Raw genomic sequence first — 51,129 nt, 5'->3', positions numbered from 1 at the left:
GCCCTCGGGAACGTCGCCCAGGGCCTGGTAGTAGGTGAGCACGGTGGGCCCGGCCAGTGCGGCGCGGGTGTCCAACCCCTGGTGCCCGGCGTTGACGTATCCCAGGCCGCCAACGGTGGGGTCAGCGTAGAGCACGTTGTCCCATGCAGGCGCGGCGCCGGGGCGGTCGGTGAGCGGGCTGTCGATGTGGATGTTGGCCACCAGCCAGGGGGCGGACTGCAAACGCCGCGTGGCGCCAGTCAGGAAGGCAGGCGGGCTTTGCACCACCCGCGCCGCCACGAACACCGGCAGCGCCACGATGCAGCGCGGCGCCTTCCAACGCTCCACGCTGCCCGTGGCGTGGTTGAAGGCGTCCACTTCCACGCCATGGCGGCCTTCGGTGATGCGCAGCACGCTGGTGGCGGTGCGCAGCTGGCCTCCGGCACGCAGGGGCTCGGCCAGGCGCTGCGTGATCCAGCCATTGCCTTCAGGCCAGGTGAGCACGCTTTCGCGCGCTTCGTCGGCTGCCTCGCCGGGCGCATGAAAGCCGTGGCGGCTGGCAAAGTAGTGGATGCCCGCCCAGGCCGACACGCGCCCCACGCCCGCGCCGTAGTCGTCGCGGCAGCAGTAGTCTAGGTACCACAGCAGGTGCTCGTCATCGAAGCCCTCTTGCGCCAGCCACGCACTGAAAGTGATAGCGTCCAGCGCTTGATGTGCGGGCGCTATGGGCTGTTTGGTGCTCCAGAGCTTAAGCGCCGGCATGGCAAACCGCGCGGCCTTCGCCTCTCGCTCCACTGCCTGTGCAAAGCGGCGGTACTGGGCCAGCGTGGCTTCGCTAACACCGTGCACGGGTAGCAGGCCTTCTTGCCACTCGCCGTCAAAAAACAGGCGCTCCTGCGGGCTGTGGCACAGGTGGCGTTCGTCGTACTGCCAGCGGCCAGCCACGCGGCGGCGCAGGCCCAGCTCTTCCAGCAGATCCTGCACCTCGCGCGCATCGTCGCCGGGCACGGGCAGGTAGTGCGCGCCCAGCGGGCAGGCAATGCCGCTCACGGCCCCGCCCCGGCTGTTGCCGCCTGCACCGTCTTCCAGCTCCAGCAGCGCAAAGTCCTCCACCCCCGCCAGCCGCAACGACCGCGCCGCAGCGAGCCCCGCCACGCCACCGCCCGCGATGATGACCTGGGCACGGCGGACTACGCTGGGGGCGGGCAAGGTGCCGGTCTTGAGCAGGTCGCGCAGCTGGTGGCCCCGCGCCATGTCGATGCCGGTGAAGCCGCCTTCCAAGACGCGAGGGGCCTTGTCGCAACCCGGCAGCAGCACCGCGGCGGCAGTCGAAGCGGCGGCGGTGGCTAGGAAATGGCGGCGTTGCATGGCGTCAGTGTCTCCGGGCGTACGCAACGCCTGCGCCGCTTGCAACCGGCGCGGCCCAGACCAGCGGCCGCCGCGCAAGGGCCGCCCCGCCGCGCTGGGGGCGTCCCCCTGCCCGCTGCGCGCAGCGCTGCGAGAGCGGGGGGAAGACGCGAAGCGGCTCAGGGGGGTCTCCCATCTAGTGCTTTCCCCACTCGCGTTCGTACGTGTGCACCAGCGCCTGGTTCGACAGACGGTTCACCTCGGCGGGCACGCGCGCCATATCGAGCGGAAAGTCAAACAACAGCGGCAACGTGTCGGCACTCAAGAACCGCAATCCGGCCGGCAGTGCCTCGGGCAGGCGCCAGGGTCTGCGGCTGGCGATGATGAAGCCCCACTCGCCAAAACTGGGCACGTGCGCGTGGTACGGCGCGGTTTGCAGGCCGATGGATTCGATGGTCTGCGCCACCGTCCAGTAGCTTTTGCGGGCCACCAGAGGGGAGGTGGTCTGCACCACCGCGTAGCCGCTGGCGGCCAGGCGCTTGTCCAGCAGCGCGTAAAAGCTGTTGGTGTAGAGCTTGCCGATGGAGAAATTGGTGGGATCGGGAAAGTCCACCACGATCACATCAAACGTGTCCGCCCCTTCCTGCAACCACCCAAAGGCATCGGTGTTGACGATCTTCACCTTCGGGTTTTGCAGTGCCAGGCCGTTGAGCTGCGCAAGGCGCGGGTTCTCGCTGAAGATCTTCGTCATCGCGGGGTCCAGCTCCACCAGCGTCACGGACTCGACCGAGGGGTATTTGAGGATTTCGCGCACCGCCATGCCATCGCCGCCGCCCAGCACCGCCACCTTCTTGGGCGCGCCATGGGCTGCCATGGCCGGGTGCACCAGGGCCTCGTGGTAGCGGTACTCATCGGCCTGCGCGAACTGCAGGTTGCCGTTGAGATACAGCCGGTGCCCTGCGCGCCCCTGTGTGACCACGATGCGCTGGTAGGGCGACGCGGTGCTGAAGACGATGCGGTCCTGGTAGAACTTGTCTTCGGCCACGCTGGTGATCTGCTCGGCCCCCGCCAGCGCGGCCAGCAACAGTCCCAGCACCATCACGCAGGCCGCCAGGTGCGCCTTTAGGCGCCGCAGCTCGTGCCGGAAAAGCCACACCGCCCACAATGCCACGGCCGCGTTCATCACCCCAAACAGCAGCCCGGTGCGGATGAGCCCCAGGTGCGGCACCAGCAGCAGCGGAAACGCCATGGACACCGCCAGTGCGCCCAGGTAGTCGAACGTGAGTACCTGCGACACCAAGTCCTTGAGCACCACATTGCGCTTGAGGATGCGCATCACCAGCGGAATCTCCAGACCCACCAGCGTTCCCACCGCCAGCACCATGCCGTACAGCAGAAACCGGAACGCCCCAGGCGTGTAGGCATTGGCCAGGAACAGCGTGGCCGGCAGCGCCCCGCCAATGAGCGCCACCAGCAACTCGATGCGCAGGAAGTGCGCTGGCAACTGCCGTTCAAAGTACCGCGACAGCCACGAGCCCACGCCCATCGCGAACAGGTAGGTGCCGATGATGGTGGAAAACTGCAGCACCGAATCGCCCAGCACGTACGAGGCCAGCGCGCCCGCGGCCAGCTCGTACAGCAGGCCGCAGGCGGCAACGACGAAGACGCTGATGAGCAGGGCGATGTCGATGGGGCGAGGGCCGGTCGGTGCGGCCAGCGCCTCGGGCGGGGAGGCGGAAGGGGTCAAATCAAAATTCCAAGGCGGTCACCAGCGCATGCCAGAAGCAAGCGCTGCGTCAGGCTGCGGGCAGGGGTCAGTGGATCGCCGCCGCCACGATGATGCTGATCCCCAGGCACATCGCCGCGACCACCAGGCCCAGGGCCTGGTTCTGCTTTTCGACGATCTCGCGCCACAGGTCATAGGGCGTGATCTTGTCCACGATGACAAAGCACAGCCAGAAAATGACCACGCCGATCAGCGCATACAGCATGGACCCGAGGAAGGCTGCGGGCCGGAGCCATTCGATTCCCATCATGGTGTGATCTCCTTGAAAAACCAGGTGTTGTGTGGGTGGTGAAAGGTGAGGGTCAGCGGGCAGGCGCCGTGGCGGCGCCCGCCTACTTGTGGCTGCCGCCCGACGAGTAGCCGCCGAACGAGCCGCCCGAGCTACGGTAGCCGCTGCCCGATGAGCCGGAGCAATTGCTCAGGATGATGAGCAGGATGATGATGATGATCGCGATCAGGATGATGGTGCCGCAGCCCAATCCCGACTGGGCCACGAAGGGGCCAGGGTCGTCGCGCTTGAGTACATCTGCCTTGTCGTCGAGCTTGAAGGCCTTGGCCACGGTGTCGCTGGCGAGCTTGTCGCCCGCGGACCAGGTGACTTCGTTCGGCGTCTGCTCCAGCGACAGCAGGCCCTTGGCGCTGGCGAAGTCGCGGTTGCTGGTCTTTTGCCCGCGCGTGACCTGCCAGTAGAACTCGCCCAGCACGTAGGTCGTTTCGGCCTCGTAGGTGTACTTGAGCTCGTACTTGGTGCCCATGTACGTGGCGGTACGGCCATTGGAGGAGAGTTGCGGCGCGCCGGTGGTGGGGCGCACCATGCTCCAGCCTTCTTCCGAATCGACCAGGAAGGCGAAGCCGCGCTTCTGGTTGTAGAGCAGGTACTCGCTCCAGCCAAAGTGCTCGTCGTCGCCGGGCTCTACGCCCATGCGGTGCTGAAAACCCACCACCTGCCAGTGCACACCCTGCAGCTGGCCCTTGCTGCCCAGCGGAATGAGGGGCTGCACGGGCTCGTCCTGCTCGGCCGAGCGCAGTTCGCCGCCCACGCCGCTATCGAGGCTGATGATGCTGGCGCAGGAACCGCAGGTGATGCTTTTGGTGCCCGCCAGCTTCACCTGGACGGGCGCGCCACAGTGCGGGCAGTTGAACTGGCGGCCTTTTTCGTCCTTGGCAGACTCGTCCTTCAAGCCCTTCAGCTGCAGGTCCTCCAGCAGCACGGCGCGGCCGCGCTCCACGCTGGGCGGGGTGTGGCCGTAGTCGATGCTGACCACCTCGCCATCGGCGCTGCGCAGCTCGACCATGCCGAACGGCTGGCCCAGCGGTGGCAGCTTGGGCAGTTCGCCCTGGGCGGAGATCAGCGATGCCTGGCCGGTATAGGCCACGCTGTAGGGCTTGCCGTTGATGGCGGTGGTGGTGCCGATGCGAAAGCGCTCGGCCGGCGGCATCTCGCGGCCGGGGTCGATGCGGCGGGTGAAGACGTAGGCGCCGTTGTCTTCGCCGAGGGTGGCGGTGCTGCCGTCTTCGAGGAAGGCGACCCATTCGGTCCACACGCCCGCGTCGCCCTTGTACTGCAGGCGGCCGATGAGGGTGAAGGGCGTGTCCTTGCCGTCGAGTGCGATGCGCCCGCTGGCCATGAGCTGCAGCGGGCTGTGGTCGTCGAACAGCTCGGCCATCTTGCCCAGGCGCGTGAGCACTTCGCCGCTGCGCACGACGGTGCTCTGGCAGTAGCCGCAGACGGCGTGGGTGGACTGCGCGCTCTTGAATTCCACCGGTGCGCCGCAGCCAGGGCAGGGCGCGCGGTAGTAGCGCTGGGTGGGGTCGGTGGCCATCGGCAGGGTGATGGATGCTGCTTGCGCCGCTCAGCGCGGAGTCAAGGCCTTTTTGGCCTATGGCGCTTATCCCTCAAGCGCAAGCAGCTATCTTTATGATAGCGGTAGGTGCCCGTCGATCAGACGAGCTTCTTGAGCAGCTCGGCCTTCTTGGCGTCGAACTCTTCCTGCGTCAGGATGCCCTTGGACTTGAGGTCGCCCAGCTTCTCCAGCGTGGCCATCACTTCCTCGGGCTTCACACCCACCGGCGCTGCGGCGGCCTGTGCGGCGGCGGCAGCAGCGGGCGCCACGGGCGTCTGCAGGCCCTGTTGCAGGTTTTGCGCCAGCACCTGGCCCAGCGCCACGCCAGCGCCCAGGCCCATGGCGTCGCCCGCAATGCCACCGCCGCCATTGCCCGCGCCCTCGGCGAACTTGGGGATCGCCTGCGCCGTCTGGTACTGCATGAACTTGCCCATGTCGTTGCCGACCATGCCCATGCCGATCTTCTGGTCGAGGATCTTTTGCAACTCTTCTGGCAGCGAGACGTTCTGCACCGTCATGGCCTCAAGCTGCAGGCCGATCTTGGCGAACGCGGGCGCCAGTTCCTTGGCCAGCGCATCGGCAAACATCACCTGATTGGCAGCCAAATCAAGGAACGGCAGGCCGCTGCCGGCGATGGCGTTGCTGATGTTCTGCAGCACCAGGCCGCGCAGCTGGCCTTCCAGGTCGGCTACCGGGTACGACTCGCGCGTGCCCGAGATCTCGGTGTGGAAGAGCTTGGGGTCGGCGATGCGGAATGCGTAGTTGCCGAACGCGCGCAGGCGCACCGCGCCGAAGTCCTTGTCGCGGATCGTGATGGGCTGGGGCGTGCCCCACTTCTGGTCGATCTGCTGGCGCGTGCTGAAGAAGTACACGTCGCTCTTGAAGGGCGACTGGAACAGCTTGTCCCAATTCTTCAGGTAGGTCAGCACCGGCAGCGTCTGCGTGGTGAGCTTGTAGGTGCCCGGGCCGAACACGTCGGCTACCTGGCCTTCGTTGACGAACACCGCCATCTGCGACTCGCGCACCACCAGCGTGCCGCCGTTCTGGATTTCCATGCCCGCCATCGGGAAGCGCCACGCCAGCGTGCCATCCCCCTCTTCGGTCCATTGGATGATGTCAATGAACTGTTTCTTGATGAAATCCATGAGGGCCATGTGTGCTCCCAAAGCAAAAGAAGGGGTTGAAAAGAGCGGCCATCATAGCAATGGGGGCATTGCACGCGGCGGCTTTTTTGGGGCTGCTTCCGTGAACCGTTTCACGCGCAGTACACCGCGCATGTGGATGAGCGCGGCCCGCGCTTGTTGATAGCAGCTATCTGCGGCTTAGCGACGATCAATTGGTCTTTGCTATTGAGAATGACTACTATTTCCCCATCCCTGCAATTCACCGCATCCCAGGGCTGTCGAGAGAAAAAAAGGAGTCCGCCATGTCCCACATCCGCCGGGTCGCACACCAGAACAAAACCATGCTGATGAAGACCGCCAGTTACTACTTCATCCACATTGGCGTTGCAGCCATGGTGGCTTACGCCGTCACGGGCAACCTCTGGGCCTCGCTCACCCTGAGCCTGCTGGAGCCCACAGTGCAGGCGGTGGCCTTCTTCTTCCATGAAAAGGCGTGGGACCGGGCTGCGCGGCGCGCGCCCAGCCCCGCGGCCGCCTGAATGTTTCACCGCCTCCAGCCCGTCCCTTGAGGAGATCGCCATGTACTCCATTCCCTTGCGCAGCCGCACCATGACCGGCTTGGCCTTCCAACGCTGGCTGGTGCAGCGCCTGGCAGCGCTGGCCTCTGCGGGTTGAGCCCGGCCCGCACCCAGAAACAATGCCCCGTCAAGCGGGGCATTGTGGCGCGGAGGATGGGCGAGGTATTTCGGCGATCAGGCTTTCACATCCAGCAGCGACCCCATCATTTCGTCTTGTGCCTTGATGGTCTGCAGGTTCGCCTTGAATGCGTAGGTGGCCGACATCTGCTCGACCGCTTCCTTTTCCAGCGCTACGCCCTCGGCTTCCTGCTCGCGCTGCACCGTGGCGCGCACCCCGGCGCTGTCTGCGGCTTCCTCCTGCGCCACCAACTGGCGCCGGTAGCCGGGGGTGTTCATGTTGGCCACGTTGTTGGCCGACGCATCCAGCCGCAACTGGGCGGTCTGCAGGCCGGAACTGCCGATCGAAGAAATGCTGGCCATGAACGGGCTCCGCTTTCAGTGCTGGAAGGAGTTCGCATTGTCTGCCTGCGCACGGACCGGCGCAAGCCGTCAACCATGCGCCTGCAGCAGGCATTGCGCAAACGCCTGCGCCGCGCGGGGCGGCTGGGGCGACTTGCGCAGCACGCTCACAAACTGGCAGCGGTAGTGGAACTGCGCGGGCAGCACGGCTTGCATGAGCCCCTGGCGTTCGAAGCCCTCGGCATAGTGATCGGGCAAAAAGCCCAGATAGCGGCCCGAGAGGATGAGTGTGGCGATGGACTCCTGGTCGAACCCCGTGGCCTTGCGCGGCAGGCGGGCACTGTGGCTGAGCTCCATGTTGGGCGAGTGGTAGCCCAGGCCCGCGAACTGGTAGGCGCGCAGGGCGTCCCAGGTAAGCCCCGCGTGCTCGGTGCCGAACAAGGGGTGGCGGGCACCGCAATACAGCTGCATGGTTTCGGCGAACAGGTCGGCGTAAACCAGGCTTTGCGATGTGCGGTGCGCCGGAATGATGCCCACGTGAAAGCTTCCGTCGATGAGCCCGCGCTCGATGGCGGGGATCGACGCCACGTGCATCTGCAGGCTTACCTCGGGCGCCTGCTGGGCGAAAAGGGCGATGGCGTCGCCAATGTGCGCGGCCGGGTTGCTGGCGGTTTTGTCGAACACCGCCACCTCCAGCCGCCCGCCCATGCGGCGGTGGATGTCGTCGATGCTGCTGCGAAACGCCTCTACGGCACTCAGCAGGTGCAAGGTTTCGTCGTACACGCGCTGGCCCTCGGCCGTGAGGGCGAAGCCCGCACGGCCTCGGCGGCACAGCGTGAGGCCCAGGCGGGTTTCCAGGTCCTTCATGTGGCGGCTCACGGTGCTGGTGCCGATGTTCAGCTCCAGTTCGGCGGCCGACATGCCGCCGCACTCCACCACCGCCTTGAACACCTGCAAGAGGCGCAAGTCCATGTCGCTCAACTGGCCCAGCACAGCCCGGTGCTTGGGCGAGGTGGAAGGGGGGGTTGCGGTAGGTGTCTTTACTTGCATAAATCCTCAAGTAAACATGGATATTGCTTCATTTGAGAGATTAACACCGGCCCCAACAATGGCGCTTTCCGGTTGCAGTGTCCAACCACCCTATTTATTGCCAGGAGAACGCCATGAGCTTCGCCGTCATCGACCCCAACCCCGCCGCTGCGGTGCGCACCGACGCCGCGTGGCTCGACGCCCACTGGATGCCCTTCACCGGCAATCGCAACTTCAAGGCCAAGCCGCGCATGATCGTGAGCGGCCAGGGCGCCTACTACACCGACGCCGAAGGGCGCAAGATTTTTGACGGCCTCTCGGGCCTGTGGTGCTCGGGCCTGGGCCATGGCCGCAAGGAAGTGGCCGAAGCCATCGGCCGTGCCGCCGCCACGCTGGACTACGCACCGGCGTTCCAGTTTGGCCATCCCGCCTCGTTTGCGCTGGCCAACAAGCTCAAGGAGCTGACGCCTGCGGGCCTCGATTACGTGTTCTTCACCGGCTCGGGCTCCGAGTCGGCTGATACTTCCCTCAAGATGGCACGCGCCTACTGGCGCACCAAGGGCCAGGCGAGCAAGACGCGCCTGATCGGCCGCGAAAAGGGCTACCACGGCGTGAACTACGGCGGCATCTCGGTGGGCGGCATCGTGGGCAACCGCAAGACCTTCGGCCAGGGCATCGAGGCCGACCACATCCCCCACACCCAGCCGCCCGCAGGCTCCTTCTACAAGGGCATGCCCGACACCGACGGCCGCGCGCTGGCCGACAAGCTGCTGGACGTGATTGCGCTGCACGACGCCTCCAACATCGCTGCCGTGATCGTGGAGCCTTTCTCGGGCTCGGCCGGCGTGGTGATCCCGCCCGTCGGTTACCTCGCGCGCATCCGCGAGATCTGCACGCAGAACAACATTCTGCTGATCTTTGACGAGGTCATCACCGGCTTTGGCCGCTGCGGCGCCTGGACGGGCTCTGAAGCCTTTGGCGTGACCCCCGACATCCTGAACTTTGCCAAGCAGGTCACCAACGGCGCGCAGCCGCTGGGCGGCGTGATCGCCACCAAGGAGATCTACGACACCTTCATGGCCGCGGGCGGCCCCGAGTACATGTTGGAGTTCACCCACGGCTACACCTACTCGGCCCACCCCGTGGCGTGCGCGGCGGGTAATGCGGTGCTCGACATCCTGCAAAAGGAAGCGATGCCCGAGCGCGTGAAGGCGCTGGCGCCCTACTTCGAGAACGCCGTGCACGGCCTCAAGGGTGCCAAGCACGTGGCCGACATCCGCAACTACGGCCTGGCTGCCGGCATCACCATTGCCGCCGTGCCCGGCGAGCCCGCCAAGCGCCCGTATGAGATCGCCATGAAGTGCTGGGATAAGGGCTTCTACGTGCGCTACGGTGGCGACACCATCCAGCTCGCGCCGCCCTTCATCAGCACCGAGGCCGAGATCGACCGCCTGGTCAGCGCCCTGGGCGACGCCCTGCAAGAAACGGCATAAGCCAACCGTCCTGCCGCACCATGCGCATTGCCATCCTCACCTTCGACGCCTTCAACGACCTGGATTCGCTGGTCGCGTTTGGCATGCTCAGCCGCATCACCTTGCTGGGCGACACGGACTGGAAGGTGTGCATTGCCAGCCCCACGCCACGCGTCACGTCCATGAACGGGCTCACCATCGATGCGCACGAAGACCTGAGTCAGCTGGCAGGGGCCGACGCGGTGCTGATCGGCAGCGGCATGAAAACGCGCGAGGTGGCCAACACCCCGGCGCTGATGGAGCCGCTGCGCGTGCTCAACCCCGCGCGCCAGCTGTTGGCGGCGCAGTGCTCGGGCACCTTCCTGCTCAGCCGCTTGGGGCTGCTCAGCGGCACGCCCGCCTGCACCGACTTGACCAGCAAGCCGTGGGTGGTGGAGTCGGGCGTGGACGTGGTGCCACGCGCGTTTGCGGCCCGCGGCAATGTGGCCACCGCGGGCGGTTGCCTGGCGTCGCAGTACCTGGTGGCGTGGCTGATTGCGCGCCTCAAAGGGCTGGACGCCGCGCGCGAGGTGCTGCACTACTTTGCGCCGGTGGGCGAGAAGCAGGAATTCATCGACCGTGCGTTGGCCCATGTACTGCCGACGCTGGAGGCCCAGGCCGCCTAGCAGGAAACTCCTATTTTCATAGCTGCTTGCGCTTTCTGGATAAGCGCTGGCGGCACTTTTTGCTTGAAACCACCATGAACCACGACAAGAACGTCACCACCACCGTCGGCCACCTGATCGACGGCAAGATCGTTGCCGACACGGAGCGCACGCAACCCGTGTTCAACCCCGCCACCGGCCAATCGACCACCAGCGTGGCCCTGGCCAGCAAGGCCACCGTGGAAGCCGCCATCGCCTCGGCCGAGGCCGCCTTCCCCGCCTGGCGCAACACCCCGCCGCTCAAGCGCGCGCGGGTGATGAGCAAGCTGAAAGTGCTGCTCGAAGAGAACGCCGACAAGATCGCCGCCATGATCACCGCCGAACACGGCAAGGTGCTGGCCGATGCGCACGGCGAGCTGCAGCGCGGCATCGAGAACGTGGAGTTCGCGAGCTACGCGCCCGAGCTGCTCAAGGGCGAGCACAGCCGCAACGTGGGCCCGGGCATCGACTCGTGGAGCGAGTTCCAGGCGCTGGGCGTCACGGCCGGCATCACGCCCTTCAACTTCCCGGCCATGGTGCCGCTGTGGATGTGGCCGATGGCCGTGGCCTGCGGCAACACGTTTGTGCTCAAGCCGTCCGAGCGCGACCCGACCAGCGCCCTGTTCATCGCCCAGCTGGCGCTGGAAGCGGGCCTGCCGCCCGGCGTGCTGAACGTGGTCAACGGCGACAAGTTGGCGGTGGACACGCTGCTGCAAGACCCGCGCGTCAAGGCCGTGAGCTTTGTGGGCTCCACCCCCATTGCCGAATACATCTATGCCGAAGGCTGCAAGCACGGCAAACGCGTGCAGGCCCTGGGCGGCGCCAAGAACCACGCCGTGCTCATGCCCGACGCCGACGTGGACAACGCCGTGAGCGCCTTGATGGGCGCGGCCTACGGATCGTGCGGCGAGCGCTGCATGGCCATCCCGCTGCTGGTGGCCGTGGGCGACGAAGTGGGCGACGCCGTGATTGCCGGCCTGAAGGCCGAGATCGCCAAGATGAAGGTCGGCCCCGGCACCGACAACAGCAACGACATGGGCCCGCTGGTGACCAAGCCGCACTTTGAGAAGGTGAAGGCCTATGTGGACAGCGGCGTGGCCGAAGGTGCCACGCTGGTGGTCGATGGCCGCGGCGTGAAGGTTGCGGGCCATGAGGAAGGCTACTTTTTGGGCGCGTGCCTGTTCGACAACGTCAAGCCCGGCATGAAGATCTACCAGGAAGAAATCTTCGGCCCCGTGCTCGGCGTGGTGCGCGTAAAAACGCTGCAAGAAGCCATGCAGCTCATCAACGACCACGAATACGGCAACGGCACCTGCATCTTCACCCGCGACGGCGAGGCCGCCCGCTACTTCACCGACCATATCCAGGTTGGCATGGTGGGCGTGAACGTGCCCCTGCCCGTGCCCGTGGCCTACCACTCGTTCGGCGGCTGGAAGCGCAGCCTGTTCGGCGACCTGCACGCCTACGGCCCGGATGCCGTGCGCTTCTACACCAAGCGCAAGACCATCACCCAGCGCTGGCCGAGCGCGGGCGTGCGCGAAGGCGCAGTGTTCAGCTTCCCCAGCAGCCGCTGACGGCGCGATGCAGGGGGCGGCCTGTAGCGGCCAGCGCGCCCCTGCGCCTACGGAAGCCATCGTCGAGCCACCCGCCACGCCAACCCGTCGGGGGCTGCCCGGCGTGCCGAGCCCCCGGCGCGCCTGAGCCCATTCCCGGCGCTGTATGGCCGGCGCTACTGTTCGTGACATTTGACGCTGTCAGGCCGGGTTTCGCACTGGTGAAACGGCTGCATTCCGATACACTCTGCCGACAAGGCCCTGGGCTTACCACGCCCCGGCGCAGCGCTCCATCTGATCGCGTCACCCCATCTCTGCAAGGGTTTCATCATGGCAATCATCAACGGCACCAATCTCAACAACTCCCTCAGCGGCACATCGCTCAGCGACGTCATCAGCGGATTTGATGGCAACGACACGCTTTCCGGACTGGCGGGCGACGACCAGTTGTTCGGTGGCAACGGCAATGACGTACTGAACGGGGGCACCGGCGCTGATGTGATGGACGGTGGTGATGGCAACGACACCTTCCATGTGGACAACGTGGGCGACGTGGTGAGCGGCGGCACGGGCATTGATCTGGTGCAGGTCACGCTGGCGGCCGGCATGTACACCTTGGGTGGCGACGTCGAAAACGCCACGGCCATGGGCGCCACCTTGATCAACATCACGGGTAACGGACTGGACAACAAGATCACAGGCAACAGCGCGGGCAACCAGCTGTTTGGCGACGCTGGCCACGACACGCTGGATGGCGGCGCGGGCAATGACTACCTGGAAGGCGGCACGGGCGACGATACCTATGTGGTGGACAGCCTCTCCGATCTCGTCAGTGAAGCAGGCGGCGGTGGGACCGACCTGGTGCAGGTCAAGTTCGCGTCGGGCGTCTACACCCTGGGCACCGACATCGAGAACGGCCAGGTCCTGGCATCGAGCGCGGCGGGCATCACCGGCAACGACCTCGCCAACTATCTGACCGGCAGCGGTGGCGCCAACACCCTGACGGGCGGCATCGGCAACGACACGCTGGACGGCGGGCTGGGCAGCGACAAGCTGGTCGGCGGCTTGGACAACGACACCTACATCGTCAACGTGGCGGGCGACGTGATTGTCGAAGCAGCCAACGAAGGCGATGACCATGTGCAAGTGGCTTTCACTGCGGCCGGCACCTATGTGCTGTCGGACAACATCGAGACGGCCACGGTCACCTCGGCCAGCCTGGCCGTCAACATCACGGGCAACATGCAGGACAACGTGCTCACCGGCAACGCGGGCGCCAACCTGCTGGCGGGCGGCGGCGGCAACGACACACTGATCGGCCTAGCCGGTAAAGACACGCTGGACGGCGGCGCGGGCTTCGACACGGTGATGATCAATGGCAACTTCGGCGACTACACCATCACCGCTGCGCCCACGGGCTTGGCCGGGGACATCCAGATCGTGGGCAATGGCCAGACCATCATCGTGCGCGGCGTGGAGGAGCTTGATTTCAATGGCGATGTGCGCCTGATGTCGGACCTGAGCATCCCCACCAACGGGGATGACACGCTCAATGTCACCCCCGGCATGGCCATGAATGCATTGGCCGGAAACGACACCGTCCAAGGCACTGCGGGCAACGATACCATCGACGGCGGCAAGGGCAACGACCTGATGGTGGGCGGCCTGGGCGACGACACCTACTACGTAGATTCCCTTTTCGACACCCCTCTCGAAAACCCTGGCGAAGGGACGGACCTGGTCAACGTGTCCATCGCCTCCGGCACGTACCTGCTGCCCACCGATGTGGAGCGTGTCCAGGTCACGTCCACGGGCGCCGTGAACGTGACCGCCGTGGGCGCGAACAGCTACGAAATGGTGGGTGGCAGCGGCGCCAACATCCTTACCAGCGCCGACGGCAACGACACGCTGGACGGTGGCCTGGGCATCGACAAGCTCGTCGGCGGCAAGGGCGATGATCACTATGTCGTCAACGTCGCGGGCGATGTCATCACCGAGAACGCGGACGAGGGCACGGACGATGTGCTGGTGAAGTTCTCCGCCGCTGGCACCTACCTGATGTCGGCCAACGTGGAAAACGCCGTGGCCGACACGGGGATCATCAACACCAACATCACCGGCAACGGGCTGAACAACTCCATCACCGGCAACGATGGCAACAACCTGCTGAGCGGCGGCGACGGCAAGGACACGCTGGTGGGTAGCCTGGGCAACGATACGCTCGACGGCGGCGCAGGCACCATGGACGTGGTCGACCTGAGCGCCTTCGGAACGTCGGCCAACTGGACCGCCGCGCGCCTGAGCGCGACGGAAGTCAAGCTGACCTACACCGGCGCACCCAACACGTCGGTCACGCTGCGCAATGTGGAGTTTGTGCATTTCAGCGACGTGGACACCACGCCGGGCGACCTGATTGCCAACGCCAGCACACCCTTCGCGGACAACTTGCACCTCCTGGCGCCAGGGGCCCTGGACGGCGGGGCCGGCAACGACACCCTGCATGGCTCCTCGGGCAACGACACGCTGATCGGCGGCACGGGCAACGACATCATGTTTGGCATGGGTGGCGAAGACACGTACTACGTGGACTCGGCCAGCGACGTGGCCGTGGAGAACGCTGATGAATTCCCTGGCGACGTGGACACGGTGATCGTGACGATGGCTTCGGGCACCTACGCCCTGGGCCTGGGCAACGATGTCGAGAACGGCATCATCCAGTCCACGGGCGCGGTGAACCTCACCGGTAACGAACTGGACAACACCCTGACCGGCGGCAACGGCGCCAACACCCTCATCGGCGGTGCGGGCAACGACACGATCAATGGTGGCCTGGGAGCCGACGTGCTTACCGGCGGCGCGGGCAACGACAACTTCGTGTTCAACACCCTGTTCAGCGGCACCAACGCGGACAAGGTCACGGACTTTGTGCTGGGCGAGGATCACATCACGATCGATCTCACCGGATTTGCCCATCCCGCCATGGGCGGTGCCGATCTGCAGATCAGCACGAGCACCTACTTCCGCTACAACTCCGCCACGGGTGCGCTGATGTACGACGAAGATGGCTTCGGCACGGGCAAGGCGAGCGTGAACATCGCCGTCCTGGGCACCACGACACACCCGGCGACCTTGCTGGATGCCGACGTCACCATCATTGCCTGATGCGTAGGTAACGCACCCTTGGTAGTGCCCTGCGGGCGTTGCCAGCCAAAACAAAGGCCGCCCTGGGGCGGCCTTTGTGCTTTTGCGGTGCGCCCACAGAGTCCCGTGGCCGCGCGGTGCAATGCCCTCAGCGAAGCAGCCCATTCACTGCAGCAATGCCTGAAGCTTCATCGCTTCCTGTCAGCGCCAGCAGGCGCACGTAGGCGACGAGCATTTCATAGCGCGCACGGGCCAGGTCGCGCTGGGTCTGCGCCTTCTTCTGGTCGGCGTTGAATACGTCAACAAGGGTGCGCACGCCGCCGCGCATCGATTTGCGGCTGGACTGGGCGAGTTGTTCCGCCGAGCGCTCGGCCTGCTCCAGGGCGTGGACCCGCAGGCGGCCTTCGGTCACATTGCGGAACTCGGTTGTCACGCGCAGGGCCAGATCGCGGCGCGCGGCCTCGAGCAGTTCCTCTGCCTGGGTCTGGCGCGCCAGGGCCTCGCGCGTGGCGGCGTTGACATAGCCGCCAGCGTACAGCGGCATGTTGAGCTGCACACCAATCGTGCGGTTGACATAGCGCGTGTTGGGCGAGGTGACGCTTTCACTTTCGCTTCGGCTCCACTGGGCCACGGCGTCCAGCGTGGGCAAGTGGCCCGCGCGGGCCTTTTCCACATCGAGCCGTGCGGACTCAAGCCGGGCCTGGAGCTGGCGCAGTTCAGGGCTGCGCGCCTCGGCCTGCGCCAGCCACTCCTCCAGGTTGTGGACAGGGGGACTCCAGGCGGCAAGGCGATCCACCGCGAGCGGGCGCAGCGCTTCCAGGTTCACCGGCGCGTTGATGAGCAGGGACAGCTGCCGCTGCGCAAAGCCCTGCTGCTGGCGCGCTTCCAGCTCCTGGGCCAGCGCCATGTCGAGCCGGGCCTGAGCTTCGTCGATGTCCGTGCGGGTGCCGGTGCCGCCGGCAAACTGCTTGCGGGCAGCGTCCAGCTGGGTGGTGGTGGCGGCTTTTTGTGCAGCGATGAAGTCCAACTGGTCGCGCGCGAACAGGATCTCGGTGTAAGCGTCCGCCACGCGCACGGCCAGCCTCTGCGTTTCCTTTTGCAGGCCGGCTTGCGCATCGTCCCGCTGCGCCCGTGTTTGTTCAATGCCCAGAGTGATTGCCTTGCGGTACAGCGGCTGGCGCACCGTCAGCGTGGCGTTTTTGCTGGGATAGCGATCGTTGACCGTGGCGTCTTCGCCCAGGATGTTGGGCTGGGTGCGATCGAGGTTGTTGCGCTGGTAGCCAGCGCTCAGGCTCACGTTGGGATAGCGCTGTGCCTCGGCTTGGCGGATGCGCTCGTCCCCGGCCGCCACTGCCGCGCGCGCCGCGCGGGTGGTGGCGTCCTGCAGCAAGGCGGCCTGGTAGGCTTCCTGCAGGTCCATGGCGCGGCCCGATCCTCCCAGCAGGGCCAGGCAGGCAAGTACGGCAGAGGTCGGGGCTCGCGCCATCATCTTCATCATTCTTCCTTCATCGAGCCTGCCATCCGCTTGAACAGCGGCGCCGCCAGATAGGTGAGCAGGCTGCGTCCTCCGGTCTTGATGACGACCTCGGCCGGCATGCCCGGCTGTAGCTGGCGGCTGCCAAGCTCCTTCATGCCCTCGGGCGTGAGCTTGATGCGTGCAAGGTAGTAGCTCACGTTGGTCTGGGTGTCCGTCAGCAAGTCGCCCGACACCGAGGCCACTTCCCCCTGCACCACCAGTTGCGGCGAATGGGCGAAGGAGGCAAAACGCACATCGGCGGCCAAGCCCGCATGCACCCGGTCGATGAGGTGCGGCGCCACCCTCGCCTCCAGCACCAGCGGCTCACCAGGTGGCACGATCGACATGATCTGTTGACCCGGCTGCACCACGGCTCCCACGGTCTGCACGGCCAGTCCCACCACCTGGCCTGCAACGGGCGCCACGATTTCCGTGCGGGCCAGCTCCCCGCCCAGCGCCGCGTAGCGCTTGCCTTCGGGCTCCGCATCGCGCATGGCTTCGGCCAGCGTCGTCTCGACTTCCTTGCGGTATTCCTGTTGGCGCGAGAGGATCTTCTGGCGCAGTTCGGCAATGGTCCGCTGGCCGCGCGAGGTGTTGCCCAGCAGTTCGGTCAGGGCGAGATCGGTGTCGGCGATCTGGCGTTCCAGCTCCAGCTGGCGGTTGCGCGGCACGTATCCCTCTTTCACCAGTTCGCGCGTGTGGTTGAGCTCGTCCTGCAGCAGTGCGCGCTGGGCGCGTCGTCCCTCCGCCAGGCTGGCATAGGAACGGAGCAAAGCGTGCTGGCCCTGGATGTTTTCTTCCATGCCCTGCACATCGGCCTGCAGCGAAGCGCGCCGGGATCGCAGCAACTGCGTTTGCGTGTCCACCAACTGGCGGATCTGCGGATCGGACTCTGCGGCGGCCAGCAGGTCCGGCGCAAAACGCGGGGTGTCGGCGGCGGTCCGCTCGGCTTCAAGCCGGCCTTGCATGGCACGCAAGGTGAAGTAGCGCAGTCGCGATGTTTCATAGTGGGCGCGCGTGGTGGCGTCGTCCAGCGCAATGAGGGGCTGGCCGTCCTTCACCGCCTGGCCTTCGTGCACGAACACCTGGCGCACGATGCCCCCGGTGAGGTGCTGCACCACCTTGCGCTTGGTATCCAGGGCCACGATGCCCTGGCTGGGAACGCCCTCATCCAGCGGCGCGAAAGCGGCCCAGAGCAGGAAGCCGCCCAACCCGAGGCCCAGCGTCCACAGGCCGATGCGCGCGGCGCGGCCCGTGTCGGTCGGAGGCTCCAGCGGAGAGGGGGGTGTCGTGGGTGTCGGCATGGGTTCCATCGTAAAAGTAGCTCAGGCAGGCAGCGCCTGGGATGTCGCCGGTGACGGCCGCAGTTGCGCAAGCACCGCATCGCGCGGCCCCTGGGCGCGCAGGCGTCCCTCGTGCAGCACCAGCACTTGGTCGGCCAGCGCCAGTGCCCCTGGGCGGTGTGTGATGAGGAAAACAGTGGCGCCGCGGGCGGCCAGCGCGCGCAGCGATTGCAGCAACGCCGCCTCCCCTGCATCGTCCAGGTGGGCATTCGGCTCGTCGAGCACCACGAGGTCGGGCTCGCCGTACAGCGCACGCGCCAGGGCTATGCGCTGGCGCTGGCCGCCCGACAGGGCGCGGCCGCCTTCGCCCACCGGCGTGTCATAGCCTTGGGGCAGGCGCAATACCATGTCATGCAGGCCGGCGGCCTTGGCCGCTGCCACGACTTTCGCGGCGTCGACCACGCCATCCTGGGTGTGAAACCGTGCAATGTTTTCTGCCACGGTGCCGTTGAACAGGGCGGTTTCCTGCGGCAAGTAACCCACGCGCCGGCCGCCGGTGTTCAGCTCGCCTGCCGACGCTGGCCAAGCATGGGCCAACGCGCGCGCCAACGTGGACTTCCCCGACCCCGATGCCCCCAGGACGACCGTGATCGTGCCAGGCTGGGCCACGAAGTCCAGCGCGTGGAGGATGGTCTGCGCCCGGCCTGGCGCGGCGACGCACAGGCCGCGGGCGACGACCGGGCTTGCGGGTGCTGCGGGCGGTGCGAAGCTCGTGGAAAGGCCGTCCTGCGTGGGGTAAGCCGCGAGCAGTTGCGCCAGGCGGTCATAGGCTGCGCGTGCACCCAGCAAGCCCCGCCACACCCCCACCAACTGGTCAATGGGTGCCAGCGCGCGCGCCATGAGAACGTTGGCGGCAATCATGGCGCCGGGTGTGAGTTCGCCCCGAATGACCAGAATGGCCCCCGCAGCCAGCGAGGCGGTCTGCTGCGCATAGCGCACGTATTTGCTCCAGGCCACGACGCGGTGGGTGAGCCCTTGCAGCGCCGCGTGGCGCTGGGCGGCTCGCTGGTGCAGGCCTAGCCATCGTTGGCGTAGCGGGACCGCCATGCCCAGCGCCTCCACGGCTTCGGCGTTGCGCAACTTGCCCTGCAGGTAGGCGTGGGATTCGGCCTGGGCCTGCGCCAACGACTCGGCAGGTGCCATCGTGCGGTGGTGGCCCAGCCACGCCAGCGCCGCCTGTACCAGTGCGAAACAGATGGCCACCACGCCCAGCAAAGGGTGCAGCAGGAACAGTGCGGCCACGTACACCAGCGTCCACGGCAAGTCACAGAAGGCGAGGATGCCCGGGCCCGTGAGAAACTGGCGCAGCTCCGTCCAGTCGGTAAATGGCTGTGTTCGCTGGGCATCGGGTTCGTGTGCGCTGCGCGCGAAGGCGGCGGCCCCGATGCGTCCACTCAGCGTGGCATCGAGCCGGGCTCCCAGGCGCACCAGAAGGCGCGCCCGGATCGCATCGGCAAAGCCCATGGCCACGAAGAGGAACAGCGTGATCAACGAGACCACCAGCAAGGTGACTTCGCTGTGGCTGACCATGACGCGGTCGTACACCTGAAGCATGTAAAGGGTGGGCGTGAGCAGCAGCACGCTCGCCACCATGCTGAAGAGGCCCACGGCGGCCCAGGCGCGGCGCTGGCTCCACAAGGCCTGCGCGATCTCGCCGCGCGGCGGGTTGTTGAAAAGGCTCATGTCACGCGGGGCGCGGGGGTGTTTCCGTTGCCGTAGTTGTTCTGGTTGGCCTTCTGCAGCGCGGCCATCACCTCGTCGCGCGGGCCGAAGGCCCGCTGCGTACCGCCATGCAGTACCAGGGCCTTGTCGGCCACGGCCAGCACGCCGGGCAGATGGGTCATGACCACGACCGTCGCGCCGCGCGCCTTGGTGGCGGCGATGGCTTGCACCAGCGCCTGGTTTCCGGCCTCGTCCAGGCTCGCATTGGGCTCATCCAGGACCACGAAGGCTGGCTTGCCATACAGCGCGCGCGCCAGGGCCACGCGCTGGCGCTGGCCGCCTGAAAGCATGACGCCCTCATCTCCGACCGGCGAGTCATAGCCCTGTGGCAGGGCCGTGATCCAGTCGTGCAGTCCCACGGCTCGCGCGGCTTCGTGCAGCGCTGCAGTGTCGGCGTCGCCAAAGCGCGCGATGTTTTCGGCGAGCGTGCCCGCCAGCAACTCCACGTTTTGGGGCACGTAACCCAGATGGCGCCCGAGTTCAGCCTTGTTCCAGGCGCTGATGTCGGCACCGTCGAGCCGCACCGTGCCCGCCAGCGGCGGCCACAATCCCACGAGCATGCGTGCGAGCGTGGTCTTGCCCGAGGCAGAAGGGCCGATCACGGCCAACACCTCGCCCGGCTTCAGCGCAAACGCAATGTGGCGCAGCATGGGGGGGCCGCCAGCGGCGGCCGCGGCCGTCAACCCTTCCACCGCCACATGGCCCTGGGGCGCGGGCAGGGCCATGGCCGGCGCAGCGGCCGGAAGGCGCTCGAGCAGGTTGGATAGGCGCTGCCACGCGAGCCGGGCCTGCACCACATTGCGCCATTGCGATACCAGCTGCACCAGCGGCGAAAGCACGCGCGCTCCCAGCACCGAGCTAACGATGAGCATGCCGCCCCCGCCGGTCAGTTCGTCATGCAACAAGAGCCATGCCCCCAGGCCCAGCAGCGCGGACGCGAGCGTGGTCTGCAGGCCCCGCCCCAGCGCCTGGTACAGCCCCGCGTTGTCCGAGGCGCGCGCCTGCAGTGCCAGCGTCTCGCGGTGCAGGCGCAGCCAGCGTGCCTGCATGTCAGGCGCCATCCCCAGGGCTGCCACCACGTCGGCGTGCCGCAACGTCCCCTCGACATACATGCGCGCCTGGATGTCGGCCTGGTTCGCCAGCGCCAGGGGCTGTGCCGTTCCGCGCTCGTTGAACCAGGAGAGCAGGCCCTGCACCAGCGCCAGCGCGAGCGCCACCCACCCGAGCAGGGGCTGGATCATGAACAGGACCACCAGCGCGACCACAGCGACCGGGGATTCGAGCGCTGCAGCCAGTGCCGTGCTGTGAAAGGCATCGCGCAGCGTTCGCAAGTCCGCCAGCGGTTGCGTGCCCAGGGCTTGGCCCTTCTTGAGGTGGGCCGCATGGGTGGCCTCGAACACCCGCGGGGCCAGCTGCGTGTCGAATGCGCTGCCGGCTTCGCGCAGGGTTTCGCTGCGCGCCCACTCCAGCACTTCCATCACCGCCAGCGCCACCAGCACCATCAGGGTGAGCATGCCCAGGGTAAGGAGGTCCCGGCTGTCCACCACGCGCCCGTACACCTCGAACATGTACACGGTGGGCACCAGCACCAGCAAACCTGCCAGCACTGAAAACATGAAAGCCCGCCGCAGGGCGGGCACCTGCCGTGCGAGGGCCTTTGCCGTTTCCGTCGGAGCGGTCATTGGGGGGGCCTGAAGGTTGGCCCGCGTCGGGCATCTGGCCCGCCGCAGCCAGCCGTCCGGTCCGCCGCGTGCAGGATGGACCAGGTCGCAGCTGCACTCCGGGAGGAGGGGCGAGCGTGGAATTCTTGTGGTTGGTGCATGAAAGGCTCCGAACGCGAGAGTTTGAAGCATTTTTTAACGGGCACGCCGCTGGAGCCCCGATCGGCAGCGGTCCGGGAGCAAGTTTTCGATGGATGTTGTTTTCGCGTCAGCGTGGTTTGTCCACGCATGGGGCTGGATGAAGTACCCCACCCATAAGCAGATTCGCTTACTAGGGTTTTCACGGCCATCCCCCTACAATCGCACACCCTTACAAAGCTGACAGCCGCGCAAGAGCGCCTGCAGCGCAGGTTTTAGTCACTGGAGACACTGAATGCCCGAGAACGACACGGCCCAGAACAATCAACTCGACAAGCGCGCTCAACTGCGCCGTGCCGCTCTGGAGTACCACGAGTTTCCCAAGCCGGGCAAAGTCGCCATCGCTGCCACCAAGCAGATGGTCAACCAGCACGACCTGGCGTTGGCCTATTCGCCCGGCGTGGCAGCCCCTTGCGAAGAGATCGTCAAAGACCCGGCCAACGCCTTCCGCTACACCTCGCGCGGCAACCTGGTGGCGGTGATCAGTAACGGCACTGCGGTGCTGGGTCTGGGTGACATCGGCGCGCTGGCCTCCAAGCCCGTGATGGAAGGCAAGGGCGTGCTGTTCAAGAAGTTCGCCGGCGTGGATGTGTTCGACATCGAGATCGACGAGAAGGATCCTGCCAAGCTGGTGGAGGTCATCGCCGCGCTGGAGCCCACCTTCGGGGCTGTCAACCTGGAGGACATCAAGGCGCCTGACTGCTTCTACGTGGAGCGCGAGCTGCGCAAGCGCATGAAGATCCCGGTCTTCCATGACGACCAGCACGGCACGGCCATCACGGTGGCGGCTGCCATGGTCAATGCCCTCAAGGTGGCGGGCAAGAAGATCGAAGACGTGAAGCTCGTGACCAGCGGTGCGGGCGCGGCAGCGCTGGCCTGTCTGAACCTGCTGCTCAAGGTGGGCGTGCAGCGCAAGAACGTTTTCGTGACCGATTTGGCCGGCGTGGTGTACGAAGGCCGCGAAGAGCTCATGGACGATGACAAGCGCCAGTTCATGCAGAAGACGGACGCGCGAAAGCTGGCCGAGGTGATCGTTGGTGCAGACGTGTTCCTGGGCCTGTCGGCCGGCAACGTGCTCAAGCCCGAGATGGTGGCCAGCATGGCCGAGCGTCCGGTGATTTTTGCCCTGGCCAACCCCAACCCCGAAATCACGCCCGAGCTGGCGCACAGCGTGCGCAGCGACATCATCATGGCCACGGGGCGCTCCGACTATCCGAACCAGGTCAACAACGTCCTGTGCTTTCCATACATCTTCCGCGGTGCGCTGGACTGCGGCGCCACCACCATCACCGATGAGATGGAAATCGCGGCGGTGCACGCCATCGCCGAGCTGGCCCAGGCCGAGCAGAGCGAAGTGGTGGCCGCAGCCTATGTGGGCGAGAAGCTGTCGTTCGGCCCCGAGTACCTGATCCCCAAGCCGTTCGACCCGCGCCTGATGATGAAGATCGCCCCCGCCGTGGCCCAGGCGGCGGCCGACAGCGGCGTGGCGCAGCGCCCCATCGCCGACATGGACGCGTACCGCGACCGGCTGCAGACCTTTGTCTACGCCTCCGGCACGACGATGAAACCCATCTTCGACGCAGCACGCACCGCCGCCAAGAAGCGCGTGGCCTACGCTGAGGGCGAGGAAGAACGCGTGCTGCGCGCCGCGCAGATCGTGGTGGACGAGAAGGTGGCCCGCCCGACGCTGATCGGCCGCCCCGCCATCATTGCCCAGCGCATCGAAAAGTTTGGCCTGCGCCTGAAGGAAGGCGTGGACTATGACGTGGTCAACACCGACTTCGACCACCGCTACCGCGACTTCTGGCAGACCTACCACCGCATGACCGAGCGCAAGGGCATCACCCAGCAGGTCGCAAAAATCGAAATGCGCCGCCGCCTCACGCTGATTGGCGCGATGATGCTGCACAAGGGCGAGGTGGACGGCCTGATCTGCGGCACCTGGGGCACCACGGCCAACCACCTGATGTACATCGACCAGGTGATCGGCAAGCACGCGGGCGGCGCCGACAGCACCGCGCAGGATGTGCCGGTGTACGCCTGCATGAACGGCCTGATGCTGCCCGGCCGCCAGGTGTTCCTGGTGGACACCCACGTGAACTACGACCCCACGCCGCAGGAGCTGGCCGAGATCACCGCGCTGGCCGCCGAGGAAATGATGCGCTTTGGCCTCAAGCCCAAGGCCGCGCTGCTGTCGCATTCCAACTTCGGCACCAGCAACCACCCCAGCGCCGTGAAGATGCGCCAGACGCTGGAGCTGCTGCGCCAGCAGGCCCCCTGGCTTGAAGTGGATGGCGAAATGCACGGCGACGTGGCGCTGGACGGCAAGGCCCGTGCCGCCCTCATGCCCAGCAGTGAACTCACCGGCGATGCGAATCTGCTGGTGTTCCCCAACATTGATGCCGCCAACATTGCCTACAACCTCCTCAAGACGGCAGCAGGCGGCGGCATCGCCATTGGCCCTGTGCTGCTGGGCGCGGCCAAACCCGTCCACATCCTGACGCCCAGTGCCACCGTGCGCCGGATTGTCAACATGACAGCCTTGACCGTGGCGGATGCCAACGTCGCAAGATAAGCCATAAAGCCGTAGCAAGCGCTAACTTTGGTTGCTTGTCCTACCCTTCAGCGTCTGCTCAATCTTTGTGCAGGCGCTTGCTTTTTGGGGGCCGTTGAGCGACACTAGCGGCTCGAAATTTCGGGTAAACCCGTAGTTTCTGAAAGGTTTCGTTGATGCTGAAGGCTGTAGCCACCCGGGCGCGCAAAGCAGGGTTCTTGTGTGCGTTGGGTGTTGCGTTCGTGTTGTCCCCGGTGGCGGGGCATGCCCGGAACTCGCCGCCCACCGGCGGCTCCCTATCTCCCATTGCATTGGCCGAGTTGCCTCCTCAGGGGCGTGAGACTTATGCGCTGATCCGTGAGGGAGGGCCTTTTCCGTATGACAAGGACGGAACAGTTTTCGGTAATCGCGAGCGGCTGCTGCCCCCCCAACACCGGGGCTACTACCGTGAATACACCGTCAGAACGCCAGGATCGCGAAACCGGGGAGCCCGGCGCATTGTGTGTGGCGGCAAGCCCCGGGTTCCGGATGCGTGCTACTACACCAGCGATCACTACGCCAGTTTTCGCGAAATCGTCGAGTGACCCCCGTTGCGCTGCACGCAGGCCAGAGCTACGCTGGCGGCGGTCAGTGCGCCCCTTTTGAATCCCCACCCGCAGGCAGCGCCCGCAGCCTTGCGAAACGCCAGAGTTTGTGGACTTTAAAAAGAAAGAGTAGCGGAGATGCAAACGCCACTTCGTAAAGACCTGGAGACGCCACTGCGTGGCGTGCGCACCAATATCGTCCAGTCCATTCGCGCCTTCCGCGTGCAGGACCTGCAGGACGCCGCCACCTCCATGGGTCACCATTTCTTGTACGCCAACCTGGCCCACGCGCAGTCCAAGCAGGATGTGCTGGACCTGATTGCCGCCCAATTCACCTTCCCGTCGCATTTCGGCAAGAATTTTGATGCGCTGTACGACTGCATGACGGATCCCTTGCACAAATCGGGCCCGCAGCCTGGCTTCATCGTGGTGCTGGAGCAGATCCCCGCCACGGGCAAGTTCGACAAGGAGGCGCGGGAACAGCTGCTCGATATCTTCCGCGACGCTGCCGACTACTGGGGCGATCGCAAGATACCGTTCCGGTGTTTCTATTCTTTTCTGTAGCCCGTTCTGCATCCACCAGCCAAGCAGAACGGGCGAACGAGGCTACCAGCACCCAGGACGTCCAAGGCATTGAGATCGGCGCGGATTCCGCCGAGAAAATGCCGACCGACAAGCTTGTCGACGTGTCGCCGATGGCGCTGCGCATGAGCAGCCCTTTCAACGCGGGCTATTGGCTCAGCGCGGCCTGAACTTCGGTGCATCCCCCTGAGCGGCTTTGCCGCTTCCTCCTTCTCTCGAATTGTTGTGCGATTCGGGGAAGGGGGACACCGCCAGCGCGGCGGCCCTAGCGCAGCGGTCGCTGGTCTGTGCCGCGCCGGTTGCCACGCTAGTGGCGAAGTCAAGCGCATCAAGGTGGCGGCCGCGATGTCGCGGGGGCAGGTCGGGGTTAGCGAAGCGTAACCCGACACACTCTGCACTTCACAAGCCAAAAAAGGCTCCAGCGCTTGCCTAGTCAGCGCTGGAAGCTATCAATTTTAGAGCATTCCTGCGCCAGTGCTACGTACTCTTCCACGGGCACTTCCTCGGCGCGGCGCTGGGTGTCGAAATGGCCGGCGAACTGGCGGGCTTCGAGCCAGCGGCCCAGCGTGTGGCGCAGCAGTTTGCGGCGCTGGCTGAAGGCGACCTGGACCAGTTCCTCCAGCAGCGGGACCGACAAAGGCGCGGGCTCTGCATGCGGCACCATGCGCACCACGGCGCTGTCCACACGCGGGGGAGGATCGAAGCTCTCGGGCGGCACGAACAGCACGTTTTCCATCGCATACCGCCACTGCAGCATGACCGACAGGCGACCGTAGTCGCCGGTGGCAGGCTGCGCCACCATGCGGTCGATCACTTCCTTTTGCAGCATGAAGTGCTGGTCTTCAATGACCTGCACGTGCTCCAGCAGGTGGAACAGGATGGGCGTGGAGATGTTGTAGGGCAGGTTGCCCACCACGCGCAGCCGCAAGTCGGGCTGTCCGGCTTTCTCGCGCATGGCGTGTGCGAGGGCAGTGAAGTCCACCTTGAGCACGTCGGACTCGATCACTTCGAGCTGGCCGTGCAGCCGCAATCGAAGGGCAAGATCGCGGTCGAGTTCGATGACCGTGAGGCGCCCCAGGCGCTCTACCAGGGGTTGTGTCAGCGCTGCCAGCCCCGGCCCGATCTCGACCATGGGTTGACCCGGCTGCGGCGCAATGGCTTGCACGATGCCATCGATGATCCCGTGGTCGGACAGAAAGTGCTGCCCGAAGCGTTTGCGGGGAATATGCTTCATTGCGGCGGATCGCGGTACTCGACGTAGGCCCGGCCGCGCAACTCCTGGGCCCAAGTGGCGTAGGCCTCGTCCAGCTTTTTCTCGCGCACGGTATCGCGCGCCATGTCGCGCTGCTCGCGCTGGGTGAGCTTGGCCTGGCGGCGTTCCAGCAACTGGATCAGGTGCACGCCGAAACGCGAGACCACAGGTTCGCTGATGTCGCCGGGCGCGAGGGCGTTCAGGGCTTGCTCGAACTCGGGCACGTAGCGGCCCGGCGTGGCCCAGCCCAGGTCGCCGCCATCCTTGGCACTGCCGTCCTGCGAGTGCTCGCGCGCCAAGGCGCCAAAGTCGGCCAGGCCCGCCTGCACGCGGCGGCGGTACTCGGCCAGGCGTGCGGCTGCGGCGCTTTCGGACAGCTGCGGCCCCGTGCGAAGCAGGATGTGGCGGGCGTGGTTCTGCATCACCGTGGTGGGCAAGCCGGCCGTGACGCGCTCGATCACCTTGAGCACGTGGAACCCTGCGGGCGAGCGCACCGGCCCCACGATGCTGCCCACTGGCAGGCCCAGCGTGGAGTTGACGAAAAGCTCAGGGTAGCGGTCGGCCGGGCGCAGGCCCAGCTGGCCGGCATTGCGCTGACCTTCGGGCGCATCGGAAAATTCGCGTGCCACTGCGGCGAAATCCTCACCGGCGCGCACCTTGTCGGCCGCCCTCTGGGCCCGGGCTTGGCGTGCCGCCACTTCGGCAGGGCTGGCGTTTTCGGGCACCAGCACCAGCACGTGCCCCAGGTTGATCTCCATGGCGGTGGCATCGGTGCCCGCCTGCTGCTCGCGCAGGTACTGGTCGATGTCCAGGTCGGAAACCTTCACGCGCGCTTCCACTTCGCGCTCGCGCAGGCGCTGCAGCAGCAACTGGTTGCGCAGTTCTTCGCGAAAGCGCTCCTTGCCCATGCCGTCGCGCCCCAGGCGACGGTACAGCTCGTCCACCGACATGCTGTTCTGCCGTGCGACGCCCTGCTCGGCCTGCGATACGGCGAAATCGTCCACCTTGATGCCGGCCTCCTTGGCCTGCTGCAGTTGCACGCGTTCCAGGATGATCCGCTCCAGGACTTCGCGAGCCAGCAGGTCGCGCGGAGGCATGGCTCCGCCCTGCTGGGCCAGCTGCGCTTCGGCGCGCGCCATCCGCGCCCGCACTTCGTTGTTGGTGACCGGCTCGGAGTTGACGACGGCGACGATGAAGTCTGCCTGCCGAGGCGTTGCATCACTGGTGCTGCCCTGCGCCGGCAGCGTGATCGACGGCGTGGCCGGCGGGCGCGCCGTCAGGCCCTTGCCGGTCGGGGCGCCGGAAGGGCGCAGCCCTTGGGCCAGGGCACCCTGCGACAAGAGGGATGCCAGAGCGGCGATGGCCAGTGCGATGACTCGGTGATTCATGGCGTTAAGCGGTGAGAGCGTGGGTGGGCACGTTGCCGTGCTGGCGAAAACGGGGGGCGGGGCCGCGGCAACCTGGAGCAGGGCGCGGCGGATTTTGCCGCGGCAGAGGGGGACTAGTCATAGTTGCTGAACCGGCTTGGCGTGCTGGTTTGCTCGCGCAGGGTCTGGTAGCGCGGGACGTGTTGCTTGAGGGCTTCCAGCGGGCTGGCGCCCAGGCTCAGGCGGGAGAAGCCCACGAACTCGATCTGGAACAGAAGGCGTGTGTTGGAGGTGGTCACGCTGCTTTGCAGGCGCTCCAGCACCACGCGGCCGATCCAGCAGCAGCTGTCGTATTCGAGGCCCACGATGGTGTCCACGAGCTTGCGGTCTTGCAGGCTGTAGTTCAGCCGGCCCACGGTGTACCAGCGGCCGCCACCCTGGCCTCCGCCAGTGGTTGCGGGTTTCGCGTCGCCGCCCCACAGGGCGCTCAGGGGCCATTGCCAGCCGATGTCGATCTGCTCGCTGGTACCGCGCTGCAGGCGGTAGGCAGCACTCACGGTGCGGTAGTTGCCCGGCGTGTAGCGCGCGCCGATGGTCGAGCGGATGGACCGGCCGGTCTTGGGGTTGTACTGCACCGTGGAATCGAAGCCCCATTGCGGCGTCCACGTGATGCCCGCGCCCAGCAGCAGGTCGGACAGGCGCTCGCTCACGGGCGCGGCGCCCGGCAGCGTCACCTTCTGGTCCGAAAAGCGCACCCGCTGGGCGATGCCAAAGCGCGCGGCCTCGGCGCCGGTGCTCGGGTCCAGCAGGCGCGTGGTCACGCCCAGCGTCAGCAGGTTGTTGTCGGCCAAGCGGTCGTTCCCGCCATAGGCATTCTCGGTGAAGATCGTCGCGAAGTTGAAGTCGTTGGCTGCCGTGTCGTATACGGGCAGCATGCTCTGGTCGCGGTAGGGTGTGTAGGTGTAGAACGCACGCGGCTCCAGGGTCTGCAGGAAGCTGCGGCCAAAGTAGGCGGCGTCGCGTTCGAAGACCAGCCCGCTGTCCAGGCTGAAGGTGGGCAAGGTGCGGTCGGCCGAGCGCCGTCCGTTGGACAGCGGCGTGTCGAACTGGTACTGCGTGGCATGCAGCTGCAGGCGCGGCGTGATGAATCCGCCCGGCGACAGAAACGGCCGGCTGATCTGCGCCATGGCGTAGCTGCGGTGAGCGTTGGGCTGCCCCGTGAGCTCGCGCGCGGCCTGGAACCGCGTGGTGTCCAGCTCCACGGTGGCGTCGAGCCCCCCCCCCAGCTGTGACGGCGCATAGCGCCACTGGAGCTGGGGCATGCGGTCGTACGGCGGCACGATGGGGGCGGTCACGTCCTGCAGCGTCTGCCACTTGAGCGTGCGCACGCTGGCCGACATGTCGTTGCCCCCCCACGACAGGATGGCGTCGCCGGGCAGCAGGCGCTGGCGCAGCACTTCGGAGGCGCGGCCAAAATCGCGCCAATAGTTGTCGTCGCTGACCCGGTTGACGTTGAGGTTCAGCCCCACCCCGCCGATCGGCGTGGGGAAGGCTCCCTGGTGCTGGCCCGAGAAGCTCCACCGCATCCGGTCGCGCAGGCGGTCCGACGGCATGACGTCGGCGCTGAGCTTGCCGCTGTAGGTCGGCTCCAGGTAGCGGAACTCCCCGCCCAGGTTGGCGCCCCGCTTGGTCATGAGGGCTGCGCGCAGCGTGGCGTCGCGATTGGGGGCGATGTTCCAGTAGTACGGCTGCGTGTACGCCAGCCCGTCGCGGCTGTCGAGCCCGATGGTGGGCGGCAGCAGGCCGGACTTGCGCTTGTCGGACAGCGGGAAGGTGATGTACGGGACCGGCAGGATGGGCACACCCTTGAATTCAAGCACTGCGTCCTCGGCCGTGCCCACCTCTTCCTCGTTGTCGATGCGGATGGTGCCAGCGCGCAGCACCCAGTCGGGCTCCCAGCTCGCTTCGTTGCCACGCTGGCAGGTGGTGTAGGTGGCGGTGTAGACCACGGCCCGGTCGCGGTCGATGAAATCCACCCGGGTGGCTTCACCATGCGCCTGGTTGGCCAGGAACTTGTAGCGCGCGTCGCTGAAGAAGCCTTCGAAGGCGTCCACGCGCAGTTCCAGCGCCGTGCCTTCGTACACGTTGCCCGCGCGGTTGATGCGCACGTTGCCGTTGGCCTTGGCCAAGTCCTGCGGTACGTTGTAGTCCAGCCGGTCTGCGCGGATCACGGTATCGCCGCGGCGCAGCTCGGCGTTGCCTTCGATGACGGCGTTCAGGTCGGTCTGCCCTTCCACCCGGTCGCCCGACACGAACACCGGCAACTGGGGCCGCACCGCGTCCGGGATTTTTTCCTGCAACAGGGGCGAGCTGCGCAGGGCGGGCGCAGGTGCGTCCCACGCACTGGCGGGCGGGGCGCCGCTGCTGTCCGCCTGTGCCAGCACGGCCTGGGGCAGGCCGCACCAGGCCAGGGCCACACCATAGGCCAGGGCACGGGGCACGGGGGCGGCGCGCAGGCGCCGGGTCCGCAGGGGCGGAGTCTGCACGGTGGAAGGCTTGCGACGTGGCACGTGGGCGGTGGGCGGGGGCAGATGCGTTAGAGGGAGGCCCACCCCAGGCAGCCGGGGGCGGATTTGTAAAATCGGATTATCCATGAGCCACCCATCCTCTTCTCCTGCCGCCTGCCCGCCCGAGGGCGCGGCCGTGGCAACCCCTGTTGCTCCCACCGTCACCTGGCCCGATGCAGCGCGCCAAGCGGCCTTTCAAGCCTGGCTGGCACCGCTGGTCACGCCGCACCAGTTGCTGCCCGACACGCTGCGCCCTGCCTCGGCCGACGCCAGTTTCCGGCGCTACCTGCGCATTGACAGCGCAGCCGGGGGCAGCCTGATCGTGATGGACGCTCCGCCCGACAAGGAAGACTGCCGGCCTTTTGTGCGCGTGCAGCGCCTGATGGCGGAGGCGGGCTTGCATGTGCCCCAGGTCCTCGCGTTCCACGAGGCGGGCGGCTTCATGCTGCTGTCCGATCTGGGTCGTCAGACGCTGATCGAGCTGCTCGACCCGGCCCGGCCGCACGACGCCTTCGCCTGGTACAACCAAGCCACCGATGTGCTGCTGGACTGGCAGAAGGCCTCGCGGCCGGGCGTGCTGCCCGTCTACGACGAGGCCCTGCTGCGCCGCGAGCTGGCGTTGTTCCCCGATTGGTACCTGGCCAAGCACCGGGGCGTGGTGCTGGATGACCGGCAGCAAGCCACCTTGGCCAGTGCCTTTGATGCCATCGTGGCGCACAACCTGGCAGCTCCGAGCGTGTTCGTGCACCGGGACTTCATGACCAGGAACCTGATGGCGGCCCCAGAACAGGGCGGGCCGCTGGGTGTGCTCGACTTCCAGGATGCGGTCTACGGCCCCATCACCTACGACATCGCCAGCCTGCTGCGCGATGCCTTCATCAGCTGGGAAGAGGAATTTGTCATCGACATTACCGTGCGTTACTGGGAGAAGGCGCGCAAGGCCGGGCTGCTGGGTGCGGGCAGTGCGAGCGGTTGGGGGGACGACTTTGGCGAGTTCTATCGCAGCGTCGAATGGATGGGGCTGCAGCGCCACCTGAAGGTCGCCGGGATCTTCGCGCGGCTGACACTGCGCGACGGCAAGCCCAAGTACCTGGCGGACGCACCGCGCTTTCTTCGCTATATCCGTGCCACGGCCAACCGCTACCGGCAGCTGGGTCCGTTGCTCAAGATGCTCGACCAGATCGAAGGCACCGAGCCCCTCACGGGGTTTGCCTACGGGCGGATGTAGTCCGCTGAGGCGCGCTCCCGGAATATGAATTCAATATGGCTCTGGCGCTTGTCCATCAAGCGCGAGCAGCTATCAATAGAGTAGCTAATGCCCCGTTTCCACTGCCCCGCCCCTTTGGCCGCCGGCGCCGAGCTGGACCTGCCTCCGGGCGCAGCGCGGCATGTGCAGGTGCTGCGCCTGCAGCCGGGGGACACCATCACGCTGTTCCATGGTGGCCTGGGTGCCGACGCTCCTGGCGGCGAGTTTGACGCCACGGTGCTGCGCATGGGCCGCAGCGATGTGCGCGTGCTGGTGGGCGCGCACCGCGCCATCGAACGCGAGGCGCCGCGCGCCGTGCACCTGCTGGCTGGCATCACGGCCAACGACCGCATGGACTGGCTGGTGGAGAAAGCCACCGAACTTGGCGTGGCCAGCATCACCCCCTTGATGGCGGAGCGCAGCGTCCTCAAGCTCAAGGGCGAGCGCGCCGACAAGAAGATTGCCCATTGGCAGGCTGTGGCCGTGGCCGCGTGCGAGCAGTGCGGCCGCAACCGCGTGCCGCTGGTCCATGCGGCGGTGGAACTGGCCCGGTGGGTCGGGACGCCGCCGGACGGTGCGCTGCGCCTGCTGCTTTCTTTGCGCGAGGGCACCGCACCCCTGGGCTCGGCCGCCGCGCCGGGTGGTCCGGTGGTGTTCCTCTCGGGCCCCGAGGGCGGACTGAGCCGGGCCGAAGAAGACCTGGCACTGCAGCACGGTTTTGCGCCTGTCACGCTCGGTCCGCGCGTGCTGCGGGCCGAGACGGCGCCGCTGGCGGCATTGGCGGCGTTGACGCTTCTGTAGGCCTCCGGCGCCCTTGGGCCCGCATGGGGCTGTTCTGGATGTCTGTTGCAGAGCGCAGAGCGGCCTCCAAGACCCTGTGGACCGAACAGGGCTGTTCCTTGCGGAGCAACCCTGGAGGCTGTACGCTGGGCAAGCCGCGCCCTGCCTCAGGGTGCACCGCACCATCCTTTCCGGCAGGAGTCTTTCATCTTGCACACGCCTTCCCGCTGGCAACGCGTCCGGGATGTGGTCCTCTCGTCCAACCCCCGGCGACGCACGCTGGTGGGCATGGCGCTGCTCGCGTTGGTGCTCATGGCCTGCAGCGCGGGCGTGATGCTGATGATTGCCGCGGCCAGCAGCGAGGTGGACGCGGTCGCGGTGCAGTGGTGGGCCGCGATCTCCGTCGGCGGGCTGATGGTGATGACCGCCTTCATCCGGTCCGGCGCGACGGCGGGGCTGGCCGATCCTTCGCTCACGGTGCCGCAAATGGTGTGGACCATCACCAGCGGCGCGGTGGCCTACGTGCTCGCGGGCGATGCCCGGGGTGTGGTGCCCAGCGTGCTGGCCATGATCCTGTTCTTTGGCACTTTCGGCCTCTCCGTGGCCGAGGTGATCGGCATCGGCATCTACGCGCTGCTGGCTTTTGCGTGCGCGGTGGCCGCGACCACGCGCTACAACACCGGCCCCTTCGGCTATCTGGACATGGCCTATGCGCTCATGGTGCTCATCGTGCTGGGCGGCAGCATTGCGCTGAACCTGCGCATCCAGCGCATCCGGGCGCGGCTGCGGGAGCAGCGGGAGGCCCTGGCCCACGCCCTGGCCGTGAACCGTGAGCTGGCCACCCGCGATGAACTCACCGGCCTGCCCAACCGCCGCGCCATGCAGGACCTGATGGGGCTCGAACATCGCCGCAGCGTGCGCAGCGGACGGCCCATGCTCCTGGCCCAGTTGGACATCGACCACTTCAAGCGCATCAACGACGCCCACGGCCATGCCACCGGCGACCGTGCCCTGCAGGCCTTCGCCAGCGTGGTGCGCGCGAGCGTGCGCGACACCGACGTGCTCGCGCGCTGGGGTGGCGAGGAGTTCGTGCTGCTGCTGTCGGAGACCCGCCTGGACGATGCGCGCGATCTGCTGGAGCGTTTGCGCCACGCCGTGGCGACGATGGAAATCCCCCACACCGACGGCGCGCTGCGCATGACCGTCTCGATCGGCGTGGCCGTGCACCTGCCGGGCGACACGGTGGACTTGACCCTGGAGCGCGCGGACCAGGCGCTCTACACCGCCAAGTCGCTGGGGCGCAACCGCATCGCCGTGGCGCCATCCACCCCGCGCGGGACGCCCTTGCGCGGTGCGCGCGCTTGACGCTGCGGCTCTCCGGCTCGTTCGCCCAGCTTCAAGCGCTCAGGCGCGCTGGTGCACGCAACTGCTCGGGCGTGGTGAAGTAAGCCGCCGATGCGCCGAGCGCGGCCCGCGCCCGGCCCAGCTCGTGCCGTGCCACGGTGCGCAGATGCACTTCGTCCGGGCCGTCCATCAGGCGCAGCGCGCGCCCCCAGGTCCATGCTGCGGCCAGCGGCGTGTCGGGCGACAGGCCCATGGCCCCAAAGATCTGCATGGCGCGGTCCACCACACGCTGCTGCAGGCGCGCCGCCACCACCTTGATGGCGGCCACCTGCGCTCGCGCGGCCCGGGCGTGCGCGCCATCGCCGGCCGCACTGCCGTGGTCGAGCAGCCAGGCGGCGTGCAGCACCAGAAGCCGTGCCTGGTCGATCTCGATGCGTGACTCGGCGATCCACTCCTGCACGTTGGCCTGGTCGGCCAGCGGCTTGCCGAAGGCGGTGCGCTCCAGCGCGCGTTCGGCGGCGAGCCGCAGCGCCAGCTCGCACTGGCCAATGGTGCGCATGCAGTGGTGCACGCGCCCCGGCCCCAGCCGCGCCTGTGCCATGGCAAAGCCCGCGCCCCAGGCGCCGAGCAGTTGGTCGGCGGGCACGCGCACGCCCTGCAGAACGATCTCGCAGTGCCCCTCGGGCGCTATGTGATGCACCACGCCGATGTTGCGCACGATCCGCAAGCCCGGGGCGTCCACCGGCACCAGTACCAGGCTGTGGCGCGCATGCGGGCTGGCGGGGCTGTCTTCGCCGTCCTCTCCCGCGTTGCGGCACAGCGCGATGAGCAGGCGGCAGTGTGGGTGCGCTGCCCCGGTGATGAACCATTTGCGGCCGTGAATCACCAGCTCGCCGCGGTCGCGGCGCACCGTGGTCTGCAGGTTGGTGGGGTCTGATGAGGCGACGTCGGGCTCGCTCATGGCAAAGGCCGATCGCATGTGGCCGTCCAGCAGCGGCGCCAGCCACTGCGCGCGCTGCGCCGGCGTCGCAAAGCGGTGCAGAAGCTCCATGTTGCCGGTGTCGGGTGCGTGGCAGTTGAAGACCTCGGCCGCCCAGGGCAGCGTGCCCATCGCCTCGGCCAGCGGCGCGTAGTCCAGGTTGGACAGGCGCGTTCCAGGCTCATCCGCCTGCAGGCCTGGCAGGAACAGGTTCCAAAGGCCCTCCTCGCGCGCCAGCGCCTTCAGGTCGTCCAGAAACGGCGGCGGGTAGTCGCCGGCCTGCACAGCCGCATGCCACGCGGCGTTGTAGGGCAGCACATAGCGGTCGATGAACGCCTGCAGGCGGTTGCGCAGCTGAAGGGCCAGGGGCGAAGGGGTGAAGTCCATGCAGCCATTGTGAAAACGCCGTCCAGCCGCGTCACAACGCAGGCGACACTGGGCTTGACTCACATCACGACGGCAAGGCTGGCATGCATTTGCTTCAATTTTGATAGCTAATGACGCTTTTCTGTAAAGCGCCAGAGGCCGTTTCGGTTGCTAATCACTTCGCCAGGCACGCTACCATCGGCGCCATGAGTACCCATTACGAGACCCTGGCCCATGCCGATGCTTACCGTGAGGCCTTTGCGGTGGAACCCCCGCCCGGGCTGGGCGAGCGCCACCTGTGGCCGCGCAAGCCGGGCGGCTTCATCGTGCACGCCGCCACGGCAGCATTGCTCCAGGGCAAAGACGATGCGGTGCCTGCGGCGGACGGCGAAACCGCCGACACCGCGGGGGGTGAGGCTGCCCGCCAGCGGGTGTTTGTGCCAGCGCAGTGGGGGCTGGTCCCCCATTGGGTCAAGTCTGCCTCCGATGCGAAGCTGCGGGCGCCCAAGCTGGTGAACGCCAAGTCCGACACCGCTTCCACCGGTACCGCGTTCCGCGATGCCTGGCTGAACGGCCAGCGCTGCATCGTGCCCATGGTGGCGTTCTACGAAGATGACCTGCGCACCGGCAAGGCCGTGCCCACCCGCATCGCCCGGGTGGACGGCAAGCCGATGGGTGTGGCCGGTCTGTGGGCCCGTTGGCAAGGGTCCGATGGCGAGGTAATCCTCAGCTATTGCCTGCTCACGGTGAATGCCAATAACCACGCCTTGCTGCGCCGCTACGGCCAGCCTGGCAGCGAAAAGAGCATGCCCGCCATCCTGAACGAGGGCGCCTATGACGCATGGCTCACCGCACGGCCTGAAAAGGCCAAGGAGTTCATGCGGCAGTACGCGGCGCAGTGGCTGACGGCCAACCCCGTGGAAAAGAAGGCGGACAAGGTGCCCAAGGGACTGCTGGGCTGATCCGTGATCCGTAATCCGTTGTGCACGGCCGGGTTTTCCGCAGAGCGGGACACCCGGGCACGCGGCTTGGATGGGCAGCTGCGTTAGCGACCGCGCAGGTTCCCCTTGTCATCGGCAATCACGATCTCCACGCGGCGGTTCATCGCCCGGCCTTCGGGCGACGCGTTGTCGGCCACGGGGTGGGCCTTGCCGTAGCCGCGCGCGGTGATGCGGCTGGTGTCGACGCCTCGCTGCACCAGCGCATCGCGCACGGACTGGGCGCGGCGCTCGGAAAGGTCCTGGTTGTAGCTGTCGGATCCCACGCTGTCGGTGTAGCCCTCGATCAGCAGCTTGCGGTCGGGAAACTGCTTCAGGAAGCTTGCGAGCTTGTCCAGGCGCGGCGCGGCCTGGGCGGACAGCTCGGCCTTGTTGAAGGCGAAGAGCACGTCACCCAACGTGACCAGCAGCCCCCGCTCGGTCTGCTGCGCTTCCATGTCGCGCAGCTGGGCTTCGAGCGCGCGCACCCGGTCTTGGGCGGCATTGGCCTGGGCTTGCGCTGCTGCGGCGGCAGCTTGCTGCTGCGCGGCACGCTGCTCGGCCGTCAGGGCCTGCTGCTGTGCTTGCTGGGCGCGCATCCGGGCCTGGTCGGCCTCCAGCGTGCGGGCTTGCAGGCGGATGCGGTCGGCTTCGCTGCCGGCCTGCTGGATGTTGGCATCGAGCTGGCGTGAGCTGGCGGCATTGGTGGCAATCTCGGCGCGCTGGCGGGCGATGTACGCGAGGTGATTTGTCTCGGTTTCGTCGTGGTCGTCGGCCCATTCGCGGTCGGCGCGGGCCAGGGCGTCGGTGGCTTCCTTCAGCTCCACGGGGGCGTACTGGTTCACGATGGGGTCGCCCGCCGCGGCGCTCACGGCGGATCGCGCCTGTTCCAGCGCGGCGGAAGGCGCCGTGCTGGCGCAGGCCGCGAGCAGGCCTGCGGCGATCAGGCTGGCGCACAGGGCGGATGTTCGGCGGATGAATGGATGGTGCATGGTATGTTGTCCTTCAAGTTCAAGGTCGGTCCGCGGGCGCTGCGAGGTTCGGCAGCGCGGAGCCGGGGAATGGGGTGAACGGCGCGCGGGGCTCAGCGCGGCGACCGGCGGTTGATCTCTTCCTGCAGCGCCCGGATGCTGTCCTGCACCTGCGCGAGGTTGGTGGCGTTGCGGGTCGCCTCGGCGCGTGTCTCTGCCACGCGGGCATCCACCTCGGCCTCGGCGGCCAGGCGGCGGGCGTTGCGGTAGTCCTGCTGTGCCATGGCCTTTTCGGCCAGGATGAGCTTCTCCTGCGCGCGTTGCAAATCCGTGGGCGCCGCCGTTGCGGTGGCCGGCGCGGCGGCCACGCGATTGACGGCGGTGCGTGCCACGGCCATCTGCTCGGTGGGCGGCGGAGTTGATGAGCATGCCGCGAGGGCACCCAGCGCGAGCGATGCGGTGGCGATGCGAAAGTAGGCGGATGAGTGCATGGTGGTCTGGACTCCTGCGATAGAGGTGGTTGGGGCTGGCGGTGTGCGGCAAGCGGGGCCGGGGTCAGCACGCCAGCGGTGGCCAGGGAGGCATCCCGGGATGCGACCGATTCTGGAAGGCGGCGCTTGCCACCCGCGTAGGCTGGCCCTCGGTATCGCTGTGGGCCAGGTCTTACGAACACTTGCAATTTCGCGCGGGCCAGCTGCCAGCTCGTTGTCGGGCGCAGTGCGTGCGCCTTCTGCAGCCGGCCTGTCTGCGGCCAAGTCCTACGGAAAAGCGGGGATCCCTATGGCAACCTTGGGCAGCGCGCACAGCGCCGGCCCGCACGGCCAAAGCCTCTCGCGCGTCCCGTCCGCTTCACTCCCCCCTACGACCACCCGATCAGAAGGAGCATCGACCGCATGCAAGATTCCACATTCATGACCTGGATCCAGGAGACCACGGTCCTCGGGGTTCCGTTGTGGAGCCTGATGGTGGCCAGTGCCGCCGCCGTGGCCACCTATGGGGGGATCCTGATCGTGCTGGCCTTGCTCACGGGCCGTGCGCGGAACTGGGCCAGCCAGTCGCAAAGCGGTGTGGCCACCACCATGGTGGATGTGCTGGAGGGCACCAGCCGCCTGCTCATGCTGGTGGTGGCGCTGCTGGTAGGGGCGAGCCTGCTCGACTTGCCCGGCCGCTGGGAGAGCCGGCTGAGCCAGCTGTGGTTTGTGGCGGTGGCGCTGCAGATGGGTCTGTGGGGCATGCGTGCCATTGGCATCGGCGTGCGGCACTACCTGGCGCGTCACGCTTCGAGCGGCATGACGCAGGTGGGGGCGTCTGCCACGCTGATGTCATGGGGGCTGCGCACCCTGCTGTGGAGCGTGATCCTGCTGGCCATCCTCTCGAACGTGGGCGTCAACATCACGGCATTCATCGCCAGCCTGGGCGTGGGCGGCATTGCCGTGGCGCTGGCGGTGCAGAACATTCTGGGCGATCTGTTCGCGTCGCTGTCGATCGCGGTGGACAAACCGTTCGAGGTAGGGGACTTCGTGGTGGTGGGCAACGTGGCCGGCACGGTGCAGATGATCGGCCTCAAGACCACCCGCATCCGCAGCCTGCAGGGTGAAGAGGTGGTGATGTCCAACACCGACCTGCTCAAGCAGACCATCAACAACTACCGCCCCATGCGCGAGCGCCGCATCGTGTTCACCTTTGGCGTGACTTACGACACGCCGGTGGACAAGGTGGAGGCCATCGCGGGTGTCGTCCAAAGCGTGATCCAGGCCCAGCCGCAGCTGCGCTTTGATCGCGCCCACTTCAAAGCCTTCGGCGCCAGCTCGCTCGACTTCGAGGTGGTCTACATCGTCGAAGACCCGGCGTTTAACCTGTACATGGACAGACAGCAGGCCATCAACCTCGGGCTGATGCGCGAGTTCGAGGCCATGGGTGTTCAGTTCGCATTCCCCACCCGCACGGTGCATGTCGCCTCGGTGCCCCCGGGCGCCAGCGCCGCGGGGGGCATCGATCAAGGGGGCGGCCCGGCCGCCCGCCCGCCGGTGCAGCAGCCCTCGGCTGCGCAGCCAAGTGCGTAGCTACATAAACGATAGCTGCTTTCGCCTGATTTGCAAGCGATAGCGGCCAATTTGATCTATTTTTTCTGGGGTGGTCGAGCGCTGCTGCGCAGCCGCTTCAGCTGCCGCCTGCGCCAGCGCAGCATCGCCAGCTGGCCTACGGCCACCAGGGCCAGCAAGCCCAGCTGCACCTGCTGCTGCCGCGCCCGCACCTGCAGGATCTGAAGTTCGGACGGCACAGCCTCGCTCTGCCCGCTCGCGCCGCCCGGGCTGGCTGCGGGCAGCAGATCGGGCGTGAGGTCGGTGCCGGCCGCAGCCACCGCCGCACCGGTGCGTGTGGCCGCCACAGCAGCCACGCCGGCCTGGGAGCCCCGCTCCTCGGCATAGACCTTGGTGAACTCCGCTCCCAGCAGAAAAATCTGAGCGGCGTAGTACACCCAGGCCAGCACCACCACGAGCGATCCCGCCGCCGCAAAGGCCTCGTCAACGCCGCTCTTGCCCAGGTAGAGCCCGATGGCGAACTTGCCCAGCTCGAACAGCACGGCGGTCGCGGCCGCGCCCACCCACACGTCGTGCCAGTGCAATCGCACCGAGGGCATGAACTTGAAGATCATGGCGAACAGCACGGTGGTAATGCCCAGCGCCACCACGGTGTTGATCGCTTGCAGCGTCACCTCCCATGCAGGCAGCAAGCCGCTGGCCCAACTGCCCAGCGCGGCCACCGCCGCGCTCGTCACCAGCGACACCATCAGCATGAACGCCAGGCCCAGGATCAGCCCGAACGACAGCACGCGCGCGCGCAGCACGGCCCATACGCCCGAAGGCTTGGCCTTCTCCGGCACGTGCCAGATGCGGTCCAGCGCGCTTTGCAGCTCGGCAAACACGGTGGTGGCGCCGACCAGCACCACGACGGAGCTGATCAGGCCGGCCGCCAACCCCCGCGATGGTTCGCTGGCCGAGCGCATCAGCCCCTGCACGGCCATCGCGCCTTCCAGGCCGATGAGGCCCTGCAGCTGCCCGACGATTTCGCCCTGCACGGCCTCGCGGCCGAACAGCGCGCCGGCCACGGCGATGACGATCACCAGCAAGGGAGCCAGCGAGAACATCGTGTAGTACGAGATGGCTGCGCCCATGCTGGGGGCGAAGTCGTCAATCCAGGCCATGGCCGCTTTTTTGGAGAGGCGTAGAAGGCGTTGCGGGCTCATCGGTGCACAGGGGTGGGTTGAAACAGGCGGGGTGGAGGAGTGGCGGAGTCGCAGAGCGCGGTGGCGCGGTAATCACGGCCCCGGCAGCGCATAGGCAATCACATCGTCACCCGCCTTGGTGCCCAGCGAACCATGGCCGCCGGCCACCACCAGCAGGTACTGACGCCCATCCGCGCCCAGGTAGGTCATGGGCGTGGCCTGGCCGCCGGCGGGAAGGCGGCTGCGCCAGATCTCGCGGCCGTTGCTCACGTCGTAGCCGCGCACGTAGTAGTCCAGCGTGCCGGACAGAAACGCCACGCCGCCCGCGGTGGTGATCGGCCCGCCCAGGTTGGGCACCCCCATGCGGAAGGGCAGCGGCAGTGGCGAGCTGTCGCGCACGGTGCCATTGCGGTGCATCCAGGCCACCTTGCCGGTCGTGAGGTCCACTCCGGCCACGTAGCCCCACGGCGGCCGCTGGCACGGCAGCCCCAGGGGCGACGTGAAGGCGCTCAGCTTCACCGCGAACGGAGCGCCGAAGTTTTCGTTGAGGGCGGGCAGGCTGTCATGGGGGCGCTCCTTGCCCTGCACGACCAGCGTGCTGTTGTCCGGTCGGCGCACCAGCTGCGACTTGAACGCGAGGTAGGTTGGAGTGGCGAAGGCGATCTGGCGCACCGGGTCCACCGAGATGCCGCCCCAGTTGAAGACGCCGAAGTTGCCGGGGTAGATGAGCGACCCCTGCTCCGACGGCGGTGTGTAGCGCCCTTCGTAGCGCAGGCGTTGAAAGGCAATGCGGCACGCCAGTTGGTCGAACATCGTGGCGCCCCACATGTCGCGGCCCGTGAGCGCGGGCGGGTCGAACGAGAGGTCCGAGCGGGGCTGCGTCAGCGCGGTGTAGTCGCCCTCGGCGGCGCCTTGGGGGGCCGGCACTTCGTGCACGGGCAGCAGGGGTTCGCCCGTGCGCCGGTCCAGCACAAAAAGCTCGCCCTGCTTGGTGGGCTGCACGAGTGCTGGCACTGTGGCGCCGCGGATGGTGAGGTCCAGCAAGCTGGGCTGCGCGGGTACGTCGTAATCCCACAGGTCGTGGCGCACCGTCTGGAACACCCAGCGCACATGGCCCGTGGCCAGGTCCAGCGCCACCACCGAGGACGAGTGTTTCTCGACCGCCTCGCTGCGCTGCCCACCCCACTGGTCCGGGGGCTGGTTGCCCAGTGGAACATAGACCATCCCCAGGCGCTCGTCCACGCTGGAGATGGACCAGCTGTTGGGCGAGTTGGGCGTGTAGTGCTGACCCGGCGCGAGCGGTGCGGTGTCCTCCGGTCTGCCGGAGTCCCAGTTCCACACGAGCGCGCCGGACTCGGCATCGAAGGCACGGATCACGCCCGACGCTTCCTGCGTGGAGACGTTGTCCAGCACGGTCCCGCCCACGATGAGCAGCCGGGCGGTGGCCACCACGGGCGACGTGGAGTAGTAGGAGCCGGTCTTTGCGGGTGGCATGTTGGTCCACAGGTTGATCTGCCCAGTGCCCCCGCCAAAGCTGCTGCAGACCGCCCCGGTATCCGGGTCCAGCGCAATCACGCGGCCGTCGGCGGTGGGCATGTACAGCTTGGCGCCGCAGTCGGCCCGCATGAGGGCGCCCGGCCTCGCCGCCACTGGCAGGCGGCCCGAGGGCTCGCCGGGAGCGGCACCACTGCCGGAGGCCTGCGGCATCGCAGGCGGCGGAGGCGGGGCAACAGCGGCGTCCGGCGCGGCGCGGGGCGGAGCCTGCGTGCCCCCGGCCGGCTCGGCCGTGGGGGGCGGCAGGACGACGGTGGCCGCCGTTGCAGATGCGGGCGCCTCCGGAGCTGCCGCGGAGGGGGCCTGCGGGCTGGCGGCCGCTGGGCGGTACGAGAGTCCGCGGCAGGTCAGGTGCTGCAGTGCCAGTGGGTTTTGAATCTCTGGATCGAACCGCCACACTTCCTTGCCGGTCGTCGCATCCAGCGCAATCACCGATTGATGGGGCGTGCACAGGAAAAGCCGGTTGCCGATCTTCAGCGGCGTCACCTGGAACGTGGTCTCTTCCGGGTCGCCAGGCCGCCCGCGCAGGTCGCCCGTCTTGTAGTGCCACGCCACTTCGAGCCGTGCGATGTTGCTGGGCTGGATCTGGCTGAGCGGCGAGTAGCGCTGGCCCAGGCCGGTTCGGCCGTAGGCATGCCATTCGCCCGGGGGCGGCAAGGCGGGGCTGTCGGCCGCTGGCGCAGCGGCCGCTGCAGTGGCCGCGGGCAGGGTGCCTTCCGTGCGGTGCGGGTCGTGAAACCACGATGCCACCGCCACCAGCGTGAACAGCAACAGCGATGCCGCCAGAATCAGGCTGGAGGCGTGGCGCAGGGGAGTGGGCACGGCCGTGGCGGGTGGATGTTCCCCCCCCGGGGTGTTCGCCCGGCGGGCCAAGCGAAGTGGCAAGCCCCGCCGTACCCAGGGTGTGAGCAGCAGGAGGCCCAGCAGAAACGGCACATCCAGGCGCGCGGCCAATGGCCACCAGTCGAGGCCCGCCTCCCACAGCGACCACGCCAGCGTGGCGCCCACGTACGTGCCGAACAGGCCCAGCGCCCAGGGGTGTCCGCGAAGCAGCAAGAGCCCGCAGGCCGTCCACGCGAAACCAGCGACCAGGTAGTACCACGAGCCGTCCAGCACGGCCAGCCATCCGCCGCCCGCCACTAGGATGAGGCCCAGCAGCACCATCAGGCCTCCAATCGTGCGCGCAGTCCGTGCCGGATAGATGGCTTGCATGAGGTGGCGCTCCTGGAAGGCGTTGAAGGAGGGCGGTACCGTGGCCCGGCAGACGCCCGCGTTGGCCCATGCTAGGGGCGCGGCACGCGCCGGCCTGTAGGAAGGGGGAGGCCTCCGCCGTAGGCTGCGCGGGCGAGGCGGCCAAAAAAAAAAGCGCCCGAAGGCGCGTTTTTTTGAACCGGGGCGTGGCTTACTTGGCCGACACCACGCGCACCATTTCCAGGCACTTGTTCGAGTAGCCCCATTCGTTGTCGTACCAGCTCACGACCTTCACGAAGGTGCCGTCCAGCGCGATGCCGGCGTCCGCGTCAAAGATGGACGTGCGGGTGTCGCCGCGGAAGTCGGTGGCCACCACCTTGTCTTCGGTGTAGCCCAGCACGCCCTTGAGCGCGCCTTCGGACTGGGCCTTCATCTCGGCCTTGATTTCGTCGTAGGTGGCAGCCTTGTCCAGTTCCACCGTCAGGTCCACCACCGACACGTCGGAGGTGGGCACGCGGAAGGACATGCCGGTCAGCTTCTTGTTCAGCGCGGGGATCACCACGCCCACGGCCTTGGCAGCGCCAGTGCTGGAGGGAATGATGTTTTCCAGAATGCCGCGGCCGCCGCGCCAGTCCTTGTTGGACGGGCCGTCCACGGTCTTTTGCGTGGCAGTCGCTGCGTGCACGGTGGTCATCAGGCCGCGCTTGATGCCCCACTTGTCGTTCAGCACCTTGGCCACGGGGGCCAGGCAGTTGGTGGTGCACGAGGCGTTGGACACGATGGCCTGGCCAGCGTACGTGTCGTGGTTCACGCCGAAAACGAACATGGGCGTGTCGTCCTTCGAAGGGGCCGACAGGATGACCTTCTTGGCGCCAGCGTCGATGTGCTTTTGCGCCGTGACCTTGTCCAGGAACAGGCCGGTGGATTCGATCACCACGTCGGCGCCGACTTCATTCCACTTCAGGTTGGCAGGGTCGCGCTCTTGCGTCAGGCGGATCTTCTTGCCGTTGACGATCAGCGTGTTGCCTTCCACGGCCACGGTGCCGTCGAAGCGGCCGTGCACCGAGTCGTACTGCAGCATGTAGGCCAGGTAGTCGGGCTCCAGCAGGTCGTTGATGCCCACGACTTCGATGTCGCTGAAGTTCTGGATGGCCGAGCGCAGCACGTTGCGGCCGATGCGGCCGAAGCCGTTGATACCAATCTTGATCGTCATAAGGAGCTCTCCAAGGTTGCAAAGTCGAAATCGGGATCTGCCGCCGCGCGCCCGCTGGCAGCGGGGCACAGCGGGCAGGAGAAGTTTTAGCGGGCCTTCTTGGCGGGCTTCAGGCGTGCCGCACCGGTGGCCACCAGCACGGCATCGGCCACGTTTTCTTCGGTGAAGCCGAAGTGCTTGAACAGCACGGGCGCGGGGGCCGATTCACCGTAGGTGTCGATGCCCACCACGGCGGCGCAGCCGTATTTCCACCAGCCGTCGGTCACACCCATTTCCACGGCCACGCGCGGCACGCCGGCGGGCAGCACGCTGCTCTTGTACTTGGCGTCTTCGCGGTCAAACGTGGTGGTGCTGGGCATGGAGACCACGCGCACCGGCACCTTCTTGTCGGCCAGCAGGCGCTGGGCCTTCAGGGCCAGCTGCACTTCGGAGCCGGTGGCGATGATCACGGCCACGGGCTTCTTCTTGAGGCCCACGTCGGCGGGCTCGCTCAGCACATAGGCGCCGCGCGAGATGTCGCCCAGGTCGCGCTTGGGCGCGTAGGGCAGGTTCTGGCGCGACAGGGCCAGCACGGTGGGCTTGTTGCGGTTGGACAGGGCCACGCTCCAGGCCACGGCGGTCTCGGCCGTGTCGGCAGGGCGCCAGACGTCCAGGTTGGGGATCAGGCGCAGGCTCGCGACGTGCTCGATCGACTGGTGCGTAGGGCCGTCTTCGCCGAGACCAATGGAGTCGTGCGTGAACACGTGGATCACGCGCTGCTTCATCAACGCGGCCATGCGGATGGCGTTGCGGCTGTAGTCGCTGAAGGTCAGGAAGGTGCCGCCGTAGGGGATGAAGCCGCCGTGCAGTGCCACGCCGTTCATGATGGCGGCCATGCCGAACTCGCGCACGCCGTAGTTGATGTGGCGGCCACCGGTCTTCTGGCCGTTTTCCAGCGTGGTCTGCACCACGTGGCCCTGCATGTCAAAGCGCAGGTTGGGCGTGCTCTTGGTGTTGGTGAGGTTGGAGCCCGTCAGGTCGGCGCTGCCGCCCAGCATTTCGGGCAGGGCGGCGGTGAAGGCTTCCAGCGCCAGCTGGCTGGCCTTGCGGCTGGCCACGGTCTCGCCCTTGGTGTGGGCGCCCACCACGGTGTCCACGGCCACCTGGGCAAAGTTGGCGGGCAGGTCGCCCTGCATGCGGCGGGTGAACTCGGCGGCCAGCTCGGGGAAGGCCTTGCTGTAGGCGGCAAAGCGCTCGTTCCAGGCGGCTTCGGCATCGCGGCCGGCGGCCTTGGCGTCCCAGGCGGCGTACAGGTCTTCCGGCACCACGAAGGGCTCGCTGCTCCAGCCCAGGGCTTCGCGGGTGAGCTTGATTTCTTCGGCGCCCAGCGGTTCGCCGTGGGCCTTGGCGGTGTTGGCGCGGTTGGGGCTGCCTTTGCCAATGTGCGTCTTGCAGATGACGAGCGTGGGGCGCTCGGTCTGCTTCTTGGCTTCGGCGATCGCATCAGCCACCTTGTCGGCGTCGTGGCCGTCGATGGGGCCGATCACGTTCCAGCCGGCCGAGACAAAGCGCAAGGCGGTGTTGTCGGCAAACCAGGGCGTCACCTGGCCGTCGATGGAGATGCCGTTGTCGTCGTACAGCGCGATCAGCTTGTTCAGCTTCCAGGCGCCTGCCAGCGAAATCGCTTCCTGGCTGATGCCCTCCATCAGGCAGCCATCGCCCAGGAACACATAGGTGTTGTGGTCCACCACGGCATGGCCTTCGCGGTTGAACTCGGCAGCCAGCAGCTTTTCGGCCAGCGCAAAGCCCACCGCATTGGTGATGCCCTGGCCCAGCGGGCCGGTAGTGGTTTCCACGCCGGGGGTGATGCCCACTTCGGGGTGGCCGGCGGTCTTGCTGTGCAGCTGGCGGAAGTTCTTGAGTTCGCCGATGGGCAGGTCGTAGCCCGTGAGGTGCAGCAGCGAATAGATCAGCATCGAGCCGTGACCGTTGGAGAGCACGAAACGGTCGCGGTCAAACCACTGGGGGTTGGTGGGGTTGTGCTTGAGGTGGCGAGCCCACAGGCCCACGGCCATGTCGGCCATGCCCATCGGGGCGCCGGGGTGGCCGGAGTTGGCTTGTTGAACGGCGTCCATGGCCAATGCGCGGATCGCATTGGCCATCTGTTGGGATTGCTGGGTGTTGGCCATGGGGGAGGGGCTCGGGTGGGTGGTTCGGGGGAAACCCGGCATTTTACCGGGGCGGCTTTCGGGCACCTGAATCGGCCGGAACGCAGGCGGAGGGCCACCGCGATGCACTACAGTGCTGCCCCATGCAAGGCCTGCACCTCACCGCTGATCTCCATGGCTGCCGTTGCGCCGCCGTGTGGCTGCTGGACGCTGCCGCCCTGGGCGCGGCCTGCGCGGACGCAGTGCGCGCCGCAGGGCTGCAGGCCGTGGGGCAGTTGTTCCATTCCTTTCCCGCCACGGCGCACGGCCCCGGCGGGGTGACAGCTACTATTTTGCTAGCGGAGTCGCATCTTTGCGTGCACACCTGGCCCGAACAGCGCGCCGTGACGCTCGATGTCTACGTCTGCAATTTCGGGGCCGACCATTCCGGCCGGGCGCGCGCGCTGATGGACGCACTGCTGGCCCTGTTCGACCCCGCCACGGTGCAGCAGCACGCCCTGCAGCGCGGCGCCGTGAAAGCGCCCGCCGCATGATCCCAAGCACCCCGCAACGCCCACAGGTTCCCGCGCTGCTGCTGGCCGCAGGCCGCGGCGAACGCATGCGCCCCCTGACCGACACCACCCCCAAGCCGCTGCTGGCCGTGCAGGGCCAGCCGCTGCTGCAGTGGCATTTGCAGGCATTGCACGCGGCGGGAGTGGAGCGGGTGGTGATCAACACCGCCTGGCTGGGGGAGCAGATCAGCGACCGGTTTTCCAATGTTTTTGGCCTCCAGCGCTTGCTGGACAAGCGCGGAGAGCTATTAATTTCATACTCCCACGAGGGGCTGGACTTTGGCGGCGCGCTGGAAACCGCCGGCGGCATTGCCCGCGCGCTGCCCCAGCTGGGTCCGGTGTTCTGGCTGGCGGCCGGCGACGTGTTTGCGCCGGACTTCGTGTTCGACAGCGCCGCCGTACAGGCCTTTGAAGCCAGCGGCCACCTCGCCCACCTGTGGCTGGTGCCCAATCCTGCCCATAACCCAAAGGGCGACTTTGGCCTGTCGGACCAGGGCCTGGCGCTGAACCTGCCCGCAGGCGATCCCGCACCGCGCTACACCTACAGCACCATTGCCCTGCTGCGCGCTGAGCTGTTCGCGCCGCCCTGGTGCGACATCCCGCCAGGCAACCCCGGCGGGATCAAAGCCCCGCTGGCGCCGTTGCTTCGCCGCGCGATGGACAATGGCCGCGTCAGCGCCGAGATCTATGCCGGCCGCTGGACGGATGTCGGTACGCCCGAGCGGTTGGCAGAGCTCAACCGTTGACGGCTTGACGCCTTGCCGAAGGGTTGCCGCGCGGACGATCCTCCTGTGGCACGTGCAGGCTCGTGGGCCTATTCGGTAGGCTGCCGTGGGGTGTTTTCTACCGCCGCCGGTTGCCCGCCCAGCATGCCGGCCAGACTTTGCGCCATGCCGGTGATGCCTTCGTTCGACAGGCCCGCATCCTTCATCACTGCATCCACGATGGGTTTGGCGATCTGGTATTGAAGGGCTGAGTTCATGACCTGCTCCGGAAAGGTGCCGCCGGCAGCGGGGCTGCCTGCTTGGCCCGTCCCCTGGCCGGCGCTGCCGCCGGGCATGCCGCCGACCTGCACGATACGGATCGAGTCGATTTTCTCCATGGGGCGGACCGCCTGCTCGATGATCTGGGGTAGCTGCTGCAGCAGCAGGCTACGCACCTGCAAGTCCACCTGCGCTGCCGACAAGGTGTTCAGCGCCTCGTTCAATGCGCGCTTGCCCTCGGCTTCGGCCAGCGCCGCGGCTTGGCGGGCGCGGGCCTCAATGGTGATGGCCTCGGCGCGGTCGAGCGCTGCTTCCTTTTCGGCCGACGCCGAGACCCGGATCGCGATGGCGTTTTGCTCGGCGTCCTTGGAGGCCTCGATCAGCTGGATGTTCTTGTCGCGCTCGGCCACCGCCACTTGGCGTGCGGTGTTCACGGCTTCTTCGGCCTTCACGGCCTCGGCGCGCGCCAAGTTGGCGGCGGCGTCGGCGTCGGATTGCTCGCGCGATTTCGTGGCAATCGCGATCTGCGTATCCTGACGCGCGATTTCCACCTGCTTGCGTTGCTCGGCGCGCTTGGTCTCGGTGTGGCGCTCCAGTTCGATCTCGCGCGTCTGGATCACTAGGTTCTTCTCGATTTCGGCGGCCTTGATCTCGCGCTCGGCCTCAATGCGCTTCTGGCTCACCTGGCGCTCGGCCTCGATCTTGGCGGCCTCGGCCTCGCGGTTGCGCTCGGCCTGCTGCATTGCGATCAGTGCGGCCTGCTCGGCACGGGTGGTCTCGATCTCGCGCTTTTGCGACAGCGAGGCGAACTCCTGGTCCTTCTCTATGGTGAGCTTCTGGCGTGTGGCCTCCAAGTCCTTGGTGCGCACCTGCACCTCGGTGTCCTGCTCCACATCGTTGCGCTGCTTGCGGCGTGCTTCCGTTTGCTCGGTCAGGCGCGTCAAGCCTTCGGCGTCAAAGGCGTTGTTGGGGTTGAAGAACTGCTTTTCGGTCTGATCCAGGCTCGTCAGCGATACGGATTCAAGCTCCAGGCCGTTCTTCTCCAGGTCCTCGGCCACGGCGTTCTGCACCGCCTGCACGAAGTCGCGGCGCTTGTCCTGCAGCTCCTGGATGGTCATGGTGGCGGCCGTGGCGCGCAGCGAGTCGACGAACTTGTCTTCCACCAGGGCCTTGAGTTCCTCGGGGCTCATGGTGCGCGCGCCCAGGGTCTGGGCGGCGATGCTCACGGCTTCCTCGGTCTGCTTGACGCGCACGAAGAAGGCGGCCGTCACGTCCACCCGCATGCGGTCTTTGGTGATCAGGCTTTCCTTGGCGCGGCGCACGACTTCCAGTTTCAGCGTGTTCATGTTCACCAGCACGCGTTCGTGGAACACCGGCAGCAGGATGGCACCACCATCCATGATGACCTTCTGGCCCCCGAGGCCGGTGCGCACGAAGGCGGTTTCCTTGGTGGAGCGCTTGTACAGGCGCGAAAAAACGATGCCGATGGTCAGCAGCGCCAAAAGGGCGATGCCGGCAATGCTGCCCACTTCGATCAGGTTGTTCATCTCTTGGTTTCTCCCTCGGTTGAATGTTGTGCGGTCGGATTTATTGCGGGCTACATGAGCCCGGGGTGCGGGTTGGCGATGCACCGGTAGAAGGCGCCGACCTTGCGCACGATGAGGATCTGCGCCCCCTCGTCAAACACTTCGTCGTCCACGTCCGGTTCCACCATCAGGAAGTGGGTGCGGCCATGGGTGTCGCGCACCCGGGCCTGGGCGGCCAGGCCCCGGCGTGCCGCGCCAGCCGAGACCACGCCCGGGCGGCCGATGAGCGACATCTCGCTCACGGCCGATGTCTCGTCGCGTGGAATGATGTGAGCGATCAGCGCGCCCAGGCTGCGCACGGTGGCCATGCCCGGCGCAATCGCGGCTAGGCCGGCGAGCCAGACCGGCAGGTAAAAGCCCAGCAGGCCGTGCGCGACCTTCTGCAAGCTGTAGCCGAACACGGCGTAGCCCATGAGGAACAGCACCAGCAGCACCAGCGACGGCACCTTGCCGAGGTGCAGCCAGCCCAGCACCCGGTCCAGGCCGCTGTCGCCATGAACGTCCGGCAGCAGGTCATCGATCCAGTTGCTGGGACTCAGCGAGATCAACATGCCCAGCCCTTCGACCAGCGCAATGCCGACGATGAGCGCAAACGCCACGCCGAAGGGCCAGGTCTCCGGAGCAGTGAATAGGCCCACGATCACGGCTTGACGGCCTTGAGTTGCGCCATACGCTCGGCGATCTTGTTGTCGCGCACTAGGTCGTCCAGCTCCTTGAGCTTGGCCGCCTGGTCCAGCGTATTGGTGCGGTCTGTGCCCGACAGGCCCGTCTGTCGGGCATAGATGCGGTCGAACGCGCCTGCCACGGCGTCCATGCGCTCGGCGGGATTGGGGCCACCGCCCTGCGCGGCGGACGGTGCAGCGCTCGCGCGGCTCTTGCGGAAGGCTTCTAGTGCCTCCGTCATCTCGCGCTGCTTGGCCAGCAGAGCGGCCATATAGCCGGTGAGCTCGCTCTCCTGCCGGGCTAGCTCGGCCAAAGTGGTTTCCAGCACCGGGATCTGCGCCTCGATATCGAGCTGGCGTGCCACCGCAGCGCGCGCCAGGTCTTCGCGGCCGGCGACCAGGGCCTGCTCGATTTGCTCGGCCAGCTTGCCGTGCTGGCCGTTGAGGTTGGCGTGCTGCTGCTGGGCGAGATGCCGGTTGGCGCTGGACAGGCCCAGTTCATGGCGTACGTCGCCGATGACGGCGTCAGCCTCGCGCAGCGACTGCTCCATCACGGCGACAGGGGCCTGGTTTTCCAGGTGGTCCACCAGCGCGTGCACGCTCCCGGTGATCACGCGTCCGACGCGGGTCTTGAGGGAATCTGCCATCTCAGGCTCCTTTCGAGGGTTGAAGGGTATGGGCCAGCTCCAGGGTGGCCGCTGCATGCCGCTGAACGACGGCCGGATCGTAGGCGCTGGCTTGGCTTGTGGTGGCCTGGCGCAGCAGCATGTCACTGAGCGCGAATCCGCGGCGCACCAGCAGGTCTTCGAGTTTGGCGGCCTCTTGTTCGGATGTGGGAGCGTTGCTCACAACGATCGCCAGGCAGGTCGTGACATGGTCCAGCATGGCGTTGAGCACGTCGGAGTGCCGGCCCGTCTGGCCTTCCATTCGGACCAGCGCATCGCGCAGCCGCCCCGTGATGTCCCGCGCCCACGCATGGGCCGCGACATAGTCCAGCGCTCCGTCGTGGTGG

Annotated in this window: 41 protein-coding genes; 16 read left to right on the top strand and 25 right to left on the bottom strand. The window is 67.0% G+C overall.

Annotated elements, in window-relative coordinates; translation table 11 throughout:
- The 5 genes from MRY84_RS06625 to MRY84_RS06605 all read right to left on the bottom strand — a co-directional run.
- A partial coding sequence (locus MRY84_RS06625; RefSeq protein ID WP_291504951.1) for an FAD-dependent oxidoreductase occupies positions 1-1,347 on the bottom strand: 1,347 nt, incomplete at its 3' end.
- 175 nt (positions 1,348-1,522) lie between these two features.
- A complete protein-coding gene (locus tag MRY84_RS06620) occupies positions 1,523-3,073 on the bottom strand; it encodes a polyamine aminopropyltransferase (RefSeq protein ID WP_291504950.1) in 1,551 nt (516 codons plus the stop codon).
- A gap of 67 nt (positions 3,074-3,140) precedes the next feature.
- Complete coding sequence (locus MRY84_RS06615; protein WP_291504952.1) at positions 3,141-3,359, bottom strand: DUF350 domain-containing protein; 219 nt, start codon at positions 3,357-3,359, stop codon at positions 3,141-3,143.
- A gap of 85 nt (positions 3,360-3,444) precedes the next feature.
- The gene (locus MRY84_RS06610; protein WP_291504949.1) at positions 3,445-4,935 is read right to left on the bottom strand and encodes a DUF4178 domain-containing protein; all 1,491 of its coding nucleotides are present in this window, start codon (positions 4,933-4,935) and stop codon (positions 3,445-3,447) included.
- A 119-nt stretch (positions 4,936-5,054) separates the two neighbouring features.
- Positions 5,055-6,110 carry an SPFH domain-containing protein gene (locus tag MRY84_RS06605; RefSeq protein WP_291504948.1) on the bottom strand — a complete coding sequence of 352 codons (1,056 nt, stop codon included), beginning with the start codon at positions 6,108-6,110 and terminating at the stop codon, positions 5,055-5,057.
- Positions 6,111-6,382: 272 nt separating this feature from the next.
- Between MRY84_RS06605 and MRY84_RS06600 the strand changes: the two genes are divergently transcribed.
- Positions 6,383-6,619, top strand: a complete 237-nt coding sequence (locus tag MRY84_RS06600; RefSeq protein WP_291504947.1) for a DUF2061 domain-containing protein — start codon at positions 6,383-6,385, stop codon at positions 6,617-6,619.
- 213 nt (positions 6,620-6,832) lie between these two features.
- Here the strand turns inward: MRY84_RS06600 and MRY84_RS06595 are convergent, their stop codons facing one another.
- On the bottom strand, positions 6,833-7,138 hold the full coding sequence (locus MRY84_RS06595) for a flagellar basal body protein (protein WP_291504946.1): 306 nt from the start codon (positions 7,136-7,138) through the stop codon (positions 6,833-6,835).
- A 69-nt stretch (positions 7,139-7,207) separates the two neighbouring features.
- Positions 7,208-8,167 (bottom strand): LysR family transcriptional regulator, encoded by a 960-nt coding sequence (locus MRY84_RS06590; protein ID WP_291504945.1) that lies wholly within the window; start codon positions 8,165-8,167, stop codon positions 7,208-7,210.
- Positions 8,168-8,280: 113 nt separating this feature from the next.
- Between MRY84_RS06590 and MRY84_RS06585 the strand changes: the two genes are divergently transcribed.
- From MRY84_RS06585 to MRY84_RS06570, 4 genes are all read left to right on the top strand, one after another.
- Positions 8,281-9,639 carry an aspartate aminotransferase family protein gene (locus MRY84_RS06585; protein ID WP_291504944.1) on the top strand — a complete coding sequence of 453 codons (1,359 nt, stop codon included), beginning with the start codon at positions 8,281-8,283 and terminating at the stop codon, positions 9,637-9,639.
- A gap of 20 nt (positions 9,640-9,659) precedes the next feature.
- On the top strand, positions 9,660-10,283 hold the full coding sequence (locus MRY84_RS06580; RefSeq protein ID WP_291504943.1) for a DJ-1/PfpI family protein: 624 nt from the start codon (positions 9,660-9,662) through the stop codon (positions 10,281-10,283).
- 74 nt (positions 10,284-10,357) lie between these two features.
- Positions 10,358-11,875 carry a CoA-acylating methylmalonate-semialdehyde dehydrogenase gene (locus tag MRY84_RS06575; protein ID WP_291504942.1) on the top strand — a complete coding sequence of 506 codons (1,518 nt, stop codon included), beginning with the start codon at positions 10,358-10,360 and terminating at the stop codon, positions 11,873-11,875.
- 309 nt (positions 11,876-12,184) lie between these two features.
- Entirely contained in the window at positions 12,185-15,016 is a 2,832-nt protein-coding gene (locus tag MRY84_RS06570) for a calcium-binding protein (protein ID WP_291504941.1), read from the top strand.
- Positions 15,017-15,143: 127 nt separating this feature from the next.
- On the opposite strand, the gene MRY84_RS06565 is transcribed toward MRY84_RS06570, so the two are convergent.
- The 4 genes from MRY84_RS06565 to MRY84_RS06550 are packed head-to-tail and all read right to left on the bottom strand — an operon-like array spanning position 15,144 to position 21,258.
- Positions 15,144-16,490 carry a TolC family outer membrane protein gene (locus MRY84_RS06565; RefSeq protein WP_291504940.1) on the bottom strand — a complete coding sequence of 449 codons (1,347 nt, stop codon included), beginning with the start codon at positions 16,488-16,490 and terminating at the stop codon, positions 15,144-15,146.
- A complete protein-coding gene (locus tag MRY84_RS06560) occupies positions 16,490-17,815 on the bottom strand; it encodes an HlyD family type I secretion periplasmic adaptor subunit (protein WP_291504939.1) in 1,326 nt (441 codons plus the stop codon). Before MRY84_RS06560 ends, MRY84_RS06565 begins: the two co-directional genes overlap by 1 nt.
- A gap of 21 nt (positions 17,816-17,836) precedes the next feature.
- Positions 17,837-19,537, bottom strand: coding sequence for a type I secretion system permease/ATPase (locus tag MRY84_RS06555; protein WP_291504938.1), 1,701 nt, complete (start codon positions 19,535-19,537; stop codon positions 17,837-17,839).
- Positions 19,534-21,258, bottom strand: coding sequence for a type I secretion system permease/ATPase (locus MRY84_RS06550; protein WP_291504937.1), 1,725 nt, complete (start codon positions 21,256-21,258; stop codon positions 19,534-19,536). Before MRY84_RS06550 ends, MRY84_RS06555 begins: the two co-directional genes overlap by 4 nt.
- A 412-nt stretch (positions 21,259-21,670) precedes the next feature.
- Here MRY84_RS06550 and MRY84_RS06545 point away from each other — a divergent pair, with 412 nt between their 5' ends.
- The 4 genes from MRY84_RS06545 (at position 21,671) to MRY84_RS06530 (ending at position 25,325) form a co-directional block, all read left to right on the top strand.
- Positions 21,671-24,010, top strand: coding sequence for an NADP-dependent malic enzyme (locus tag MRY84_RS06545; protein WP_291504936.1), 2,340 nt, complete (start codon positions 21,671-21,673; stop codon positions 24,008-24,010).
- Positions 24,011-24,165: 155 nt separating this feature from the next.
- Positions 24,166-24,573 (top strand): ribonuclease, encoded by a 408-nt coding sequence (locus tag MRY84_RS06540; protein ID WP_291504935.1) that lies wholly within the window; start codon positions 24,166-24,168, stop codon positions 24,571-24,573.
- A gap of 138 nt (positions 24,574-24,711) precedes the next feature.
- Positions 24,712-25,137: a barstar family protein gene (locus MRY84_RS06535; protein WP_015016366.1), complete on the top strand. Its 426-nt coding sequence runs from the start codon at positions 24,712-24,714 to the stop codon at positions 25,135-25,137.
- Positions 25,116-25,325, top strand: a complete 210-nt coding sequence (locus MRY84_RS06530) for a hypothetical protein (RefSeq protein ID WP_291504934.1) — start codon at positions 25,116-25,118, stop codon at positions 25,323-25,325. The genes MRY84_RS06535 and MRY84_RS06530 overlap by 22 nt, the downstream gene beginning before the upstream one ends.
- Positions 25,326-25,588: 263 nt before the next feature.
- On the opposite strand, the gene rsmA is transcribed toward MRY84_RS06530, so the two are convergent.
- From rsmA to MRY84_RS06515, 3 genes are all read right to left on the bottom strand, one after another.
- Positions 25,589-26,389, bottom strand: coding sequence for a 16S rRNA (adenine(1518)-N(6)/adenine(1519)-N(6))-dimethyltransferase RsmA (rsmA, locus tag MRY84_RS06525; RefSeq protein WP_291504933.1), 801 nt, complete (start codon positions 26,387-26,389; stop codon positions 25,589-25,591).
- Positions 26,386-27,795 (bottom strand): peptidylprolyl isomerase, encoded by a 1,410-nt coding sequence (locus tag MRY84_RS06520; protein WP_291504932.1) that lies wholly within the window; start codon positions 27,793-27,795, stop codon positions 26,386-26,388. Before MRY84_RS06520 ends, rsmA begins: the two co-directional genes overlap by 4 nt.
- A gap of 113 nt (positions 27,796-27,908) precedes the next feature.
- Positions 27,909-30,428, bottom strand: a complete 2,520-nt coding sequence (locus MRY84_RS06515) for an LPS-assembly protein LptD (protein ID WP_291504931.1) — start codon at positions 30,426-30,428, stop codon at positions 27,909-27,911.
- On the opposite strand from MRY84_RS06515, the gene MRY84_RS06510 reads away from it, so the two are divergent.
- The 3 genes from MRY84_RS06510 (at position 30,427) to MRY84_RS06500 (ending at position 33,732) form a co-directional block, all read left to right on the top strand.
- On the top strand, positions 30,427-31,569 hold the full coding sequence (locus MRY84_RS06510; protein WP_291504930.1) for a phosphotransferase: 1,143 nt from the start codon (positions 30,427-30,429) through the stop codon (positions 31,567-31,569). The two genes, MRY84_RS06515 and MRY84_RS06510, sit on opposite strands and share 2 nt — an antisense overlap.
- Before the next feature lie 87 nt (positions 31,570-31,656).
- Positions 31,657-32,388: a 16S rRNA (uracil(1498)-N(3))-methyltransferase gene (locus tag MRY84_RS06505; RefSeq protein WP_291504929.1), complete on the top strand. Its 732-nt coding sequence runs from the start codon at positions 31,657-31,659 to the stop codon at positions 32,386-32,388.
- A 189-nt stretch (positions 32,389-32,577) separates the two neighbouring features.
- Complete coding sequence (locus tag MRY84_RS06500) at positions 32,578-33,732, top strand: diguanylate cyclase (RefSeq protein WP_291504928.1); 1,155 nt, start codon at positions 32,578-32,580, stop codon at positions 33,730-33,732.
- A gap of 31 nt (positions 33,733-33,763) precedes the next feature.
- On the opposite strand, the gene MRY84_RS06495 is transcribed toward MRY84_RS06500, so the two are convergent.
- The gene (locus MRY84_RS06495) at positions 33,764-35,077 is read right to left on the bottom strand and encodes an acyl-CoA dehydrogenase family protein (protein WP_291504927.1); all 1,314 of its coding nucleotides are present in this window, start codon (positions 35,075-35,077) and stop codon (positions 33,764-33,766) included.
- Between the two features lie 185 nt (positions 35,078-35,262).
- Here MRY84_RS06495 and MRY84_RS06490 point away from each other — a divergent pair, with 185 nt between their 5' ends.
- Entirely contained in the window at positions 35,263-36,018 is a 756-nt protein-coding gene (locus tag MRY84_RS06490; protein WP_291504926.1) for an SOS response-associated peptidase family protein, read from the top strand.
- 83 nt (positions 36,019-36,101) lie between these two features.
- Here MRY84_RS06490 and MRY84_RS06485 read toward each other — a convergent pair whose 3' ends face one another.
- A complete protein-coding gene (locus MRY84_RS06485; protein ID WP_291504925.1) occupies positions 36,102-37,025 on the bottom strand; it encodes an OmpA family protein in 924 nt (307 codons plus the stop codon).
- A 92-nt stretch (positions 37,026-37,117) separates the two neighbouring features.
- Positions 37,118-37,495: a DUF4398 domain-containing protein gene (locus tag MRY84_RS06480; protein ID WP_291504924.1), complete on the bottom strand. Its 378-nt coding sequence runs from the start codon at positions 37,493-37,495 to the stop codon at positions 37,118-37,120.
- A 402-nt stretch (positions 37,496-37,897) separates the two neighbouring features.
- Between MRY84_RS06480 and MRY84_RS06475 the strand changes: the two genes are divergently transcribed.
- A complete protein-coding gene (locus MRY84_RS06475) occupies positions 37,898-39,067 on the top strand; it encodes a mechanosensitive ion channel family protein (protein WP_291504923.1) in 1,170 nt (389 codons plus the stop codon).
- Positions 39,068-39,123: 56 nt separating this feature from the next.
- Here MRY84_RS06475 and MRY84_RS06470 read toward each other — a convergent pair whose 3' ends face one another.
- The 4 genes from MRY84_RS06470 to tkt all read right to left on the bottom strand — a co-directional run bounded on the left by MRY84_RS06470 (position 39,124) and on the right by tkt (position 46,356).
- Positions 39,124-40,251 carry a YihY/virulence factor BrkB family protein gene (locus tag MRY84_RS06470; RefSeq protein WP_291504922.1) on the bottom strand — a complete coding sequence of 376 codons (1,128 nt, stop codon included), beginning with the start codon at positions 40,249-40,251 and terminating at the stop codon, positions 39,124-39,126.
- Positions 40,252-40,323: 72 nt separating this feature from the next.
- Positions 40,324-42,996 (bottom strand): membrane-bound PQQ-dependent dehydrogenase, glucose/quinate/shikimate family, encoded by a 2,673-nt coding sequence (locus MRY84_RS06465; protein ID WP_291504921.1) that lies wholly within the window; start codon positions 42,994-42,996, stop codon positions 40,324-40,326.
- A gap of 190 nt (positions 42,997-43,186) precedes the next feature.
- A complete protein-coding gene (gene gap / locus MRY84_RS06460; RefSeq protein ID WP_291504920.1) occupies positions 43,187-44,188 on the bottom strand; it encodes a type I glyceraldehyde-3-phosphate dehydrogenase in 1,002 nt (333 codons plus the stop codon).
- A gap of 86 nt (positions 44,189-44,274) precedes the next feature.
- Positions 44,275-46,356, bottom strand: a complete 2,082-nt coding sequence (gene tkt / locus MRY84_RS06455; RefSeq protein WP_291504919.1) for a transketolase — start codon at positions 46,354-46,356, stop codon at positions 44,275-44,277.
- 122 nt (positions 46,357-46,478) lie between these two features.
- Between tkt and MRY84_RS06450 the strand changes: the two genes are divergently transcribed.
- Positions 46,479-46,868 carry an S-adenosylmethionine decarboxylase gene (locus tag MRY84_RS06450; protein WP_291504918.1) on the top strand — a complete coding sequence of 130 codons (390 nt, stop codon included), beginning with the start codon at positions 46,479-46,481 and terminating at the stop codon, positions 46,866-46,868.
- Positions 46,865-47,632, top strand: coding sequence for a nucleotidyltransferase family protein (locus MRY84_RS06445; RefSeq protein ID WP_291504917.1), 768 nt, complete (start codon positions 46,865-46,867; stop codon positions 47,630-47,632). The genes MRY84_RS06450 and MRY84_RS06445 overlap by 4 nt, the downstream gene beginning before the upstream one ends.
- Before the next feature lie 68 nt (positions 47,633-47,700).
- On the opposite strand, the gene MRY84_RS06440 is transcribed toward MRY84_RS06445, so the two are convergent.
- The 4 genes from MRY84_RS06440 to MRY84_RS06425 all read right to left on the bottom strand — a co-directional run.
- Positions 47,701-49,416 carry a flotillin domain-containing protein gene (locus tag MRY84_RS06440; protein ID WP_291504916.1) on the bottom strand — a complete coding sequence of 572 codons (1,716 nt, stop codon included), beginning with the start codon at positions 49,414-49,416 and terminating at the stop codon, positions 47,701-47,703.
- A gap of 50 nt (positions 49,417-49,466) precedes the next feature.
- Entirely contained in the window at positions 49,467-50,099 is a 633-nt protein-coding gene (locus MRY84_RS06435; protein ID WP_291504915.1) for a YqiJ family protein, read from the bottom strand.
- The gene (locus MRY84_RS06430; protein WP_291504914.1) at positions 50,096-50,764 is read right to left on the bottom strand and encodes a PspA/IM30 family protein; all 669 of its coding nucleotides are present in this window, start codon (positions 50,762-50,764) and stop codon (positions 50,096-50,098) included. The genes MRY84_RS06435 and MRY84_RS06430 overlap by 4 nt, the downstream gene beginning before the upstream one ends.
- 1 nt (position 50,765) lies before the next feature.
- Positions 50,766-51,129, bottom strand: a 364-nt coding sequence (locus MRY84_RS06425) for a hypothetical protein (protein WP_291504913.1), incomplete at its 5' end; no start/stop codon positions are given.

Source organism: Acidovorax sp., from assembly GCF_022763525.1.
In the GTDB taxonomy this organism is placed as follows: Bacteria; Pseudomonadota; Gammaproteobacteria; order Burkholderiales; family Burkholderiaceae_C; genus Acidovorax.
Note: the sequence above shows the minus strand (reverse complement) of the source record. Positions and strands in the feature narration are given on the sequence as shown.

Coding starts and splice junctions, on each gene's coding strand:
- MRY84_RS06615 (WP_291504952.1), bottom strand. CDS start 3,359: ATGGGAATCGAATGGCTCCGGCCCGCAGCCTTCCTCGGGTCCATGCTG.
- MRY84_RS06610 (WP_291504949.1), bottom strand. CDS start 4,935: ATGGCCACCGACCCCACCCAGCGCTACTACCGCGCGCCCTGCCCTGGC.
- MRY84_RS06605 (WP_291504948.1), bottom strand. CDS start 6,110: ATGGCCCTCATGGATTTCATCAAGAAACAGTTCATTGACATCATCCAA.
- MRY84_RS06600 (WP_291504947.1), top strand. CDS start 6,383: ATGTCCCACATCCGCCGGGTCGCACACCAGAACAAAACCATGCTGATG.
- MRY84_RS06595 (WP_291504946.1), bottom strand. CDS start 7,138: ATGGCCAGCATTTCTTCGATCGGCAGTTCCGGCCTGCAGACCGCCCAG.
- MRY84_RS06590 (WP_291504945.1), bottom strand. CDS start 8,167: ATGCAAGTAAAGACACCTACCGCAACCCCCCCTTCCACCTCGCCCAAG.
- MRY84_RS06585 (WP_291504944.1), top strand. CDS start 8,281: ATGAGCTTCGCCGTCATCGACCCCAACCCCGCCGCTGCGGTGCGCACC.
- MRY84_RS06580 (WP_291504943.1), top strand. CDS start 9,660: ATGCGCATTGCCATCCTCACCTTCGACGCCTTCAACGACCTGGATTCG.
- MRY84_RS06575 (WP_291504942.1), top strand. CDS start 10,358: ATGAACCACGACAAGAACGTCACCACCACCGTCGGCCACCTGATCGAC.
- MRY84_RS06570 (WP_291504941.1), top strand. CDS start 12,185: ATGGCAATCATCAACGGCACCAATCTCAACAACTCCCTCAGCGGCACA.
- MRY84_RS06565 (WP_291504940.1), bottom strand. CDS start 16,490: ATGAAGATGATGGCGCGAGCCCCGACCTCTGCCGTACTTGCCTGCCTG.
- MRY84_RS06560 (WP_291504939.1), bottom strand. CDS start 17,815: ATGCCGACACCCACGACACCCCCCTCTCCGCTGGAGCCTCCGACCGAC.
- MRY84_RS06555 (WP_291504938.1), bottom strand. CDS start 19,537: ATGAGCCTTTTCAACAACCCGCCGCGCGGCGAGATCGCGCAGGCCTTG.
- MRY84_RS06550 (WP_291504937.1), bottom strand. CDS start 21,258: ATGACCGCTCCGACGGAAACGGCAAAGGCCCTCGCACGGCAGGTGCCC.
- MRY84_RS06545 (WP_291504936.1), top strand. CDS start 21,671: ATGCCCGAGAACGACACGGCCCAGAACAATCAACTCGACAAGCGCGCT.
- MRY84_RS06540 (WP_291504935.1), top strand. CDS start 24,166: ATGCTGAAGGCTGTAGCCACCCGGGCGCGCAAAGCAGGGTTCTTGTGT.
- MRY84_RS06535 (WP_015016366.1), top strand. CDS start 24,712: ATGCAAACGCCACTTCGTAAAGACCTGGAGACGCCACTGCGTGGCGTG.
- rsmA (WP_291504933.1), bottom strand. CDS start 26,389: ATGAAGCATATTCCCCGCAAACGCTTCGGGCAGCACTTTCTGTCCGAC.
- MRY84_RS06520 (WP_291504932.1), bottom strand. CDS start 27,795: ATGAATCACCGAGTCATCGCACTGGCCATCGCCGCTCTGGCATCCCTC.
- MRY84_RS06510 (WP_291504930.1), top strand. CDS start 30,427: ATGAGCCACCCATCCTCTTCTCCTGCCGCCTGCCCGCCCGAGGGCGCG.
- MRY84_RS06515 (WP_291504931.1), bottom strand. CDS start 30,428: ATGGATAATCCGATTTTACAAATCCGCCCCCGGCTGCCTGGGGTGGGC.
- MRY84_RS06505 (WP_291504929.1), top strand. CDS start 31,657: ATGCCCCGTTTCCACTGCCCCGCCCCTTTGGCCGCCGGCGCCGAGCTG.
- MRY84_RS06495 (WP_291504927.1), bottom strand. CDS start 35,077: ATGGACTTCACCCCTTCGCCCCTGGCCCTTCAGCTGCGCAACCGCCTG.
- MRY84_RS06490 (WP_291504926.1), top strand. CDS start 35,263: ATGAGTACCCATTACGAGACCCTGGCCCATGCCGATGCTTACCGTGAG.
- MRY84_RS06485 (WP_291504925.1), bottom strand. CDS start 37,025: ATGCACCATCCATTCATCCGCCGAACATCCGCCCTGTGCGCCAGCCTG.
- MRY84_RS06480 (WP_291504924.1), bottom strand. CDS start 37,495: ATGCACTCATCCGCCTACTTTCGCATCGCCACCGCATCGCTCGCGCTG.
- MRY84_RS06475 (WP_291504923.1), top strand. CDS start 37,898: ATGCAAGATTCCACATTCATGACCTGGATCCAGGAGACCACGGTCCTC.
- MRY84_RS06470 (WP_291504922.1), bottom strand. CDS start 40,251: ATGAGCCCGCAACGCCTTCTACGCCTCTCCAAAAAAGCGGCCATGGCC.
- MRY84_RS06465 (WP_291504921.1), bottom strand. CDS start 42,996: ATGCAAGCCATCTATCCGGCACGGACTGCGCGCACGATTGGAGGCCTG.
- gap (WP_291504920.1), bottom strand. CDS start 44,188: ATGACGATCAAGATTGGTATCAACGGCTTCGGCCGCATCGGCCGCAAC.
- tkt (WP_291504919.1), bottom strand. CDS start 46,356: ATGGCCAACACCCAGCAATCCCAACAGATGGCCAATGCGATCCGCGCA.
- MRY84_RS06450 (WP_291504918.1), top strand. CDS start 46,479: ATGCAAGGCCTGCACCTCACCGCTGATCTCCATGGCTGCCGTTGCGCC.
- MRY84_RS06445 (WP_291504917.1), top strand. CDS start 46,865: ATGATCCCAAGCACCCCGCAACGCCCACAGGTTCCCGCGCTGCTGCTG.
- MRY84_RS06440 (WP_291504916.1), bottom strand. CDS start 49,416: ATGAACAACCTGATCGAAGTGGGCAGCATTGCCGGCATCGCCCTTTTG.
- MRY84_RS06430 (WP_291504914.1), bottom strand. CDS start 50,764: ATGGCAGATTCCCTCAAGACCCGCGTCGGACGCGTGATCACCGGGAGC.